Source organism: Sphingopyxis sp. CR5 (genome assembly GCF_059693785.1).
The window spans coordinates 54,861-104,125 of the sequence record NZ_JCATIE010000014.1 but is presented as its reverse complement, the minus strand read 5'-3'; the positions used below and the strand labels follow the sequence as shown (position 1 = coordinate 104,125).

At 65.1% G+C, this 49,265-nt stretch carries 43 protein-coding genes; 35 read left to right on the top strand and 8 right to left on the bottom strand.

All coding sequences use genetic code 11. The features are described 5' to 3' along the window. From AC58D2_RS18765 to AC58D2_RS18755, 3 genes are all read left to right on the top strand, one after another. Positions 1-486: zincin-like metallopeptidase domain-containing protein (locus AC58D2_RS18765; protein WP_497392612.1), on the top strand; the 486-nt coding region annotated here is incomplete at its 5' end. Continuing rightward, positions 483-917: a DUF2958 domain-containing protein gene (locus tag AC58D2_RS18760; RefSeq protein WP_497392611.1), complete on the top strand. Its 435-nt coding sequence runs from the start codon at positions 483-485 to the stop codon at positions 915-917. The genes AC58D2_RS18765 and AC58D2_RS18760, both read left to right, overlap by 4 nt. Beyond that, positions 914-2,869: a ParB/RepB/Spo0J family partition protein gene (locus AC58D2_RS18755; RefSeq protein ID WP_497392610.1), complete on the top strand. Its 1,956-nt coding sequence runs from the start codon at positions 914-916 to the stop codon at positions 2,867-2,869. The genes AC58D2_RS18760 and AC58D2_RS18755 overlap by 4 nt, the downstream gene beginning before the upstream one ends. Before the next feature lie 102 nt (positions 2,870-2,971). On the opposite strand, the gene AC58D2_RS18750 is transcribed toward AC58D2_RS18755, so the two are convergent. Both AC58D2_RS18750 and AC58D2_RS18745 read right to left on the bottom strand, forming a co-directional pair. After that, complete coding sequence (locus AC58D2_RS18750; protein WP_497392609.1) at positions 2,972-4,075, bottom strand: hypothetical protein; 1,104 nt, start codon at positions 4,073-4,075, stop codon at positions 2,972-2,974. Then, on the bottom strand, positions 4,065-5,246 hold the full coding sequence (locus AC58D2_RS18745) for a hypothetical protein (RefSeq protein WP_497392608.1): 1,182 nt from the start codon (positions 5,244-5,246) through the stop codon (positions 4,065-4,067). The genes AC58D2_RS18750 and AC58D2_RS18745 overlap by 11 nt, the downstream gene beginning before the upstream one ends. A gap of 326 nt (positions 5,247-5,572) precedes the next feature. Here AC58D2_RS18745 and AC58D2_RS18740 point away from each other — a divergent pair, with 326 nt between their 5' ends. The 21 genes from AC58D2_RS18740 to AC58D2_RS18640 all read left to right on the top strand — a co-directional run bounded on the left by AC58D2_RS18740 (position 5,573) and on the right by AC58D2_RS18640 (position 27,076). Then, positions 5,573-5,872 (top strand): DUF736 domain-containing protein, encoded by a 300-nt coding sequence (locus AC58D2_RS18740; protein WP_497392607.1) that lies wholly within the window; start codon positions 5,573-5,575, stop codon positions 5,870-5,872. A 144-nt stretch (positions 5,873-6,016) separates the two neighbouring features. Then, a complete protein-coding gene (locus AC58D2_RS18735) occupies positions 6,017-6,247 on the top strand; it encodes a helix-turn-helix domain-containing protein (protein WP_497392606.1) in 231 nt (76 codons plus the stop codon). Further along, positions 6,244-6,816 (top strand): S26 family signal peptidase, encoded by a 573-nt coding sequence (locus AC58D2_RS18730; RefSeq protein WP_497392605.1) that lies wholly within the window; start codon positions 6,244-6,246, stop codon positions 6,814-6,816. Before AC58D2_RS18735 ends, AC58D2_RS18730 begins: the two co-directional genes overlap by 4 nt. After that, on the top strand, positions 6,804-7,370 hold the full coding sequence (locus tag AC58D2_RS18725) for a lytic transglycosylase domain-containing protein (RefSeq protein WP_497392604.1): 567 nt from the start codon (positions 6,804-6,806) through the stop codon (positions 7,368-7,370). The genes AC58D2_RS18730 and AC58D2_RS18725 overlap by 13 nt, the downstream gene beginning before the upstream one ends. 29 nt (positions 7,371-7,399) lie before the next feature. Continuing rightward, positions 7,400-7,951: a hypothetical protein gene (locus AC58D2_RS18720; protein WP_497392603.1), complete on the top strand. Its 552-nt coding sequence runs from the start codon at positions 7,400-7,402 to the stop codon at positions 7,949-7,951. A gap of 252 nt (positions 7,952-8,203) precedes the next feature. Then, positions 8,204-10,162, top strand: coding sequence for a relaxase/mobilization nuclease RlxS (gene rlxS / locus AC58D2_RS18715; protein WP_497392602.1), 1,959 nt, complete (start codon positions 8,204-8,206; stop codon positions 10,160-10,162). 50 nt (positions 10,163-10,212) lie between these two features. Further along, entirely contained in the window at positions 10,213-14,253 is a 4,041-nt protein-coding gene (gene eruA / locus AC58D2_RS18710; RefSeq protein WP_497392601.1) for an NACHT domain-containing antiphage protein EruA, read from the top strand. Then, positions 14,250-15,032 carry a hypothetical protein gene (locus AC58D2_RS18705; RefSeq protein WP_497392600.1) on the top strand — a complete coding sequence of 261 codons (783 nt, stop codon included), beginning with the start codon at positions 14,250-14,252 and terminating at the stop codon, positions 15,030-15,032. The genes eruA and AC58D2_RS18705 overlap by 4 nt, the downstream gene beginning before the upstream one ends. Before the next feature lie 141 nt (positions 15,033-15,173). Beyond that, the gene (locus AC58D2_RS18700; protein ID WP_497392599.1) at positions 15,174-17,207 is read left to right on the top strand and encodes a conjugal transfer protein TraG; all 2,034 of its coding nucleotides are present in this window, start codon (positions 15,174-15,176) and stop codon (positions 17,205-17,207) included. Positions 17,208-17,209: 2 nt separating this feature from the next. Then, entirely contained in the window at positions 17,210-17,614 is a 405-nt protein-coding gene (locus tag AC58D2_RS18695; RefSeq protein ID WP_497392598.1) for a CopG family transcriptional regulator, read from the top strand. Then, complete coding sequence (trbB, locus tag AC58D2_RS18690; protein ID WP_497392597.1) at positions 17,611-18,597, top strand: P-type conjugative transfer ATPase TrbB; 987 nt, start codon at positions 17,611-17,613, stop codon at positions 18,595-18,597. Before AC58D2_RS18695 ends, trbB begins: the two co-directional genes overlap by 4 nt. 3 nt (positions 18,598-18,600) lie before the next feature. Continuing rightward, positions 18,601-18,936, top strand: a complete 336-nt coding sequence (locus AC58D2_RS18685; protein WP_497392596.1) for a TrbC/VirB2 family type IV secretion system protein — start codon at positions 18,601-18,603, stop codon at positions 18,934-18,936. After that, entirely contained in the window at positions 18,933-19,205 is a 273-nt protein-coding gene (locus tag AC58D2_RS18680) for a VirB3 family type IV secretion system protein (protein WP_497392595.1), read from the top strand. Before AC58D2_RS18685 ends, AC58D2_RS18680 begins: the two co-directional genes overlap by 4 nt. After that, positions 19,199-21,628, top strand: coding sequence for a conjugal transfer protein TrbE (gene trbE, locus AC58D2_RS18675; RefSeq protein WP_497392594.1), 2,430 nt, complete (start codon positions 19,199-19,201; stop codon positions 21,626-21,628). Before AC58D2_RS18680 ends, trbE begins: the two co-directional genes overlap by 7 nt. Continuing rightward, complete coding sequence (gene trbJ / locus AC58D2_RS18670; RefSeq protein ID WP_497392614.1) at positions 21,628-22,380, top strand: P-type conjugative transfer protein TrbJ; 753 nt, start codon at positions 21,628-21,630, stop codon at positions 22,378-22,380. Before trbE ends, trbJ begins: the two co-directional genes overlap by 1 nt. 138 nt (positions 22,381-22,518) lie before the next feature. After that, positions 22,519-23,823: a P-type conjugative transfer protein TrbL gene (gene trbL, locus AC58D2_RS18665; protein ID WP_497392593.1), complete on the top strand. Its 1,305-nt coding sequence runs from the start codon at positions 22,519-22,521 to the stop codon at positions 23,821-23,823. After that, complete coding sequence (gene trbF / locus AC58D2_RS18660) at positions 23,823-24,629, top strand: conjugal transfer protein TrbF (RefSeq protein WP_497392592.1); 807 nt, start codon at positions 23,823-23,825, stop codon at positions 24,627-24,629. Before trbL ends, trbF begins: the two co-directional genes overlap by 1 nt. Further along, positions 24,626-25,456 (top strand): P-type conjugative transfer protein TrbG, encoded by an 831-nt coding sequence (trbG, locus tag AC58D2_RS18655; protein ID WP_497392591.1) that lies wholly within the window; start codon positions 24,626-24,628, stop codon positions 25,454-25,456. Before trbF ends, trbG begins: the two co-directional genes overlap by 4 nt. Continuing rightward, positions 25,453-26,625: a TraB/TrbI/VirB10 family type IV secretion system protein gene (locus AC58D2_RS18650; protein WP_497392590.1), complete on the top strand. Its 1,173-nt coding sequence runs from the start codon at positions 25,453-25,455 to the stop codon at positions 26,623-26,625. Before trbG ends, AC58D2_RS18650 begins: the two co-directional genes overlap by 4 nt. Before the next feature lie 11 nt (positions 26,626-26,636). After that, the gene (locus tag AC58D2_RS18645; protein ID WP_497392589.1) at positions 26,637-26,870 is read left to right on the top strand and encodes a DUF2274 domain-containing protein; all 234 of its coding nucleotides are present in this window, start codon (positions 26,637-26,639) and stop codon (positions 26,868-26,870) included. Further along, positions 26,867-27,076: a helix-turn-helix transcriptional regulator gene (locus tag AC58D2_RS18640; protein WP_497392588.1), complete on the top strand. Its 210-nt coding sequence runs from the start codon at positions 26,867-26,869 to the stop codon at positions 27,074-27,076. Before AC58D2_RS18645 ends, AC58D2_RS18640 begins: the two co-directional genes overlap by 4 nt. A gap of 3 nt (positions 27,077-27,079) precedes the next feature. Here AC58D2_RS18640 and AC58D2_RS18635 read toward each other — a convergent pair whose 3' ends face one another. Continuing rightward, positions 27,080-28,384, bottom strand: coding sequence for a hypothetical protein (locus AC58D2_RS18635; RefSeq protein WP_497392587.1), 1,305 nt, complete (start codon positions 28,382-28,384; stop codon positions 27,080-27,082). A 189-nt stretch (positions 28,385-28,573) separates the two neighbouring features. Between AC58D2_RS18635 and AC58D2_RS18630 the strand changes: the two genes are divergently transcribed. Beyond that, the gene (locus AC58D2_RS18630; RefSeq protein WP_497392586.1) at positions 28,574-29,116 is read left to right on the top strand and encodes a hypothetical protein; all 543 of its coding nucleotides are present in this window, start codon (positions 28,574-28,576) and stop codon (positions 29,114-29,116) included. 68 nt (positions 29,117-29,184) lie between these two features. On the opposite strand, the gene AC58D2_RS18625 is transcribed toward AC58D2_RS18630, so the two are convergent. Further along, positions 29,185-30,441 carry a tyrosine-type recombinase/integrase gene (locus AC58D2_RS18625; RefSeq protein WP_497392585.1) on the bottom strand — a complete coding sequence of 419 codons (1,257 nt, stop codon included), beginning with the start codon at positions 30,439-30,441 and terminating at the stop codon, positions 29,185-29,187. 257 nt (positions 30,442-30,698) lie between these two features. Continuing rightward, a complete protein-coding gene (locus AC58D2_RS18620) occupies positions 30,699-31,466 on the bottom strand; it encodes a cyclase family protein (protein WP_497392584.1) in 768 nt (255 codons plus the stop codon). 97 nt (positions 31,467-31,563) lie between these two features. On the opposite strand from AC58D2_RS18620, the gene AC58D2_RS18615 reads away from it, so the two are divergent. Together AC58D2_RS18615 and alr are read left to right on the top strand one after the other, a co-directional pair. Next, positions 31,564-33,192: an MFS transporter gene (locus AC58D2_RS18615; RefSeq protein WP_497392583.1), complete on the top strand. Its 1,629-nt coding sequence runs from the start codon at positions 31,564-31,566 to the stop codon at positions 33,190-33,192. 45 nt (positions 33,193-33,237) lie between these two features. Then, positions 33,238-34,281: an alanine racemase gene (alr, locus tag AC58D2_RS18610; RefSeq protein ID WP_497392582.1), complete on the top strand. Its 1,044-nt coding sequence runs from the start codon at positions 33,238-33,240 to the stop codon at positions 34,279-34,281. Here the strand turns inward: alr and AC58D2_RS18605 are convergent. Continuing rightward, entirely contained in the window at positions 34,278-37,388 is a 3,111-nt protein-coding gene (locus AC58D2_RS18605; protein ID WP_497392581.1) for a TonB-dependent receptor domain-containing protein, read from the bottom strand. The two genes, alr and AC58D2_RS18605, sit on opposite strands and share 4 nt — an antisense overlap. A gap of 203 nt (positions 37,389-37,591) precedes the next feature. On the opposite strand from AC58D2_RS18605, the gene phaR reads away from it, so the two are divergent. Genes phaR through AC58D2_RS18590 form a run of 3 tightly spaced genes read left to right on the top strand, consistent with a single transcriptional unit; the run spans position 37,592 to position 42,014 of the window. Then, positions 37,592-38,134 carry a polyhydroxyalkanoate synthesis repressor PhaR gene (gene phaR / locus AC58D2_RS18600; RefSeq protein ID WP_497392580.1) on the top strand — a complete coding sequence of 181 codons (543 nt, stop codon included), beginning with the start codon at positions 37,592-37,594 and terminating at the stop codon, positions 38,132-38,134. A gap of 40 nt (positions 38,135-38,174) precedes the next feature. Next, positions 38,175-39,701, top strand: coding sequence for a proline--tRNA ligase (gene proS, locus AC58D2_RS18595; protein ID WP_497392579.1), 1,527 nt, complete (start codon positions 38,175-38,177; stop codon positions 39,699-39,701). Next, positions 39,702-42,014, top strand: coding sequence for a ribonuclease R family protein (locus AC58D2_RS18590; RefSeq protein WP_497392578.1), 2,313 nt, complete (start codon positions 39,702-39,704; stop codon positions 42,012-42,014). On the opposite strand, the gene AC58D2_RS18585 is transcribed toward AC58D2_RS18590, so the two are convergent. Then, positions 42,011-42,793, bottom strand: coding sequence for a helix-turn-helix domain-containing protein (locus AC58D2_RS18585; protein WP_497392577.1), 783 nt, complete (start codon positions 42,791-42,793; stop codon positions 42,011-42,013). The genes AC58D2_RS18590 and AC58D2_RS18585 overlap by 4 nt on opposite strands. Before the next feature lie 120 nt (positions 42,794-42,913). On the opposite strand from AC58D2_RS18585, the gene AC58D2_RS18580 reads away from it, so the two are divergent. Next, positions 42,914-43,306, top strand: a complete 393-nt coding sequence (locus tag AC58D2_RS18580) for a hypothetical protein (RefSeq protein WP_497392576.1) — start codon at positions 42,914-42,916, stop codon at positions 43,304-43,306. A 143-nt stretch (positions 43,307-43,449) separates the two neighbouring features. Beyond that, complete coding sequence (locus tag AC58D2_RS18575) at positions 43,450-45,399, top strand: CocE/NonD family hydrolase (protein ID WP_497392575.1); 1,950 nt, start codon at positions 43,450-43,452, stop codon at positions 45,397-45,399. A gap of 95 nt (positions 45,400-45,494) precedes the next feature. Here the strand turns inward: AC58D2_RS18575 and AC58D2_RS18570 are convergent, their stop codons facing one another. Beyond that, positions 45,495-45,950, bottom strand: coding sequence for a universal stress protein (locus tag AC58D2_RS18570; protein WP_497392574.1), 456 nt, complete (start codon positions 45,948-45,950; stop codon positions 45,495-45,497). Positions 45,951-46,108: 158 nt separating this feature from the next. Between AC58D2_RS18570 and AC58D2_RS18565 the strand changes: the two genes are divergently transcribed. The 3 genes from AC58D2_RS18565 to lpdA are packed head-to-tail and all read left to right on the top strand — an operon-like array spanning position 46,109 to position 49,237. After that, positions 46,109-47,395 (top strand): pyruvate dehydrogenase complex dihydrolipoamide acetyltransferase, encoded by a 1,287-nt coding sequence (locus tag AC58D2_RS18565; RefSeq protein WP_497392573.1) that lies wholly within the window; start codon positions 46,109-46,111, stop codon positions 47,393-47,395. A gap of 4 nt (positions 47,396-47,399) precedes the next feature. Then, positions 47,400-47,828 (top strand): hypothetical protein, encoded by a 429-nt coding sequence (locus tag AC58D2_RS18560; RefSeq protein ID WP_497392572.1) that lies wholly within the window; start codon positions 47,400-47,402, stop codon positions 47,826-47,828. Further along, the gene (gene lpdA, locus AC58D2_RS18555; protein ID WP_497392571.1) at positions 47,825-49,237 is read left to right on the top strand and encodes a dihydrolipoyl dehydrogenase; all 1,413 of its coding nucleotides are present in this window, start codon (positions 47,825-47,827) and stop codon (positions 49,235-49,237) included. The genes AC58D2_RS18560 and lpdA overlap by 4 nt, the downstream gene beginning before the upstream one ends. The last annotated feature ends 28 nt before the right edge of the window (positions 49,238-49,265 follow it).

Below are 49,265 nucleotides of genomic sequence, written 5' to 3'. Positions count from 1 at the left end.
CATGATCGTCGTGCTCCATGTTGTTGGAGCGACGAGGATTATGCCGAATGGGGTTGGCGTGATCATACCGCCGACCGCGCCCTAACGAGCACATGCGGCATAATCCGGATCGCGGCATTATGGCCGTTATGCCGATATCGGCATAAGTCGCACGCCACCGGTCACGCCAAACGCCTAGGCCGCGACCTCACCAACAGTTTCGGGACCAAGGGCTACGCCCGTGAGGAAATGGTCGCCGAGATGGGTTCGGCGTTCCTCTGCGCTGCGCTCGGCATCGTCCCGACCGTGCGCCACGCCGACTATATCGGATCATGGCTTGAGGTGCTGCGCGAAGACAGCCGCGCCATCTTTCGCGCGGCAAGCGCCGCAAGCAAGGCCGCCGACTGGCTGCTCGCGCGCCATGCCGAGGCAGGCGAAGCGGCACAGGACGGGAGGCCAGAGAATCCGGACAGGCCAGATGAAGCTCCGTTGAGGAGGGCGGCATGATCCTGCTGCCTCCCCATATTCGCTTCGCGCTGCGCGCCAACGCGATCAACGCCAAGGCTGCGCGGGCCAATGGCAACCCCGAACCCGACCCGCTTCCGCTGCTCAAGCTGTTCAATCCGCTTAGCGCCGCGACATGGCTTGCGACCGAACTCGATGCCGATGGCGATTCGCTGTTCGGCTTGGCGGATCTGGGTTTTGGCAGTCCGGAACTGGGCTCCTATTCGCTCCGCGAAATCGCCGCGATCCGACTGCCGTTCGGTCTCACCATCGAACGCGACATCGCGTTCGCGACCACCCACCGCCTGACGACTTGGGCGGATTGGTCGCGCCGCGCCGGGTCGATCCTCATGGCCGAGACCCTGCTGCGCCGCGCCGCCAGCCCACCCGGCGACGCCGCCGACCCCGTTTCGGACCCCGACAGGGCCGAATGACGCGCGGGCGGCCGCTTGCCGCCCATGATTGGCTGGTCCGCTTGTCCAACCGTTCCGGACCGGCCCCGATGAAAAGGAGAAGACCCATGCAACTTGACTTCATTCCGCTCGCCAACCTTTCGGTCAGCAAGGCCAACATGCGCTATGCGAAGAAAGCGCCCGACGTGACCGACCTCCTGCCGACCGTGCGCCGACGCGGAGTCATCGTGCCGATCTTGGTCCGACCGAACGGCGAGGCCGATCATTATGAAATCGTCGCGGGCGCGCGGCGCTTCCATGCCGCCAGTCTTGTCGCTGCCGAGCGGCGCGAGGCGGGCGAACCCGAAGAGGCCATGCCGTGCGCGATCCTCGACGAAGGTGACGATGCCGCCGCCATCGAGGCCTCGATGATCGAGAACATGGCCCGGCTCGAAGCTGACGAGGTCAATCAATGGGAGAGCTTCGTGCGGCTGGTCAAGGAAGGCCGCAAGATCGACGACATCGCCGCGACCTTCGGCTTGCCCGAACTCACCGTCCGCCGCATCCTCGCGCTCGGTAACCTCCTGCCGCGCATCCGCGACATCTATCGCCGCGAAGCCATCGACGCGGTCACGGTGCGCCATCTCACCATGGCGAGCAAGGGCCAGCAGCGCGCATGGCTCGCGCTCTATGATGACAAGGAGGCCTATGCACCCCGCGGTCACCAGCTCAAACAATGGCTGTTCGGCGGCGCTTCGATCATCGAGAAGCACGCGCTGTTCGATGTCCCCGCATCGGGGCTTGCGATGATCGCCGACCTGTTCGGCGAGGATCGCTACTTTGCCGATCGCGATGCCTTCTGGGCTGCGCAGGAAGCCGAGATCGCTTCGCGCCGTGCCGCCTATCTGGACGATGGCTGGGCGGAGGTCGTGATACTGGCAACGAATGAGCACTTCCATAGCTGGGAATATGAACGCGCGGCCAAGCGCAAGGGCGGGCGCGTCTATGTCGATGTGCGCGCCACGGGCGAGGTCATCTTCCACGAGGGCTATCTGACCCGCACCGAAGCGCGGCGGCGCGAAGCAGGCGAAACAACCGAAACCGTACGCGCGGCGCGCCCCGAAGTGACGAGCACGCTCGACCGCTATGTCGCGCTGCATCGCCATGCCGCCGTGCGGCTGGCGCTCACCGGCGCGAGCGGCGTCGCATTGCGGTTGATGGTCGCCCATGCCATCGCGGGCGCGCAATTCTGGCGGGTCGAGGCCGACCCGCAAGGGTGTCGAAACGAGCAAGTCCGCGCGTCGCTCGATGAGAGCCCCGCCCAGATCGCGTTCGCGCAAAAGCGCCGCGCGGTGCTGAGCCTGCTCGGGTTCGACGCCGATGCGGGCTCGCTGGTCGGGTTCCACCGCGAAATCGAAGGCGATGCGGCAAGCGCGATATTCGCGCGTCTGCTCGACCTTCCCGATCCCGCGATCATGGAGGTCATCGCCATCGTGAGCGCCGAAACGCTCGCCTCCGGCAGCGCGATAATGGAAGCGGTCGGGCTGCACCTTGGCATCGAGATGGCGGTCAACTGGACCGCCGATGCGGCCTTTTTCGAATGCGTCCGTGACCGCGAAGTGCTGCGCGCCTTGGTCACCGAAGTGGCAGGACCGACCGTCGCCGAGGCCAATGAAAAGGAGAGCGGCAAGACCCTCAAACGCATCCTCGCCGACCATCTGGAAGGCGCGAACGGACGCGCACAAGTGACCGGATGGGTGCCGCGCTGGATGGCGTTCCCGCCTGCTGCCTATACCACGCGCGGCGGGGTCGGCAGCGTCGCGGCACATGCCGCGATGGGGCGGATCGTGCCCGAGGAACCNCCGCGCTGGATGGCGTTCCCGCCTGCTGCCTATACCACGCGCGGCGGGGTCGGCAGCGTCGCGGCACATGCCGCGATGGGGCGGATCGTGCCCGAGGAACCCGAGACCGAGCCGCTGCCGATGGCGGCATGACGACACGGACGCGGCGGCGACCAACGCCGTCGCGTCTGTTTGAGAGGCCCCTGAAAAAAATCGCGCCGCGCGCCTCGGCCTGATCGGCCTCGGCGCGCGGCGTCATGTATTTTTTGGACGGCGCAGCTTCGCCTCCGCGCGCTCAAGGTCTTCCTCTCCGGGCAGCTTTGGGATCGCCATCCAGTGTGTCGGCTCGCCCGGCAGACGCCCTGGCGGCGCGAAAGGATCGGAGAGACCATTGTCGGCAAGATCGATGTCGAGAAGCGGCGGTCGCTCACCATCAAGCGCCACAACCAGCAGGCCGGTCATTCCTTCATATGCCGCCCATGCATCTGTCGATGTCGGATGCGCGCCACTGTGATGCAAATCGTTACGCGCCTTGCGCGCCGCTGTCAGCGCCTTTGCAATATCCAATCCGATCGATCCTTTCTGGACCAACATCTCGATACGCGCCGATGCTGTCCATGTTCGCGTATCGGACAACTGGCTGCGCCGGGTTTTGCTTCTATCTGTGGCCAATGTCGGTGCGATAATATGTCGCTCCCACAGGAATGAGACCAACTGCTCGACCACGATCCAGAGGTTTGCGAGTGCCGCGCCCCAGTCGAGCCGTGCGAGCCCGGTCGTTCCCTTGAGCAGATATTCACCACGTACGGGCGGCAATGCTGCCAGCATCCGCAGCCCCGCGCGCATGGCCTGATCAAGTTCCGTCAGTGAGACTTTGCGCGGGTTCGACAGCGCGATTGCTTCCAGCGGACTCGCCTGCAGGCGCCTGACATGATCATGGAAAAGGTTAGGTGCAGCCAGCCCCGGCCGCTGGCTGCGAATATATGCCCAGTCAATTATCGAACCAAGATCGAGTCCGTCGGGCGTGATCGCCTCACAATAGATGCCGCCAAGTAGCAGTGCCGCGAGATAGCGGTTGAAGGCCTCGACTGCAGCTTGTGGAGTGCGCAGGCCATCGAGCGGCGGCAGAGCCAGTGCTCCGTCACGCCCGATCACAAGATGATAGGGTCGTTCGAGTCCTACATCAATTCCACCGACCAGTCGGTGAAGGGTCGCATAATCCCAACTCTGGGCATTGATCTGCTCGATCGTCGGGTCCCAAGCTGGCTCGTTGTCGGCTTCAACAAGACGGAATGGATGAAGATAAGCGATCATGCACCGCACGCGTCGCCTGCGCAGCGCGTCATCTTCATTCGTCAAGCTCGCCTCCCATGGTAAGCACGGCCCAGTCCGGGAAGCGCCCGAGTGCGGCGATCGCGCGGAGCACACGCGCGACCAGCGCGTCGGCGTCCTGAAGATCGAGCTTGGATTTTGAGCTCAATGACCCGGTATGCACTGCGCTCGACCGGGCATCGTAAAGATCGCGCATGGCCCGGAAAACCGCCGCCCGTTCGGCGGGGTCCTTGCCCAGCAGCCAGGCGGCGCGGTGACCGACCTTGTAGCGGATCTCGGTGTTCGAACTGCCATGATCGTGCATCAGCGCGATTTCCGCCGCCATGCCAAGCTCGAGCGCCTTGTCTACATCGGACGCCGCGAGCCGCGCGCGCCCAAGCCGGTCGACCGCGCGCGCCAGACTGTCCAATTCCCGAAACCCGCCAAGCTGCGCATAGACCTCCGCAACGACGCTCGCGGCAACCGGAAACGATACCAGCGGATGCGACTGAAAGGGCCGCCCCGCGCTGTTGCCTTTGCCAGCGACGAGGCAGGCCTCACGCGCTGGTTCCAGCACCGACAGCGGCAGCTCGACCGCTCCAATGCTCGCTAGCAGGCAGGCCAGCCGCACGCGTCGGCGCACGATCTCGCGTTCGCCGTTAGGTGGCTGTGTCGCGCTCGCGTCCTGCGCGCCGAACCCTTCGGCCTGTTGCCGGAACGCCGGGGTGACCGTGAACGACTGCCGCAGCATCGCCGCGCCGGTCGGCACGGGCATGCCCTGGAAGGGATGCGCCTGCATCATCCGCGCAAACATTTCTTCGCGTTCGGGCTCGATCACGACCCCTTCGGCGAGAACACATTCGGCATCGATCTCGACGCCGAACAGCGGCGACACTTCGGTATATTGGCCGACATTTGCGTCGACTTCAGCCTCGAACATCGCGATAATATCCGCAGGGCTAGCGCCTCCGACAAGGCGGTCGATCGCCCAGCCGCCGAACTTCCCCCGCACCAAAGCACCGCCGCCGTCGCCGGTGTAAATCCACAGGTCGCGATAGGCATCGAACGGCGGCGCGCTCGCGAGCGCGGTATCTATGTTGCCCTCATTTTCCTGGCGCCAGAACATATAGTGCCGGCCCCGCTTGTGCTCGGCCATCTCGGCGGCTGCCTTCTCCAGCACCGCGATCACGCTCTGGCGCGTTCCTGTCTGTGTCGTCATTTGCATGATCCCCTTGGGCGCCACGATAGCAGCATGCGCTCCAGCCTGCATCGCCAGATGCCTTTCGCACCTCGAATTCGCCGCCCCACGGACCTCTTCCGGCTGATCTGCGGCCACCGGGCCGGGGCGCAACGCCGCCAGCGCGGACTTTCTTCCCCGGCTCCCGGGCTGCGCCCGTCGCCTCCTCGCGGATCAAGAAACTCCGCGTGACGGCATCCTTCGCTAACGCTGCGGCCCTGCGGGTGCGCCCCGTTCCGGGCGGCCGCTCACGATCGCCTGCACGAGGCCGCATCGGGCGGCTTCGGCCAAGCGAAAGGAATGTTATCATGGCACAGATTGGCAGCTTCACCCGTGATGCCTCGGGCGTCTACAGCGGCACCATCCGCACCCTGACCCTCAACACCAAGGCGACGATCCGCCCCGCCAGCCGCGAACATGACAAGGCGCCAGACCACCGGGTCTTTTCGGGCGCGGTCGAGATCGGAGCCGGCTGGACCCGCGCCGCCAAGGAAACCGGCGCGGAATATCTGAGCCTCAAGCTCGACGATCCCTCGCTGCCTGCGCCGATCTACGCGACGCTGGTCCAGGGCGACGACGGCGAGAACAAGCTCATCTGGTCGCGCTGAGCGAGCCGGGCCGCGGCGCCCGTCGCCGCGGCCCTATCGAATCCGTGAGGCCCGGATTTCGATAGATCACACGCGAGGACAGCACGGTCATGGCTGGGGTCGACCCCGCACCAGCGGGGGACGCCACAACCGGAAGATCGCCCCATGGACCAGGACTTCGACGTCGACCGGGCGAACCGCGCCAAACGCGGCTCGCCCTTCCTCAATACCGAGCAGGCCGCAGCCTATCTCAAGCTCACCGGGCGCCAGCTCAAGCGCCTTCGCCGCGCCGGCAAAGGGCCGACCTTTCGCCGCCACAGCCGCTTCATCCAATATCATATCGATGATCTCGACCACTGGTCGGACGCGCAGGCCGGCAAGGACTATGCGCCATGATCGGGCGGGACCGACCCGAACCCCGCATGGTCTGGGCACATCATATCGCCGAGCGCGTTGCGCGCCGCCGCAGATTGCGCCGACGCCTTGTGATCGGCGCGCTTGGCGCGGCCCTGGTGCTGGCCTCGGCCGCCGCGCCGCCGCGCGCGCGGCTCGTGTGGAACATGTCCGACAGCGCGCCACGCGGGCTTTATTGGGTGCGCCCCGGCACCACGCCGGAACGCGGGGATATGGTGATCGCACGTGTGCCCGAGCGCTTCCGCCGGCTCGCGGGCACCCGCCAATACTTGCCTGCCAACGTGCCGCTCGTGAAGCGGGTCGCGGCCATCGCCGGCGACCGCGTGTGCGCCATCGGCAACGTAATTCTGGTCGATGGTCAACGCATTGCCCGGCGGCGCATGACCGACGCCCTCGGCCGGCCCATGCCGCGCTGGCACGGGCGCCGGTGGCTTGGCGAAGGGCAGTATCTGCTGCTGATGCCGCATCCGGACTCGTTCGACGGACGCTATTTCGGGATCAGCGAGGGAGGCGATGTGCTCGGCACGGCGCGGCTGATATGGGCGCGCTGACTCTCGTCATCGCGGCGGCATCGATGGCCCAATGGCAGCCGCAGATCGCCGAAGCCTCCGCCCGCTGCGGCGTACCCGAGGCGTGGATCGCGCGCGTGATGACCGCCGAAAGCGGGGGCCGCACCATGCTGAACGGCGCGCCGATCCGCAGCCGCAAGGGCGCCATCGGGCTCATGCAGCTGATGCCGAGCACCTGGTCCGAAATGCGCGCCGACCTGGGTCTCGGCAGCGATCCCGATCAGCCGCGCGACAATGTCATCGCTGGCGCCTGCTATCTCAGGCGCATGTTCGACCGGTTCGGCTACCCCGGACTGTTCGCCGCCTACAACGCCGGCCCGGCGCGCTATGCCGCCTATCTTGCTGGCCGGGCCAGGCTGCCAGCCGAAACGGTCGCCTACCTCGCGCAGGTGGCCGGCCCAAGTCCGGCTGAGGCGCGTTCGACACCGCAAGCGCCACCTCAGACGTTGTTCGTCGTCCGTCGATCGGTGCCGCCGACCACCGTCAGCTCGGTCGCGCCATCGGTATTGTTCGCCATCCGGCGAGGCCAGGACTAGTGGCGAAGGTGGGAGGGGCTCGTCTCGATATGTCCCAGCATGACGGCTGGCGAAGCGGCTTTCAAGGCCCGCGGGTACCCCCCAATTTTCTGCGAAAATCGGTTCCCCCCACGTCCGCTTCGCGGCGCCTGCGCTATCGCTTCGGCGGCCCTGACAGCCGCTTCGCCACCCGTCTCCAAAACGCCGTTCTCGATTTTGGGAACGCAAGGCTGGAGATGGTCATGAGCATGATGGAGCAAATCGGAACGGCGTCGGATCGCGTGATGGCGGCGCTGGTGGCAGGGCTTGAACTGGAATTTGGACGCGGTGCCGGGGAAGGACTGGCGCAGCGCTTTCTGGACGCCGAGGAGGTGGATTTTCTTTGGGATGCACGGCTCCAGGAGCGCTGGATCGGCAGCTATTTGAACGAAATCGACGATGATCTGGAGCTCGACCGGGTCGAAATCCTGGCGCGGCTCGACGCCAGATGGATCGTCGCAAGGGTGATCGTCGATGGCGATGGCAGGCCGCACGGGCTGCTCGGGCGGCGTGATTATCGCACCCGGTGCGATGCCGAACAGGCGTTCGGGCATGCCCATTGAGCGATGGCGGATCACCGCGAAGTGGCGGCGCCGAAAGGCTGTCGTCGCTTCCCTTTTTTTGAGCCGAAAGGAAGGAGGCAGGGGAGGAAAGGGAAAACAAGTTAAAGGCAGTGTCTCGCGACACTGCTCAACCCTTTGTCTGCACATCCTTTTTTCGGGAGACACGCGAAAAATCGCGCGAGACAAACATTCAAGGAATGGCGGATTTGCGCCATTTTTGGCTAAGAATCGCGAGATTTCGGGGTCTGGCGAGTGAAGGACGACGACTTCACCCCGAAGCTTGGCCGGTCGCGCAATCGCGACGGCAAGCGCACCCTGAGATATGGCGGCAAGGTGCTGTCGGCCGCTCGGCTCGCCGGCGGTACGACAGGGGTCAGGTCGCGCCGTTTCGATGGCAGCCGGATCGGGCGCGGCGCGAGCATCGGGCGCCTGCTTTCAAGCCGCGACCGCTTCTCCGGCATGCGCGGGCGGCGTGCGATCGTCAAAACCCGGCTGGTGCGCATGGCGGGCAAGGGCAAAGGCGCCGCCAGAGCGCATCTGCGCTACATCCAGCGCGACGGCGTCGCCCGCGATGGCACCCCCGGTACCCTGTACGGCCGCGATACCGACGATGCCGATGGCAAGGGCTTCCTGGACCGGTGCTCGGGCGACCGCCACCAGTTCCGTTTCATCGTCTCGGCCGAGGACGGCGCGGAATATCAAGATCTCAAGCCCTATGTCCGCCGGCTGATGACGCAGGTCGAGCAGGATCTCGGCACGAAGCTCGACTGGGTGGCGGTCGATCATTTCAACACCGAGCGGCCCCACAGCCATGTCATGCTGCGCGGCGTCGACGACACAGGCGCCAATCTCATCATTGCCCGCGAATATATCGTTCATGGCCTGCGCGAACGCGCGTCCGAGCTGGCGACCCTTGACCTGGGACCCCGCACCGATCGCGAGATCGAGGATCGGCTTCGCCACGATGTCGAGCAGGAGCGGCTGACCGCGATCGACCGCCGGGTTCTCCGCCGCATGGACGAAGAGCGCGTGACCAGTCCGGCGCACAACGATCCCTTCCAGCAGTCGGTAGCGGCAGGGCGTCTGCGCAAGCTCGCGAGCATGGGCCTGGCGGAGGATCTGGGCGGCGGGCACTGGCGACTCGCCGACGGGATGGAGGAGACGCTGCGCCGAATGGGCGAGCGGGGCGATATCATTCGCCTGATGCAGCGCGAGCTGACAGCGCGGCGGCTCGAACGACCTGAGGTCAATCGCATCATCGACCCGGCGCTGACCGCACCCGTCACCGGCAAGGTCATCCAGCGCGGCTTTTCCGATGAACATCGGGACCGCCACTATCTGATCCTCGACGGCATCGATGGCCGCGTCCGCTATATCGATATCGGACGGGCGAGCGCGACCGAGCCGACGCCGGAGGGCGCCGTGATCACCATTCGCCCGCGCGACGGCGTGATCCGCGAGGTCGATCACACGATTGTTGCTGTCGCGCGCGCGTCGGACGGGAGCTATTCGGTCGACGCGCACCTGCGGCATGATCCGGGTGCGAGCCAGGCCTTCGCCGAAGCCCATGTCCGTCGGCTCGAAGCGATGCGCCGCTCAGGCAAGGTCGAGCGCCTGCCCGATGGGCGATGGACCATCGCGCCCGACCATCTCGATCGCGTCGCGGCCTTTGAGGCACGCCTGTCGCGCGATCAGCCCGTTGCGATCGAGATCGTATCGCCTGCAGCCGTCGAAACACTGACCCGCCATGATGGGCCGACCTGGCTCGACCGCGAGCTTGGCAGCGCGGAGAGCTCGGTCATCCGCGACAGCGGCTTTGGCCGCGAAGTTCGCGCGGCGCTGGCGGCGCGCCAGCAATGGCTGGTTGATCAAGAGCTGGGCACGGAAGACGGAGGCTTTCGGATCAACGGCGATGCCCTGGCGGCCCTTCGCCGCCGCGAACTGCTTCGCCTTGCCGACGGTCTGCGCGGCGAGCTTGGCAAGGCGTTTGTCGAAACGGAAACCGGGCAGCGGATCGAAGGACGTTTCACGCGCGCCATGGAGTCCCCCGGTGGACGTTATGCCGTGATCGAGAAGAGCCGCGAGTTCACGCTGGTGCCATGGCGGCCAATATTGGAGCGGCAGCTTGGAAAGTCTGTAACCGGCATCATGCGCAGTGACGGCATCAACTGGCAGTTGGGTCGTGGCCGCACCGGACCTGTGATTAGCTGAGCATCTTCCGCAATGCTGGCGGCGTCACGCCAAGTTGATTAAAGACCAGCATGGCCGATGCTGAACCTGTTATTGAAATTGACCGAAGACTCGAGCGCGAGGATCCGAATGCGCGCGCGCCGGTCATTATCGATCAGGCGGCGATCGCATCGCTCGATGGCCCCGTTGTCATTCTCGGCGACCCAGGCCTGGGCAAAAGCGTGCTGGCCCGGGCGATCGGACGGCAGGCCGGCTTTGTATATGTTCGTGCCGCGAGTTTCGTCCGCAATGCACATCCTGAAAGGCTGATACCCAACGGTGAATGCCTCGTCATTGATGGGCTGGATGAAATCGCGTCCGCCACCGTCGGAGGCGGCGTCGATGCGATTCTCACCCAATTGTCGCGCCTCGGATACCCGCGTTTCATCTTGTCGAGCCGTGAGGTGGACTGGCGCGGAGCGGCTGACCGGATCAAGATCGAGGATGATTATGGCCAGCCGGCCATATTGCTCCACTTGCTGGCCTTCGATCGCGACGACGCGGAACTCTACCTCCATCGCAACTTCCCCGCGGTCGATGCCAATGGTCTGCTCACTCATCTCGGCGATCGCGGTCTGGAGGAGATCTACAAGAATCCTTTGACCCTTCGGCTGATCGGCGAGATTGCGGCGAGTGACGAACCGCTCCCCGATAGCCGCGCGCAGCTGATCGATCGCTCCTGCCAACTCCTCGTGCAGGAGGACAATCCACGTCATCAGGACGCCGCGCATGCGCGCGCCGATGCCGACAAGCTGCTTCTGGCTGCCGGCGCCTATGCCGCAACCCATCTGCTCTGCGATCTATCGGGCCTGTTCAACGGCCCCGCCGGACAGACACCCGAAGGCTGTGTCCACGTCGCTCAAATCGCGGCACTGCCGCACGCCGACGCGATTGAAGCATCCCTCCGCACCAGGCTGTTCGAAGCCGAGGGCGGACAGCGCTTTCAACTTCTGCATCGTGTCCTTGCCGAATATCTTGGTGCGAAGTGGCTCGCGCGTTGCTTCGCGTCAGGCGTTTCGGCGCGGCGGATATTCTCGCTATTTGGACAGGGCCATGGCGTCCCGACATCGCTGCGCGGCCTCCACGCATGGCTGGCCCATTTCGATGATGTGCTGGCGGAGGTCTGCGTCGCGGCCGACCCCTATGCGGTCCTGCGCTACGGCGACGCGGAGACCATGCCAGTGCACGTCGCGCGGTGCCTGCTCGCCGCTCTGGCTGCGCTATCCGAGCGAGATCCGTTCTTCCGTGCCGAAGACTGGGGCCGACATCCGGCGAGCGGTCTCATGCGGGTCGAACTCAAGGAGGACATTCTCGCTCTGATCGGCACGCCGGAGCAGCACACGCATCTGACTCTTCTTCTCGTCGAAGCGATGGCCGGTACCGAGCTGACCGCGGTGCTGGAACCCGAACTGCGCAAGATGATGTTTGACCCTGCGCGTTATTACGGCGAGCGCAACCGTGCTGCCGACGCGCTGCGTGAACTGGGCCGCATCGGCGACCCGGTCGCGACAGTTGAACGGCTCATGGCGCAGGGCGGCGAGGACGACCGCCGACTGGCGTGGGAGCTGCTGCATGACCTGGGTCTGGGCACGGTCCGAATGGAGCTGGCAGTCCGCACGCTCTACGCGCACATCGGCGTCACGGTCAGCGACCTAGATCGGAACGACGATAGGCTCGATCTTGCCCATCTGAGTGATGCATCGATCGAGGCGCTGGATCGCCCCCAGCTCGAAGCACTTCTTGACGCCGCCCGCGACTATGGCGAGCCATTATTCGATGACGGCGATCACTCGGCAAAGGCGCAGGTTGCCGATCTGGTGCGGCTTGCGGGCCTTCGCGCACTAAACCTTGACCCGCCGATGGCACCCGCCGACATCTGGCGGCGGCTTCACTGGGTCGACCACAACCAGGGCTACAAGCGCGAGACGACCCTCGCGCTGACAGAGTGGTTCAAAGCCCGCCCCGTTATCCGGCGCGCTATCCAGACTCACGTTGTGTTTGATGCGGGCTATGATCACGTTCGCGATGCATCGTTCGCGTTCTACGAATGCGGTCTCGACCTCTATCCGGACGAGGATGATGTCATTGCACTGATCGAGCAGCTCGATCGTCGTCGCGGAAATGACGAGGCAGACCTCGATATGCTGGAGGAACTCGTGCTCCTCGCGCCACGCCGCGCGGGCATCAGCGCGGCCGTCAGAGCAGCAGCGACCAAGATCGGTTCCGGCTCGACGAAATTCATGGCCAGGCTCAAGGAGCTGGCGAAACCGGTCGTCTACGACTGGGAACGCAAACAAAAGGCCGCCATCAAGCGATCCGAAGCACGGCGGGCCAAAGTCCACCAGACTTTCCGCGATCGGCTGGGGCGGGATCTTCCGGCGGTCGACGCGGGCACACCCAATCTGCTGTACGATCCGGCGAAGGCCTATCTTGGCCGCTTCAGCGACTTCGACAAGGAAGCCCCACCGGAGACGCGGGTGACGGCGTTCCTGGGCGATGAGCTGGGCGAACGGGCGTTGCAAGGCTTCATGGCAAGTTTCGATCGCAACGAACGGCCATCTGCTCGAGAAATCGTCGACTCGCATCTCGATGGCAAACACTATTTCGCCGAACTTTGCCTCGTATGTGGCGTGGCCGAGCGATTGCGACGCGGCATTGGGATCGATGATCTATCGGTGGAGGCACGCGAGGCCGCCTTCATGGCCTGGCGGCGCACGACCGATTCCCAGATCTCAGGCGGCATGGATCTGAAACCGCTCGAGACCGCCGTCCTGTGCGATGAAGCCGCAATCGAGCGTTTTTTCCGCACGTCGATCGAGCCCCAGCTCGAGCGCAAGGCCGGCCATGTCTATGATCTCTATTTCCTGGGCAACGATCCGCGCTGGCGGTCGCTGGCCGGGCGCCTTGCTGTCGAATGGCTGCGCCGCTTCCCGTCACTTCCCGCGTCGGTCGAGAGCGAATTGCTCGGGCACGCCACCCGTCATGCCGAACTGGCTCAATTGCAGGTGTTGGCGCGAGAAACGCGCGACCGCGTCCATCGCGACTATGAGACGATGTTGGCGTGGCTCGCGCTCGATTTTCTGGTCGATTTCGACGCCACCTTGGATCATCTCAGCGAAGCGGCTGCGGACGATAGGGCGTTTCTCTGGTTCATCCGAAACCGCGTCTCCGGAGAGCGGGATGATCCCGAGCACCGCCTCACGATTGCGCAGCGCCGGTTCATCGTCGAGCGCTTCAGCCGCGCGTGGCCGCGCACTTCGCGGCCGCAAGGCAGTTCGAGTGGTGACACCAATCCTTGGGATGCGTCATCGACCATCGAGAATAATGGCTATGCGATTGGTGGCGACCCATCGCGCGAAGCGACCGCCACCCTCGAACAGCTCATCCGCGTTGCCGATCCGAGCTATATCGATCCGCTGCGGCACGCGCTTGCCCTCCAGCTGCGGGCGCGCCGGGATTCAGAATTTACCCCGGTATCCGTGACCAATCTCGCAGCCGTTGTCAGTGACGCGCTCCCGGCTACGATCGACGACATGCGCGCCTTTTTCGGCGACCGGCTGAACAAAGTTCAGGATCGCATGCAATCCACCAACACCGACATGTGGGAGGCCTATTGGAATGGTGCGAAGCCGCGATCCGAGAACTTTTGCCGCAACCGGCTTGTCGAGCATGTCTCTGGCCAGTTGCCCGAAGCGATCCGCTTCGAGCCAGAGATGCATATGCCGGGACAGAAGCGCGCCGACATTGCCGCGATCCTGGGGAAGATAGGTCTGCCGGTCGAGATCAAGGGACAATGGCACAAAGAGGTCTGGACCGCACCGACAGAGCAACTCGCCGCGCGATATCTGCGTGATTGGCATGCCGAGGGCCGCGGGGTTTACATCGTATTGTGGTTCGGGAATGTGCCGGGAAAAAACCTGCCTGCCCACCCTGACGGGTTGGCACGGCCAACGACGCCCGAGGGGCTGCGGGAGATGCTCGTCGATCGCCTGCCTGAAAACCTTCGAGATGTTATCGATGTGTATGTCGTCGACGTTTCGCCGCTACCCGGCAAGGGCAAGGCAACGCCATGATCAAACCGGCGTTCATCAAGGCGCAAATCGCCAAAGCGAAGGCGCAGCGCAGAACGCCGCCGTTTCTGCGCAGGCTTGTCGCGCAGGCGGTCGATACGACCGCACGCGACCATTATGGCGGCGCCTATTCGACGAAATGTCTTCAGATCTCGAAAGCGCTTCAGACCGCACTTGCCCGTTTTGGGATTAGCGGTCGTCTATGGATGGGCGCCTTTTGCTCGGTCGAAGTTTACAATACGCCCGGCCAAGACACCTGGGGCGGGTTCTGGGGTGCAGAACATCACGTCTGGCTTGTGACCGGGTTCAACGAACTGGTGGATCTCAGCATTGCCGAGCTTCCACGGCATCCCAAGCAAAAGCGTACCGATGGCATTGCAATGCCGGCTATCTGGTGGAACGACATGGGGGCACCTTTGTCGGTGATCCGTTATCTGCCAGATGTTGTTGCCCGCACAATCAGCTTTCCCGAGCAAAGCGACATGGACGACCTCGCGTCCTTTGAGAACGCGGTCATGGCCAGGCTCGACATGATGCTCGCGACGATGGATGTCGCTGACATACGGTTCGGCGCGCTGCTTGAAAGCATTGATCAAGCCCAGCGTTTGCATGGCCAAGGCCACCCCTGGCTCAATCGCGCGATCCGGTTTCAGGATCTCGCAATTCCGTTCCCGATCTGGATTACCCAGCGGACCCGCGAAATTCGCGAAGCGCATGAGGCCGGCCTGCCGCTTCCGAGCCGTCTCTCAGCCAATCCTTCGCTCGTTGCCCGCCAGACGTAACGGGCGCGATCTAGGCGATCGGTCCCGGGCGTCCCCCGAAAGGTACGCTAAGTCACCAGCGAGGCTCTGACGCCGACCAGCATTTTCGAAGAGTCTTGGGCCAGGCCCGCCACCTATTGAGTCGCGCGGGCGGAGGCCCGCATGACACCGACCAAACTTCTTATCGGCCAGATGCTCGTCGTCGCGCTCATCGTGCTGGCGGGCGTCTGGTTCGCCACCCAATGGGCAGCCGCGAAACTCGCCTATCAGCCAGAACTCGGCGGTGCCTGGTTCGAACTGGCCGGCATCCCGATCTACGCCCCCTGGTCGATCTTCCCTTGGTGGTACTCGTTCGACGCCTATGCTCCGATCGTCTTCGACGAAGCAGGCGTCATTGCAGCCACCAGCGGGATCGCCGGTTGCGGCGCCGCGATCTTCGGCTCGCTCTGGCGTGCCCGCCAGCGCCGTAATGTCACCACCTACGGCTCGGCCCGCTGGGCGAGCCTAGGTGACCTGCGCGCGGCAGGCCTGCTCGCCGACGATGGCGTTTTCCTTGGCCGCGACCGTCAGCACTATCTGCGCCACGATGGGCCCGAACACGTCATGGCATTTGCGCCAACGCGCTCGGGCAAGGGCGTTGGCCTGGTGGTGCCGACACTGCTTGGCTGGACCGGGTCGGTCGTCGTGCACGACATCAAGGGCGAAAACTGGCAACTGACTGCCGGCTGGCGCGCGCGCTTCTCGCACTGCCTCCTGTTCAACCCGACCGACGCCCGCTCGGCCCGCTACAATCCACTGCTGGAGGTTCGCCGCGGCGCCGACGAAGTCCGCGACGTGCAGAACATCGCCGACATCCTCGTCGATCCCGAAGGCGCGCTCGAACGGCGCAACCACTGGGAAAAGACCAGCCACGCCCTGCTGGTCGGCGCGATCCTTCACATCCTCTACGCCGAGGAAGAGAAGACGCTCGCTCGCGTCGCGACCTTTCTCTCCGATCCGCAGCGCCCATTCGTCGCGACGCTCAAACTGATGATGAGCACCAATCATCTCGGCACGCCGGACGCGCCGCAGGTGCATCCCGTGGTCGCTTCGGCAGCCCGCGAAGTGCTCAACAAGTCGGACAACGAACGCTCGGGCGTGCTCTCCACCGCCATGTCGTTCCTCGGCCTGTACCGCGACCCGACCGTCGCCGCGGTCACGGCGGCGTCCGACTGGCGCATCGCCGATCTCGTCGAAGCCGACCATCCCGCTTCGCTTTATCTGGTAGTCCCGCCGTCCGACATCAGCCGGACCAAGCCGCTTGTCCGCCTGGTCCTCAACCAGATCGGCCGCCGGCTCACCGAGCAGCTGCACGCCGGGACCGACAATGCGGCGCCCGGTCGGCACAAGCTGCTTTTGATGCTCGACGAGTTCCCGGCGCTGGGCCGTCTCGATTTCTTCGAGACCAGCCTCGCTTTTCTCGCCGGCTATGGCGTGCGCGCCTTCCTGATCGCTCAGAGCCTCAACCAGATCGAAAAGGCCTATGGCGAGCACAATGCGATCCTCGACAATTGCCATCTCAGGATTGCGTTTGCGACCAATGACGAACGTACCGCCAAGCGCATCTCGGACGCATTGGGGACCGCGACCGAACAGCGCGCGATGCGCAACTATGCCGGCCACCGGCTCGCACCCTGGCTCGCGCATGTCATGGTCAGCCGGCAGGAGACGGCGCGCGCGCTGCTGACGCCCGGCGAAGTCATGCAGCTCTCGCCCAAGGATGAGATCATCCTCGTCGCTGGTCATCCACCCGCCCGGGCGCGCAAGCTGCGCTATTTCGAAGACCGCGCCTTCACCGCGCGCGTGCTGCCCCCGCCGCTTCTCGCCGAGGGTGGCTACCGGGACTGTCCGGCCCGCCGCGCCGACGATTGGGCAGGATATGTGCGCGGCTCGGACGCGCGGCTGGCGGCCGAGAGCCTTGGAGACCAGGAGGCCAGCGATGGCGGGCTCGAACAGGCGCGGCACCCGGCCCATGAACCCGCGCCCCATGTCCGGGTCGATATGGCGCCCGCCGATCCGCTTGGCCTGGGCGAGGACGATGTCGATGCGGCAGCGGACAAGCGCGCCCTTGATCAGGCGGCAAGCACTGCCGCGCGGACGGTCTACGGCATCGACGCCGGCACCCGCTCGCCCGACGATTTCCAGCTGGGCTTCTGACCATGGTCGAGCGCGTTCGCCATCAACTCTTTCTGCCCAAGCCGCTCAGCGACCGGCTGGAGGCGCTGGCCGCCAAGCCCGGTGTATCGAAGTCGGCGATCCTGGCCGACGCCGTCACCGCGTGGCTCAACCGGCGCGGCGCCTCCGAACTCGAGGACCGTTTCTCCATCCGCCTCGACAGACTGACCAACTCGGTCGGCCGCATCGAACGCGATGGTCAGGTCGTGCTTGAAACACTGGCACTATTCATCCGCTTTGAACTCGCGATCCAGGCACCGCTTGCAGAAAATGATCATGCCGGGCGGGCGGCGGCGGCCAAAAGGTTCGAAGCCTTTGTGGCTCAGGTTGGCCGCCAGTTGGCGAGCGGACGGCGCACGCTGGTCCCGACCGGGGAGGCCGAGCGATGAGCGAGACCGTCACCGCTGAGCGCGGCCGCCGCATGCTGATCACCGCCCTTGGGCCCGATATCGCGGCCGCCATGCGCGACCCGCAAGTGATCGAGATCATGGTCAATCCCGATGGCGCGCTGCGTCTCGACAAACTGGGCGAAGGCCGCATCGATACCGGGGTCATGCTCGATGCCGCCCAGGTCGAGCGGATCATCCGCCTCGTCGCTTCCCATGCGCGGACCGAGGCCCATGGCGAGCTGCCGATCGTTTCGGCCGAACTTCCCGCCCACGGCGATGGCCGGGCCGGCGAACGGTTCGAAGGGGTTCTGCCTCCGGTCGTCACCGCGCCGTGCTTTGCGATCCGCAAGCCCGCGCAGCGTCTCTATTCGCTCGACGACTATATCGCCGATGGCATCATGACGATCGGGATCGCCGACAGCCTGCGGGCCGCGGTCACCCAGCGCTACAACATCCTGGTCGCCGGCGGCACCAGTTCGGGCAAGACAACGCTTGCCAATGCGCTGCTCGCGGAAATGGCCTGGGTCGATGCGCGCGTCATCCTGATCGAAGACACGCGCGAGCTGCAATGCCCGCTTCCCGATACCGTCGCGCTGCGCACCCGTCCCGGGATCGTCAGCATGACCGACCTGGTCCGCTCGACCATGCGGCTGCGGCCCGACCGGATCATCGTCGGCGAGGTTCGCGGCCCCGAGGCGCTCGACATGCTCAAGGCCTGGAACACCGGGCATCCCGGCGGCATCGCCACGGTCCACGCCAACAGCGCGCTCGCTGCGCTCTACCGGATCGAGCAGCTCTGCCAGGAAGCGGTGGTCACCGTGCCGCGCCGTCTGATCGCCGAAGCGATCGACCTCATCGTATTCATCTCGGGCCGTGGCACCCAGCGCCGGATCACCGCGGTGTCGCGTGTCGTGGGCCTCGATCCCGACACGCAGGCCTATGCGCTCGCCGATTTTCTCCCCCCAAGCCCGAAAGGAGCCTGACCCATGCAGACTGCCCGATTGAATCTCCAACACCCCGGCCTGACCGCCGGCGCGGCGCTCGTGCTCGCGCTCGGCATCGCGACCCGAGTCCACGCGGCTGGCTCAGGCATGCCGTGGGAAGAGCCGCTGCAACAGGTTCTGGAATCCGTGCAGGGGCCGGTCGCCAAGATCGTCGCGGTGATCATCATCATCGTGACCGGCCTGACTCTCGCTTTCGGCGAGACCGCAGGCGGCTTCCGGCGCCTGATCCAGATCGTGTTCGGGCTGTCGATCGCCTTCGCGGCTTCATCGTTCTTCCTGTCCTTCTTCAGCTTCGGCGGCGGGGCACTCATCGCATGACGGGCGGCGGACCGCATCTGGAAGGGTTCGAGGCACCGATCCACGCCAGTCTCGGCGCGCCGATCCTGCTTGGCGGCGCACCGCGCGGGATCGCGATCGTCAACGGCACGCTCGCAGCCGCCGTCGGCCTGGGCCTGCAGCAATGGCTCGCCGGGCTGATCCTCTGGGCGGCGGGACACAGTCTCGCCGTCCTCGCCGCCCGGCGCGATCCCGACGTCGCACCCGTGCTGATGCGCCACCTCAGGCAGAAGGCTTATCTCGCATGCTGAATCTGCGTGAATATCGCGCCCGCCATGACCGGCTGGCCGACCATCTGCCCTGGGCGGCGCTGGTCGCTCCGGGCGTCGTGCTCAACAAGGACGGCAGCTTCCAGCGCACGCTGGCCTTCCGCGGCCCCGATCTGGAATCGGCGACCGAAGCCGAGCTGATCGGCGCGTGCGCGCGCGCCAACAATGTCCTGCGCCGGTTCGGCAGTGGTTGGGTCTTGTTCTTCGACGCCGAGCGCCGCCAAGCGCTGAGCTATCCCGACAGCGATTTCCCCGACGCAGCAAGCTGGCTGGTCGATGCCGAACGCCGCGCGGCCTTCGAGGATGAGGGCCAGCATTTCGAAAGCCGTTATCATCTGACCCTTGTCTGGCTACCGCCCGCCGACAGCACCGAGAGCGCTGGACGGTCGCTGGTCGAACGGCCGACTGGCACGCGGGATCGCGACTGGCGCGCTGCGCTGGCGCAGTTCACGGCCGAGACCGATCGCGCGCTCGATCTGCTGCGCGGGTTCATGCCCGAAGTGCGCGCGCTCGACGATGCCGAAACGCTGACATTTCTCCATGCGACCTGTTCCGATCGTCGGCACGGCGTCGCCGTCCCCGAGACGCCCGCCTATCTCGACGCCATTTTGGCCGATACGTCGCTGGTTGGAGGGCTCGAGCCCAAGCTTGGCCGGCTGCATCTGCGCACGCTGACCGTGCTCAGCTTCCCCAACATGAGCCGCCCGGGAATCCTCGACGCGCTCAACCATCAGGATTTCGGCTATCGCTGGGTCACGCGCTTCATCGCGCTCGACAAGACGCTCGCCACCAAGACGCTGACATCGCTCCGCCGCCAATGGTTCAACAAGCGCAAGTCGGTGACCGCGCTGCTGCGCGAGGTGATGTACAACCAGCCGACCCAGCTGCTCGACAGCGACGCCGACAACAAGGTCGTCGATGCCGACCTGGCGCTACAGGAACTGGGCGGTGACCATGTCGCGTTCGGCTATCTGACCACGACGATCACGGTTGCCGATGCCGACGCCCAAATCGTCGAGGACAAGGTGCGGCGCGTCGAGCGCATCATCAATGGGCTCGGGTTCACGACGATCCGCGAAGGCGTGAACGCCGTCGAGGCATGGCTCTCGTCACTGCCCGGCCAGGTCTATGCCAATGTCCGGCAGCCGCTCGTCCATACCCTGAACCTGGCGCACCTGATGCCGCTGTCGAGCGTCTGGGCCGGTCCGGATCGTAATGCCCATCTTGGCGGACCGCCGCTGCTTGTCGCCAAGACCGCCGGGTCGACGCCGTTCCGCCTTTCCACCCATATCGGCGATGTCGGGCATATGCTGGTGGTCGGCCCAACCGGCGCCGGCAAATCGGTCCTGCTCGGTCTGCTCGCATTGCAGTTCCGGCGCTATTCGCACGCGCAGGTCTATATCTTCGACAAGGGCTATTCGGCGCGCGCCGCCGTCCTGGCGTGTGGCGGGGCGCATCACGCGCTCGGCGAAGGAACGATGCCGGCGTTCCAGCCCCTGGCGCGGATCGATCGCGCCGACGAGCGGGCATGGGCTGCCGAATGGATCGCGGCGCTCATCGCGCACGAGCAGGTTGTCGTCACGCCCGAGATCAAGGATGCGGTCTGGTCCGCGCTGGCGAGCCTTGCGACAGCCCCGCCCGGTGAGCGCACGCTGACGGGGCTGGCGATGCTGCTCCAGTCCAAGCCGCTGCGCACCGCCTTGCAGCCCTATACGCTCGAGGGTCCGCACGGCCGCCTTCTCGACGCTGCCGAACAGCAGCTGAGCTTCGCCGATATCCATTGCTTCGAGACCGAGACGCTGATGAACGAAGCGTCGGTCATCGCGCCTGTCCTGACCTATTTGTTCCACCGTCTGGAGGAGCGGTTCGACGGTCGTCCGACGCTGCTCATCCTCGACGAAGCCTGGATCTTCCTCGACCACCCACTGTTCGCCCAGCGCATCCGAGAATGGCTGAAGGTGCTGCGCAAGAAGAATGTCGCGGTCATCTTCGCGACGCAGAGCCTCGCCGATATCGCCGGCTCTCCGATCGCTCCCGCCATCATCGAGAGCTGCCCGCAGCGAATCCTGCTGCCCAATGACCGGGCGATCGAACCGCAGTCGCGCGACATCTACGAGCGGTTCGGGCTCAACGCTCGGCAGATCGAGCTGATCGCGCGGGCCACCCCCAAGCGGCAATATTATCTGCAATCGGCACGCGGCAACCGTCTGTTCGAGCTCGGCCTCGGCCCCGCGTCGCTGGCGCTCACCGGTTCGTCCGATCCCGCCACGCAAGCCCGGATTGACGCGCTGCTCGCCGCCGATGGCGCGGACGGCTTTGCGGAACGCTTCCTGCGCGATGCCGGCCTTCCATGGGCCGCCGACCTGCTCGCCGATTTTTCCAAGCCTCAAGAAGGAGAAAACTGATGCGTATCCCTGTTCGAAAACACCTCATTGCCACGGCCCTGGCCTTGGGTGCCGGCGGTTCGCTCATCATGGGCATCGCCATGACCAGCACGCCGGCGCAGGCGCAGTTCGGCGGTGTCGTGTTCGACCCCAGCAACTATGCCCAGAACATCCTGACCGCGGCGCGCACGCTCCAGAGCGTCAACCAGCAGATCGAGCAGCTGCAGAATGAGGCGCAGATGCTGATTAACATGGGCAAGAACCTATCCCGCATCGACTTCCCGCAGATCGATGAGATCCAGCAGAAGCTTGCCGCGATCGACCGCCTGATGGGCCAGGCCCAGGCGATCGACTTCCGGGTCGACCAGCTCGATCAGCGGTTCCAGCAGCTGTTCCCGCGCGATTTTTCGCAGGCGCTGACCCGCGATGCCCGTGTCCGCACCGCGCGGGAACGGCTTGACGCCAGCAACGCGGCCTTCCGCCACACGATGACGGTGCAGGCCGAAGTGGTCGAGAATGTCCGGGACGATGCCCAGACGCTCGCGGCGATCGTCGCGCGCAGCCAGGGCGCCGAAGGCTCGCTGCAGGCGCAACAGGCAACGAACCAGTTGCTCGCGCTCACCGCCAAGCAGCAGATGCAGCTCCAGCAGATGATGGCGGCGCAGTTCCGCAGCGATGCGCTGGAGGCAGCGCGCCGTACGACCCAGGCCGCCGAAGCGCGCGCCGCCACCAAGAAGTTCCTCGGTTCCGGATCGGCCTACACGCCCCAATAGCGCCCTCACGGGCCGCAAAGCCCGATCCGGCCAGCGGCGATGGGTCCCCCTCCCATCGCTGCGTCGCGGGGTACGGTTCCGCTCCCCCAACCGTGCCCCGCGACTTCCTACCGCCCGCTCGTCGAAAGGCTCGCCGTTTTGAACGACCTCAACGTCATCGATCGCTTTTTGCAGGCGTTCATCACCTATATCGACAGTGGGTTCGGGCTGCTCGGGCCTGACGTCGGGTTCCTGACGACGGTGCTGGTCGGCATCGACATCACGCTGGCGGGTCTCTTCTGGGCGTTGGGCGGTGAAGACAATGTCATCGGCCGCTTCCTCAAGAAGATCCTCTATGTCGGCGCGTTCGCGCTGATCCTGAACAGCTTCTCGACGCTCGCCGACATCATCTTCCGCTCGTTCGCACAAGCCGGCCTCACCGCAGGTGGCAGCGGGATGAGCCCGGACGATCTGCTCAAGCCCGGGCGGCTTGCCGGGACAGGGTTCGAGGCGGCCTGGCCGCTGCTTGATCAGGCCAGCGAGATGGTCGGGTTCACGACCTTCTTCGACAATTTCCTGACGATCATGATCCTGCTGTTCGCCTGGGCGCTGGTGATCGTCGCCTTCTTCATTCTCGCCGTGCAGATGTTTGTCTGCATCCTCGAGTTCAAGCTGGTCAGCCTGGCCGGATTCATCCTGGTGCCCTTTGCGCTGTGGGGGCGGACCAGCTTTCTCGCCGAGCGCGTGCTCGGCCATGTCGTTTCGTCGGGCATCAAGGTCATGGTGCTGGCTGTCATCGTCGGGATCGGTGCCAATTTCTTCGGCGAGTTCACCGCCGCGCTCCAGGGTCAGGAGCCCGACATCGGCCAGGCCATGAGCCTCGTCCTGGCATCCCTCGCCCTGTTCGGTCTAGGTATCTTCGGTCCCGCGCTGGCATCCGGCCTGGTATCCGGCGCGCCGCAACTCGGTGCCGGGGCTGCACTGGGCACCACGCTCGGCGCGGCGGGCGTGACCATGCTGGCTGGCGGCGCCGCCGTCGGCGGTGCCCGTGCGCTCGGCGGGGCCGCTTTGGGCGCGGTTCGCGCCGGCACGTCGATGGGGTCGGCGGCCTCGACCGCCTACCAGCTCGGTCGCGAAACGGCGGCAAGCCCGTCCGTCAGCGCCGGTCTTGCCGGTGTCGGCAAGGCTGCGGGCAATGCTGCCAAGGAGCGCGCCGGTGGTGCGCTCGGCCTTGGCGAAGCCGCCGCCGGTGGCCGCACGGCGGCATGGAACGCGCTCAACAACAAATTGCCAACGCCAGCCGGTGGCGGGGCGGCAGCAGATGCTGCTGCGCCCGCCTGGGCGCGCAATCTCCAGAACGACCAGCGCGCCCGTCACCACCGCCAGGCCGCCATCCACGCTCTGAGCCAGGGTGATCGCGGCGGCGGCTCGGCCAGCCCCGATATCAAGGAAAGGAACGACTGATGTTCTTCAAGCGCAACGCCCAGCGCTATGGGCACACCCCATTGCCCGACACGCCCTATGCGCGAGCGGGGCAGGTCTGGGACGAGCGGATCGGCTCCGCCCGGGCGCAGGCCCGCAACTGGCGGCTGATGGCTTTTGCCTGCCTGTCGCTGGCCGGCGGCGCATCCGGTGCGCTGGTCTGGCAGTCGATGCAGAGCCGCATCGTCCCCTATGTGGTCGAGGTCGACCAGCTCGGCGAGGCGCGCGCCGTGCGCGAAGCTGATGTCGCCTATATTCCGACCGACAGCCAGGTGGCGTGGCATCTCGGGCGGTTCGTCAGCAATGTGCGCGGCGTCTCGCTCGATCCCGTACTGATGCGGCGCAGCTGGCTCGAAGCCTATGACTTCGCGACCAAGCGCGGCAGCCAGTTCCTTGGCGCCTATGCCCGCTCGGCCGACCCGTTCGCCAATCTCGGCGAGCGAACCGTATCGATCCAGATCACAAGCGTCGTGCGCGCGTCGGACAAATCGTTCCAGGTGAAGTGGGTCGAGAATGTCTACTCGCGCGGGAGCCCGGCCGGCAGCAGCCGCTGGACCGCGATCCTGACCGTGGTTCGGCATCCTCCAGCAAGCGCCGATCTTCTGCGTCGCAATCCGCTCGGCATCTATGTCGACGCAATCGACTGGAGCCGGGAACTCGATGCGCCGCCGCAACCCTCGGCGCCACAAGTCCCCGCGCAGGGCCTGCCGCCGCCGAGCAGCCTGCCGCTCGGCTCGCCGCTCGATCCCGACCTTGCCGCCTCCAACAGCCAGGAGATCCAGCCATGAACAGACTTATATTCCCTGCCATGCTCGCCGTGATGGCGATCAGCACGCCGGCCATGGCGCAGACCACGTCCACACCGCTGCGCCAGGTCGCGGCTGCCAACCGCGCCGCCCGAGCCGAGCCATCGCCGCAGAGTTTCATCAATGCGACGCAGGTCTATGCCTTCGCCGACGGCGCGATCTACCAGGCCTATACCGCGCCCGGCGCGGTGACCGACATCGCGCTGCAACCCGGCGAAGCCCTGATCGCGGTGGCAAGCGGCGACACTGCGCGATGGGTGATCGGCGACACGACCAGCGGCAGCGGCGAGGCAAAGCGCACGCATCTGCTGGTGAAGCCAGTCGCTTCGGGGCTGACCACGAACCTAGTCGTGACCACCGACAGGCGGAGCTACCATATCCGTCTTACCAGCGTGTCCCGCACCGCGATGGTGAGCGTTCGCTGGACCTATCCCCAGGACGATCTGCTGGCGCTCAAGCGCGCCGCGGCGGCGAGCGAGGCCGCGACACCGATTGCCTCGGGCCTGTCGCTGGCAACGCTTCGGTTCGATTATCGCATTACCGGCGATCGGCCCGCATGGCGGCCACTGCGCGCCTTCGATGACGGCCGCCAGACCTATATCGAATTTCCCGTGTCGCTGGGACAGGGCGAAGCGCCGCCGCTGTTCTTGCTCGGCGCCGACGGCAAGGCCGAGCTGGTCAATTACCGGGTGCAGGACCGCTTCTACGTGATCGACCGGCTGTTCGACGCAGCCGAACTGCGCCTGGGTCTCAAGAAGCAGCAGGTCGTGCGGATCACGCGCGGTGCGGAACGCCGGAGGGGCGCATGAGCGACGTCGAGCAAGACACCGGGCCAACGCCGAAGAGCGACCCCGAGAGCCTGGCGATCCGCGCGCGGCCGGCGAGAGCGATCCGGTTCCGCCGCGGCGTCATCATCGGCATTGCCGCGATCGGCACGGTCGGCCTGACCAGCGTTGCCTGGATGGCACTGCAACCGCAGGTCTTCCGGCAGGTTGCGGTCGAGAGCGATCTGTCCGACCCGGGCGCCAAGCCGGCGACCGACGCGCTGTCGACGCTCCCCGAAAGCTATGGCGATGTGCCCCAGCTCGGACCTCCACTGCCGGGTGACCTTGGCCGGCCGATATTGCGCGCCCAGCAAGCGCAAGGCGCAGCCATCGATAGCAGCGCGGCCGACGCCGCGAGCCGCGCCGAGGCCGAGCGCCAGCAACGCGAGGCGGCGCTGAAGGCCGCGCGAGAATCCGGGCTGATGGTGGGGCTGGCCGGGAAACCGAACGCCTCCGCCCCTCCGACGCCAGCGCTCGCCGAGCCCGCGACCGGCGCAGCGGCGCCGCCCGATCAGCGTGACGCAAAGACCCGCTTTGTCGAAACCACCGATCCGCGCGGCGACATCAATCCGCACCTGCTGGGCAAGGCGCCATCGCCCTATATGCTGATGGCAGGCAGCGTGATCAGTGCCAGCCTGATCACGGGCCTGAATTCCGACATGCCCGGCATCGTCACCGCGCAGGTAACGAGCCATGTCTACGACAGCGTCACCGGACAAACCTTGCTCATTCCGCAGGGCGCCCGTCTGATCGGGAAATACGACAATGTCGTCGCGTTCGGACAGCGCCGCGCGCTCGTCGTCTGGCAGCGGCTGATCCTGCCCGACGGCAGCTCAATGCGGATCGACAATGCGCCGGCGACCGATGCGGCCGGCTATGCCGGGCTCGCCGATCGGGTCGATTTCCATACATGGTCGCTCCTCAAGGGCATCGGAATGGCAACGCTGCTCGGTGTCGGGACCGAAGTGACGATCTCGGGCGAGAGCGATCTCGTCCAGGCGATCCGCCAATCCGCGCAGTCGAACACGGCGCGCGCCGGCGACCAGATCACCCAGCGCAATCTCGACATTCCGCCAACGATCACGATCCGGCCCGGTGCGCCGGTGAGGCTCGTCGTCCACAAGGATCTCATACTCGCACCCTGGCAAGGGTGAAGGAGGCACATATGGCTGATCTCAAACTGGGCAAGCTGCCCGACCGGACGCCGGTGAAGCTCACCATCAGCGTGCCGCCAGACCTGAATGCCGCGCTGCGCGATTATGCCGCGATCTATGCGCAAACCTATGGCAGCGAGGAGCCGATCAGCGAACTTGTGCCAGCGATGCTCACGGCATTTCTTGATAGCGATCGCTCGTTCATCCGCGCTCGCGACGCCGCCGCGCGAGGGCAGGCCAAATGACCGCGCCCGCTGAAGGGGCCGATCGGCTGCTGCGCATCGACGAAGTCATGTCGCGCATCGGCTTGAGACGGACGAAAATCTACGCGATGATCCGCGAGGGCGCCTTCCCCAAGCCGTACAAGCTATCACCCAAAGCGGCGCGCTGGAGCGAGCGTGAGGTTTGCGACTGGATTGGCCGCACCGTCGAGGCGGAGCGCGCAAAGTAATGATCAACCGCTATCTGCCGGGGGCTCGCTTGTCTTGAGGGAGCCGACCGCGGTGCCCCAGAGACTTGGCAGAAAACTGGGCATGACGGTCCAACTCCCGTCCGGGGCACCCCGCACGCGCACCTCGAACTTGTCGTCATTGTAGATGAGGCGCATCGTCTGGTTTCCAGACCAGGGCGTGTCATTGAGGATACCCTCCAAGGCGATATCGACTTCGCTAATGGCTGGCGCCTCGTCACGCACGCCGGTGATGGTCCAGCGGGTCAGTCTGAGGTCTCCAAGCTCGTCGCGATGACGCCCCGCGCGGTAGCCGATTGATCGGAGCGGATAATCGATGGTGAGCTTCGCAAGGGTGCCGAAGTTCTTCGCCACGACCGCATCCAGATAGGTCGCCGCCATCGCCTCCGGACTTTCCGGGTCCAACATGTGCGCTTCGCCGGATGTTGCCAGCGGCTGTCCCGACTGTTCCGGGCGAGCCACCCACGCTTCGATCCTGCGCTTGTTGTCCTGGGTCGCCGACATTGTCGCGGTAAGCTCAGACCATGACGGCTGCCGCTGGTCCTTCGCGGCCTTGGCGATGCGCGCTTCCTCATCCTCGCGACGATCGAAATAATCGACCATCGTCTGGAGCAGATTGACAGTCTTGGCGGCGACCAGCGCATTCCCGAAATTGGGATTGAGGCCATGCAGGATTCCGTGACGAAAAGGACTGGCGATGGGGTCCGTGTCGAGCTTGCGCCGCGTGGCCCCGAGAATGGCTAGGCCAGCCGAAAGACCCCCCGGTCCGGTCGTCTCGGTATCGAAAACGGGTGCATCGGCCCCGCCGGAAAAGGGGTGCTTTCCCGTTTTGGTCGTGCAGACTCCGTCGATAATGATGAGAAGGAGCGGGACAGCCGAGAGATAATCCTTGGCGAGCAGTCTTTCCGTCGCGCGCTGATAGATGTCGTGCCACGCCTCGAACCGGCTCGTATTGAAGCGATATCCGAGAAACGAAAGGATATCGGGGTCGAGATGATGCTCGACCAAACCCTGATCGGCAAGATCGTCGTCGGGTTCAGCAACGGCGGCGCGCACGGCTTCGACTGACAGCCGATCGAAGATCGTCCAGCCACGCGGGCCGAAGCGCGCTGCGAACGCCTGACGATCCTGTTTCATGCGCTCGACATCGGCGAACTGCTTCTCGAGCTCTTTCGCCTGGCGTCGGATGTTACCGCTAAACAGGCCAAGCAGACCAATGAGCGGTCGCATCTGCTGATACTGTCTGGTGATATGCTCACCGGTAGGAAGGGGAGGCTCTTCGTCGGACATAAGCACAAATTGGCGCGCCGACGATCAGAAGCAAGCGCGCTGTGCATAGTGGCAAGCGCAGGCCGCTGTCCTAGCGGGCATGGCTGTCACTTGTGCGAATGATCTGAAGAGGGCCACCGCCTATCGCAGCAGAACGGCGTGAATTATCAAAACGCGCTAATCGTGTGGCACTGAGCATGAGGGGAGATAATGATGGACGCTCGCGTTGCCGCATTCAGCAAGAAGTTCGCTGATTCAACGCACCTTCCACAATTTCCGGTCGCCGAACTGCGCTTTGAATTACTCGATCTCCATGCCTCGATCGTCGATGAGGCCAGCCGGATCGAGCTGGTCCGGCTATTCAATCTATTATGCGATTTTGTCGAACAACTGCTGATCGATGTGGGCGAAGACACCGGACCCTTTCTGATCGAGCGTCAGCTCCAGACTTGGCTATTGCTGGGGGCCGAATGCCGCATTGGTGAAACGGGGGTCGATGTCCGCCGGCTAAGATACGTCACCACGCGCGAAATCGCCGCTGGGAGAATGGAGCCAACCGATCCCTATCACCGCTGGGCTCATGGCGAGGAAAGCGCAATGGATGAATTCTATGCCCGCCAACGCGAGGTGGAAGCACGCCAGCTAGCTGACCGACGGCACCAAAAAACCACAATCGACCCGTTGGACATGGCACCTAATTCGGTGACCTATCACATGATAAATGCACGCGGCGACCAGAAGGCGCCAAATTGAAGATCTGATCGAGCGGTTACAAAGGCTGAGTAATTCAGAAGGTCAGGTGACCGGCGAGCTCGTGCCTGTCACCCGGTAAGCCTGCGCAGCTCTATGACCGTTGAGCCGGTCACATAAGCCTCCCAGTCGTCCATCAGCGCGCGACGTTTCAGGAACGCCTTGCGCCGGCGATACGCTTGAGCGCTTTGGTCGCCGACCTCGTGCGCAAGCGCATACTCGATCACGGATTCATCATGATCCGTCATGTCGCCGACATAGTCCCGGAACGTGCTGCGCATGCCGTGAACAGTGAAATGCCCGAGTTTCATGCGGCGCAAGACCATTACCATTGCCTGCTGCGAGAGCGGACGCCCCTTCTTATTTCCTTTGAACACATAGTCGTCCGGGTCACATCTTGCGCCTTGCGCGGCCCGTTGCAAAACCTCGACAGCCGTGGCCGACAGTGGGATCCGGTGCTCGATCCCCATTTTCATCCGCTCTTTGGGGATCGTCCAAATGGCGGCATCGAGATCGACCTCCCGCCAGGTCATCTGCAATGTCTCGGACGTGCGCGTCGCGCAGAGGATTGTGAGTTGTAAAGCGCGGGCGGCAAGGCCCGGCCGGCGGCGCAGCGCGCGCCAGAAATCAGGCATTTCCTCGAACGGCATAGCCGGGTGATGGCGGACCTGCTTCTTGCTGCGGCGCTTGGAGAGCAGGTGGATCAGATTCCCTTTCCACCGCGCGGGATTTTCCCACGGACTCTCGATGTGTTTTGCTGCCTTCGCTGCGTCGAGGATATTCTCGATGCGCCCGCGAAGCCGACTGGCTGTTTCGGGCACGGTTTTCCAGATTGGCTTGAGAACCGCAACGACATCATCGACCGTGACATCCTGCACCGGTGTCTTCGAGATCGACTTGGCATAGGTTCTAATCGTGTTGCGCCATTGCTGACGATGCTTCGGATTTTTCCAACCGGACTCGTGATCGTCGATGTAGCTTTCGGCAAATTCGCCGAAGAGCACTGGGCCGCGTTTCTTTCGGTCTGCTTCCAGTGCTTCCCGCTCGGCCGCAGCTTTCTCGGCCCGTCTGGCTTCAATGGGATCGATGCCATTGGCAATCTGCTCCCGCGCAACCGCTGCAAGTTCGCGAGCCTTCGCCAGGCTGATGTCCGTCGCAGATCCGAGGCCCATCTCGCGAGACTTTCGATCCCGCTGGTAGATGTAGACCCAACGCCGCGAGCCATCCTTCGTTATGAAGAGCCAAAGGCCGCCGCCGTCGCCGTGCTTGCCGACCGCCTTCTCAGTTTCCACGCGCCGAGCGCTGAGCTTGTGAATGGAGCGAGACACACCAAAACTCCGGACTGATTGCAAAACTGCAACCCAAGTTCCAACCCAAGTTGAGTCGCGGATTGTTGAGAATTAAACGGCACGAATGCGCACAAATTCCATCAGACAAGTCGCTACTAACTTGCTGAGTTTATAGCGGAATCTGGACAAAATGTCGAGGTTTTGCAACAACTTGAAAATGGCGGACGAAGTGACTCCGTCTCCGCCACCCCTTTCATTCGGGCGCAAATTCGCGTCGGCGGTCGCGGGGTGTGCGATCAGTCGATCAGCGCCACCGCGCGGATCCAGCCGGCGCTCGCCCGCTCGATCTTGACCGGGAAGCAAGAGAGCGTCCACCCCGAGGCGGGCAGCGCGGCCAGGTTGGTCAGCTTCTCTATCTGGTAATAGGGGCGAATGCGTCCGGCCTTGTGCCCTTCCCAGATGATGGACGGATCGCGCGTATCGGCCCAGCGTCTCGCGGTGTGGCTGAACGGGGCATCCCAGCTCCACGCATCGGTGCCGACGACCTGCGCGCCGCGCTCCGTCAGATACAAGGTCGCCTCGGCGCCCATGCCGCAGCCCTGATCGGTGAAATTGTCGGTGCCATAAACGGCGCCCGACTGGACGAGCACAATATCGAGCGGCTGGAGGTCATGCCCGATCCGGGCGAGTTCGGCCTCCACCTCGGCCGCGGTCACCACATGGCCGGCGGGGAGGCGCGAAAAATCGAGCTTCACCCCGGGACGGAAAAAGAGATCGAGCGGCGCCTCGTCGATGCTCGGCGCGGGCGTCGCGCCGCTGTCGGTGGTCGAATGGAAATGCCACGGCGCGTCCATATGGGTGCCGTTGTGCGTCGACAGGGTGATGCTCTCGACCGCCCAGCCTTCGCCGTCGGGCAGGTCGTCCCGGGTCAGGCCGGGAAAGAACATCGCGATCTGCTCCCACGTCGTTTCGTGGGTCATATAGGTGATTTGCGGCCGCATCACCGGCGGGTCGGACACGACGTCGTTGGTGATCGGGATCGACAGGTCGATGAAGCGGGTCATGGCGGCGATGCTGCGCCCAAGCGCCCGCTTGTGCAAGGCTCAACAGCGGCTATGACTCGAGGCAGAAGCAAATTGCTCACCGGGGAGGGGAGCCCGCATGACCGATCAAGCCGCCGTTGCCGACCACGGCGCGGCCTATCAGCCGAGTGCGAAGGATATCCGCATGGTCATCGCCGCGTCGTCGGCGGGGACGATCTTCGAATGGTATGATTTCTTCATCTACGGCACACTCGCCGCGATCATCGGCAAGACCTTTTTCCCGAGTGACAATGCGACGCTGGAGATATTGCTCGTCTGGGCGGGGTTCGCGGTCGGCTTCGGCTTCCGTCCGCTCGGCGCGGTGCTGTTCGGCTTCCTCGGCGACCGGCTGGGGCGCAAATATACCTTTCTTGTCACCGTGACGTTGATGGGGATCGCGACCGCGGGCGTCGGGATGATCCCGTCGGCGACGATGATCGGCATCGCGGCGCCGATCATCGTCATCCTGCTGCGCATCCTGCAAGGGCTGGCGCTCGGCGGCGAATATGGCGGTGCGGCGATCTATGTCGCCGAACATTCGCCGCCCGAAAAGCGCGGCTTCTATACCAGCTTCATCCAGGCGAGCGTCGTCGGCGGGTTCGTGCTCAGCCTGATCGTCGTGCTGTCGTGCAAGGCGCTGATGTCCGACGCGCTCTGGAACGAATGGGGGTGGCGCGTGCCGTTCCTCCTGTCGCTGCTGCTGCTCGCGGTGTCGCTGTGGATGCGGCTGAAACTCTCCGAAAGTCCGGTGTTCCGCGCGATGAAGGAAGAGGGGGAGATCGCGCGCAACCCCTTGAAGGAAAGCTTCACCTATCCCGGAAATCCGCGGCGCATCTTCATTGCGCTGGTCGGCATTTCGGCGGGACTGACGGTGATTTGGTACACCGCGATGTTTTCGGGGCTGTCGTTCCTCAAGGGACCGATGAAGGTCGACGATACCGCGGCGGAGGTCATCGTCGGGGTCGCCGCCGCGCTCGGCATGGGATTCTTTATCTGGGCCGGACGCCTGTCCGACCGGATCGGGCGCAAGAAGCCGATCATGTGGGGGTATGCCGCCACGCTTGCGCTGCTCTTTCCGCTCTTCTGGATGATGGGCGGCGTCGCCAACCCCGCGCTCGAAGCCGCGGCGGCGCGCGCACCGGTGGTCGTATCGGGGTCGCAGTGCAGCTTCGATCCCTTCGCCAAGGCGCAGGCGACCGCATGTGGCCGGACGCTGGGCGAACTGACGAAGCTCGGCGTGCCTTACAAGGTCGTCGCGACCGACAGCGCGTTCGACAGCGTCAAGATCCACATCGGCGGCCGCGAAGTGGCGGGGGAGGATCCCGCCATCCTCCAGCCGGCGCTCGAGGCGATGGGCTACGGCTTCGAAAAGCAGATTCCCGCCGCCGCAGGGATCGCGGTCATCCTCGTCGCGCTGCTCGGCCTCAGCGCGCTTTCGGGCTTCACCTATGGCCCCGTCGCGGCGCTGCTCGCCGAGATGTTTCCGCCGCACGTGCGCTATTCGTCGCTCTCCATCCCCTATCATCTGGGGACCGGATATTTCGGCGGCTTCCTGCCGCTCATTGCCAGCTTCATCGTCGCGAAAACCGGCGACGCCTATGCGGGGCTCTGGTACACGTGGGGCGTGGTGTTCGTCGCCTTCCTCGTCAGCGCCTTCATGCTCGAGGAGCCCGTCGAAGGGCAGTGGGACAGGGCTCCCAAGGCCTGAACGAAGCCATTGGCGCTGCGGTCATTCGTCGCTAGGTGCGGGGTAATGATCGACATCGCCTCACCGCTCCGCCTTCGTCTCGATGCCGCCGCGCTCGTCCGGAACTGGCGCTGGCTGGCGCAGGCGGGTGGTGCCGAGGCGGGGGCGGCGATCAAGGCCGATGGCTACGGGCTCGGCGCGCGCGATGTCATGCGTATCCTTGCTGGTGCGGGCTGTCGCTTTTTCTTCGTCGCGACCTGGGCCGAGGCGGCGGCGCTGATGCCCCTGCCGCCGGGCGTCTCGCTGTCGGTGCTGCACGGCGTCGGCGAAACGGACATGATTGCGGCGCGCAGCCTGCCGGCGCGTCCCGTTCTCAACAGTGTCGAACAGGTCGCACGCTGGCGCTCGATCGGCGAGGGGCGGCCGTGCGACGTGATGGTCGATACCGGGATGAACCGGCTCGGGCTGCGCGTCGACGAAGCGCTCGGCGGCGCACTCGACGGGCTCGCGATCGAAACGCTGCTCAGCCACCTTGCGTCGGCCGATGAAGACAGTCCGCTCAACGTGCGCCAGCTTGGTGCCTTCAGGGCATTGCGCGACGCGATCCCCGCGCGGCGCTACAGCCTGTCGAACAGCGCCGGTACGTGCCTGGGCGCCGATCATGGTTTCGACCTGACGCGTCCGGGGATCGCGCTTTATGGCGGCGTGCCGCGCCGTGAAGCCGACGGGCATATCCGGCAGGTCGCTTTTCCCGAAGCGCGGGTCTTGCAGGTCAGGGCCGTGCCGGCGGGCGAAACGGTCGGCTATGGCGCGACGTGGACGGCGCCGCGAGACAGCCGTATCTCCGTTGCGAACCTGGGCTATGCCGACGGCTATCTGCGCTGCCATGCCGGCTCGGGCGGGGCGATGTGGCGTGGCCATCGTCTGCCGCTCGTCGGCCGGGTCTCGATGGACCTCACCGCCTTCGATGCGAGCGCGGCCGCCGGTTTGGCCGAGGGCGACTGGCTGACGCTCGACTACCCGCTCGCCGAAACAGCGGCGCGCAGCGGCCTGTCGCAATATGAACTGCTCACCGGACTGGGAAGCCGGTTCGAACGGTGCTGGGCCTAGAATCTGGCGTTCGCGCCGACACGGATATAGCGCCCCATCACCCCGCTGAAATAGGTCGTGCCGCCGCCCGTCGCCGGATAGGGGTAGGGCGGTTGCCGATCGAAGAGGTTGTCGACCGCAAAGCGAAGCGTGAAACGGTCCGCCACGCGCACGTTGCCGCCCAGATTTACGAACGCGATCGCGGAGACGCGGTCGAGTCTGCCCGGATAGAAATTGCTCGCCGACTGAGGGTCGATGCGCGCCTTGCCGATAAATTGGAGCTGTACGAACATTCCGAGCGTGTCACCGCGATAGTCGAGCGTCGCGAGCGCCTGGTGCTTTGCATAGCCTATCATCCCGTCGAGCCGGACCCGCCGCGATGCGGCGTCGGCGCGCGTGCTGAGTTCGTCGATATATTGATAGCTCAGGTTGAGCCCGATCGACTGCGCGGACCTGCCGAGCGGCACGCGATAATCGAGCGCGCCGAGATAGCCCTTATAGCGCTGGTCGGCCAGGTTCAGATACTGGACCCGGACGAAGTCTAGCTGGTTGTCGGGACCGCGTGTGAACCGTCCGCAATCGGCAGCGTTCGGATAGTCCGCCGAGTCATAACAGGCCGCAACGATGCTGCTCGCGCCGCCATTGCTGATCGCGTCTTTCAGGTGAATATCGACATAGTCGACACTCGCACGCAAACGCGGCGCGAAACGCGGTTCGAGCACCAGGCCGAGCGTCCAGCTATTCGCCTTTTCGTTGGACAGGTCGGGATTGCCTTCGATCGCCTGCATGAAGGTGCGGCTGTTCGACAACGACGCAAAGTCGGCGGGCAGGCCGGCGGCGGCACAATTCGCCGCGCGTGTCGTCGGGTCGGGGCCGTTGCCGCGCTGGAGCACATCGCACGGGTCGGTGGCGGTGCCGAAATAGCTGCTCGACGGGTTGAACAGTTCCGTAACGGCGGGCGCACGGATCGCGCGGGTGAAATTGCCGCGAACGACAATGTCCTGGACGATGCCGAAGCGGCCTCCGAGCGTCCATGTCCAGTCGCCGCCGGCCAGGCTGTGGTCGACGTAGCGCGCGGCGCCCTTCACTTCCAGCAACGCGATCGGTGCCCCGGTATTCGGAGAGATCAGCGGTGCGAGGAATTCGGCCGAAACCTCGTCGGTGTTGAACTTGCCGTGGACCGGCAAGACCGGCGTCGCACGACCATAGCCGATCCGGTCGTTCGCGGGGTCGCCATCGCCGCTGCTATCGGTTGCCGGGTCGGGATCGCCGGCGCCGTAAAAGAAAACGCCGGGGTCGAAGTCCTGCGATTCGATGCGATGTTCATAGCCGAACGCGACGGCGAAATCGCCGCCGGGCAATTGAAAAAGGGGCCCGGAAAGCGACGCGGTAAACTGCGTCTGCCGGTTGAGAGACACGGGTGTCGCGATCGTCGTCACATAGTCCAGCGCGGTCTGCGATACCCGGCCGGTGCCGAACAGGTTCAGCGGCGCGCAGGTGCTGCTGACCGTCGCGATCGGGGCATTCGTCGCTCCGGGGCGACAAACGATATCGCCGCCATCGTCGCGCACCGCGTCGATCGCATTGAGGAAATTCTGCTGGACCAGTTCGCGCGAGCGGCTGGTCGTTCGCGAACGGCCGTGGTTGGCGGCGACGCTCCAGTCCCAGCGCCCTGCGGCGAAATCGAGATCGCCCGACAGTCCGCCGACGAAACGCATCAGGTCGACTTCGCCGGTGGACTCACCGATCGAGAGGTCGGTGTTGGCGCGCGCGAGGTAGAAATAATCCTGCGAAAAGCCGCCGAGATTCTGGTCGGACAGCGGGTTTGTCGCAATGGCGCCGAGGATCGCGGCCCGCGCCTGCGGCGACAGAAAGGGGTTGTCGATGCTGACCCGGATATTGCCGTCGGGCGACCCGCCGGGTCCGGCGAGACCGGTGTTGAACAGTGGCTGGCTGCGCAGGTTGCGTCCCTTGCTGTTCGCGTACCATGCTTCGCCGAACAGGCGGAGATCGTCGTCGAGGTCGTAATGCGCGAGCGCGACGGCACTGTAACGGCGCGTCGCGGCGAGCAGGTTGGTGGCCGGCGCGGCGGTGAATCCGTCGCCGCCTTCGAAATCGACCCCGAAACTTCCGGGCGCGCCGGCGTAGCGGCCGAAATCGATGGCCGTCAGCCCGCCGGCCGTGTCGAAGCGAAGCTGGTTGCCGCTTGCATCGGTCACGCCGAAATTCAAGCCCGGAAACCCAAAGGTCGCGATCTGCTGTTCGACGCTGAGCGGAATACCGTCGCCGACGAGCGGGATGCCGGTCTCGGACACGGCGGGCAGGCGACGGTCGCGGTACAGTTCCTGAAGAAAGGGCGAGGCAGGGTCGCTGGCGGCGCCGAAGAAAAGACCGCGTGAAAATGCGCGGCGATCGTCACCGGTCAGCCCCTCGGCACGGTTGTAGTCGGCGGCCAGGGTGAGGTTGCCGCGTCCGCCCGCGAAATTGCGTCCGGCGAGCAGGCGTACGCGCTGGCTTGCTCCGTCGCCGCGGCTCGAAAGGCCTGTCTGACCGTCGATGTCCAGCCCGTCGAAGTCGTGCTTGAGGATGATGTTCACCGTGCCGGCGATCGCGTCGGCGCCATACACCGGGGCGCCGCCGACCGCGATCGTTTCGACCCGCTCGACAAGCTTGGTGGGGATAAGGTTGAGGTCGACCTGGCTGCCTGCGCCGGTCGGACCGAAAATCGAGGCGGTGTTCGACGAAACGAACCGGCGGCCGTCGACGAGCGTCAGCGTTCGCTGCGATCCGAGGCCCAGGAAATTGACGAAACTTTGCCCTTGGCCGAGCGGCGATTGTTCACCGATCGGCGTCGCACCCGGCGTGCCGAACGCCGGTTGATCCTTCAACGCCCGGCCAAGCGAATCGAACCCGCGCGCCTCCATCCGGTCGGCGGCGACGATCAGCGCCGGCTCGACCGTTTCGAAGCGCGGACGCGCGATACGGGACCCCGTCACGACGATCGGGCCGGCATCCCCTTCGCAAAAACTGTCGCCGATGGGACAGGCCGATGCGTCGTCCTGTGCGTAGGCAGTGGACAGGGTCAGCGCAAAGGCGGCGGCGCCCAGAAGAAAGCGCGTGCGTGGCATATGAGAATTGCTCCGTGCCGTTGGGGGAAAGGCGGCGGAGCGGATTTGTAGCCTCGATTGGTCAACAAGCCGTGAACCAAGCACGGCTCTCCGGCCTACGCCATGTTGCGATGCATCATAATTTGATGCTACTGCGTGGGCAGCAAACGCAGTATCGGCGCGGCGGCATCGCCTTTGCCTGGGGTCGGAGGAACAAGGTCATTATGGCAAAGTCGAAGACGGCTACCGACGACGGCGTCGTCACCATCAAGAAATACGCCAACCGCCGCCTCTACGACACCGAACGGAGCTGCTACATCACGCTCGACGACCTTGGCGCGATGGTGCGCGAAGGCCGCGACTTTCGCGTGGTCGATGCAAAGAGCGGCGAGGACATCACCCACAATGTCCTGACCCAGATCATCATGGATACCGAAACGCGCGGCGAGACGCTGCTGCCGGTCAATTTCCTGCGCCACCTGATCGGGATGTACGGCGACAAGATGCAGTCGATGGTGCCGCAATATCTCGAAGCGTCGATGGCGGCCTTTGCCAAGAACCAACAGGACGTCCGCTCGGCGTTCGAAGGCGCGCTCGGTTCGGGCAATCCGCTCGCCGAACTGACGCGGCGGAACATGGAAATCTTTCAGCAGGCGGCGGGCGCCTTCATGCCGGGCGCGATGTCGGCCAAGTCGAAGGACGCCGAAATCGCGGCGCTCAAGGCCGAAATCGCCGATCTCAAGGCCGCGCTTGCCGACAAGGCTTAATCCGGGGCTTCTCCCGCCCCCAGCACAGAAAACAGGACAGATGATCAAGCATGCGCTCAGCGTAACCCGTCAGGCCGACTTCGCGGCCTGGTATCAGGACGTCATTGCCGAAGCCGACCTCGCCGAGGAATCGGGCGTGCGCGGCTGCATGGTCATCAAACCGTGGGGTTATGGCATCTGGGAACGCATCCAGACGGTGATGGACACCGCGATCAAGGATGCCGGGGTCCAGAACGCCTATTTCCCGCTCTTCATCCCCTTGAGCTTCTTTGAAAAGGAAGCGGACCATGTCGATGGTTTCGCAAAGGAAATGGCGGTCGTCACTCACCACCGGCTGATCGCCGACGGCAAGGGCAAGCTGGTTCCCGATCCGGAGGCGAAGCTCGAGGAGCCGCTGATCGTCCGCCCGACGTCGGAAACGGTGATCGGTTCAGCGATGAGCCGCTGGGTGCAGAGCTGGCGCGACCTGCCGCTGAAGGTCAACCAGTGGGCGAATGTCGTGCGCTGGGAAATGCGGACGCGCATGTTCCTGCGCACCAGCGAGTTCCTGTGGCAGGAAGGCCATACCGCGCACGCGACGCGCGAGGATGCGATGGACGAGACGCTGCGCGCCCTCGAAATGTATCGCAGCTTTGCCGAGGACGTCTTGGCGATGCCCGTGATCGCCGGTGAAAAGCCCGAGAACGAGCGGTTTCCAGGCGCCGTCGCGACCTATTCGATCGAAGCGATGATGCAGGACGGCAAGGCGCTCCAGGCGGGCACCTCGCATTACCTCGGCACCGGTTTCGCCGAGGCGGCGAATATTCGCTATCAGGACAAGGACGGCGGTCACAGCCTGTGCCACACGACGAGCTGGGGCACGTCGACGCGGATGATCGGCGGCGTCATCATGACGCACGGCGACGACGACGGGCTGCGCTGCCCGCCGCGCATTGCCCCGCACCAGATCGTCATCGTACCGATGCTGCGCGACAATGCGGAGGATGCCGCGATCCTCGATTATTGCCGCGACCTGGAAACACAACTGAAGGCGCTCGACGCCTTTCGCGAGCCGGTGCGTGTGCTGCTCGACGCGAGCGCGAACAAGGCACAGACCAAGCGCTGGGGCTGGGTCAAGAAGGGCGCGCCGATCATCCTCGAAATCGGCCCGCGCGACGTCGCCGGCGGCAAGGTCGCGGTGATACGCCGTGACCGGCTCTATCAGGAGAGCGGAAAGCTCGACACCGCCTTCACCCCCAAGGTCGCGTTCGTCGGCGGCGCGGTCGCCATGCTCGAAGAAATCCAGCAGGCGTTGCACGCGGAGGCGAAGGAACGGCTGCACGCGAACATCCGCCGCGACGTCACCGACCTTGCGGTACATTTCCGCGGCGACGACAAGTTCGTCGGCTGGATAGAAGTGCAGTGGTCGCGTCCGACGGGCAAGACGCTCGACGGGATCGTTGAGCAGCTGAAAGCGTTGAAGCTGACGATGCGCAACACTCCCCTTGACGCGGCGCCCGCCGACGGCGCCTGCTTCTTCACCGGCGAACCCGCGGTCGAGCGCGTGCTCATCGGGCGGACTTATTAGTTGGCGAAGGATCCGAAACGACCACAGCCCGCGGGGCTTCCCTCGCGCCACGATATTCTTCGGTTCATCGAGGAAAGTTCGTCGGCGGTCGGCAAGCGCGAGATCGCCAAACATTTCGCGGTGCGCGGTGCCGACAAGATCGCGCTGAAGGCACTGCTCAAGGACATGACCGACGACGGGCTGGTCGACATGGCGCCCGGCCGGGCGTTCCACAAGCATGGCGGACTGCCGCGCGTCACGGTGTTCCGCGTCGCATCGGTCGACGGCGACACGATATGGGCGGTGCCCGAGCGCTGGGAGGCGAGTGGGCCCCCGCCGCGGGTGCGCGTGATCGAAAAGGGGCGCCGCAACGCGCTCGGCGTCGGCGACCGCATCCTCGCGCGGACCGAGGAACGCGGCAGCGGCCATGTCGTGCACCCGATGAAGCGGCTGCAGGCGGGCGGCGAAACCGTCGTCGGCGTGCTCGTCGAAGCCACCGGTCCCGGCGGCAAGCCCGTCACCTGGCTGCGCCCCGCCGACAAGCGGGCGCGGTTCGACTTCGCGGTGTCGGAGATGGGCGAGGCGGCGATCGGCGACCTCGTGCGTGCCGAACTGTCGGGGCGGGGACCCGCGACGCGCGCGAAGGTGGTTGAACGCATCGGCGATCCCTTCGCCCCGCGCTCGCTCAGCATGATCGCGATCGCGAAGCACGAGATCCCGCATGTGTTCGGCGACATCACGCTCGCCGAGGCCGAGCGTGCAGTGAAGCTGCCGCTCTCCCCCGACGGCCGCGAAGACCTCCGCCACCTGCCGATCGTCGCGATCGACCCCGCCGACGCGCGCGACCATGACGATGCGGTCTGGGCCGAGCCCGATACCGACGAAAAGAACAAGGGCGGCTGGCGCGCGATCGTCGCGATCGCCGACGTCAGCTATTATGTCCGTCCCGACGGCGCGCTCGACCGCGAGGCGCGGCGGCGCGGCAACAGCGTCTATTTCCCCGACCAGGTGGTGCCGATGCTGCCCGAGACGCTGTCGGCCGGGGTCTGTTCGCTGAAAGCGGACCAGGATCGCGCGGCGATGGCGTGCCACCTCGTCATCGACAAGCATGGCAAGGTGACGTCATGGCGCTTCACCCGCGCGCTCGTGCGGCTTCGCGCCAATATCGCCTATGAGCGCGCGCAAGCGGCCTATGATGCCGGTACTCCCGACGACGGTTGGGACGAGGCGGTTCTGCCCGCGCTCCAGAACCTCTGGGGCTGCTGGAAATTGCTGGCCCAGGCGCGCGCGGCGCGGGCACCGCTCGATCTCGATCTGCCCGAGCGGCAGGTCATCCTCGACGAGCAAGGGAATATCGCCGAAATCCGCGTGCGCCAGCGGCTCGATGCGCATCGGTTGATCGAGGACTATATGATCGCTGCGAACGTCGCGGCGGCGAAGGCGCTCGAGGCGAAGAAGTCGCCGGTGATGTACCGCATCCACGAGCCGCCAAGCCGCGAGAAACTCGTCAGCCTGAAGGAATATCTCGACACCTTCGACCAGAATTTCGCGCTCGGACAGGTCATCACCCCCGCGGTGTTCAATCGGCTGATCGACGGCTTTTCGGACGACGACCGCTTGCCCGAGATCATGGAAGCGATCCTGCGCAGCCAGACGCAGGCCTATTACGGCCCTGCCAACTCGGGGCATTTCGGCCTCGCGCTCGGCAGCTACGCGCATTTCACCTCGCCGATTCGCCGCTACGCCGACCTGATCGTCCACCGCGCGCTCGTCGATTCCTATCGCCTCGAAGTGCCGGGCAAGGTGAAGGGCCTGCCCGAACGCACCGGACTCGGCGAAGCCGACGCCAAGGGCCTGTCGCGGATCGGCGAGACGATCAGCGGCCTCGAACGCCGCGCGATGGAGGCCGAGCGCGAAACGATCGACCGCTATGTCGCCGCCTATCTGGCGAGCAAGGTCGGCGAAATCGTTCCTGCGCGGATCACGGGGGTCCAGCCCTTCGGCTTCTTCGCGACGGTTGACGGGCTCGGCGGCGACGGGCTGGTGCCGGTCTCGACCTTGGGCAGCGAGCGGTTCTTCTATGACGAGGCCGCACGCACGCTCGACAGCGAACATGGCCGCGTCAGCTATTCGGTCGGCCAGCGGCTCGAATTGCGACTGATGGAAGCGAACCCGATCAGCGGCGCGCTGCGCTTCGAACTCCCCGACGCGCCCGAAGGCGGATCCGCGAAACGCCCGCCGCGGCGCGACGGCAAAGGGAAGGGCGGGGCCAGGCCTATGGTCGGCAAGCGCGGACGGCCGAAGAATATCCGCCACCAGGGTCGGCGGCGCTAAGCCGACGCGAGCTTCTGCAACAACGCCGCGCTGTCGGCGTCTGCTGGAAAAAACGCCTCGATCGCCAGTTCGGACAGCGTGATGTCGAGCGGGGTGCCGAACACCGTCACGGTCGATACGAACCGTATCTGTCCCGCGGGCGTGTTCAGGGCCAGGGGAACCGCGATTCCGTTTGCCGGGACCGCCATGTCCTCGTTTCCGCCCGGCTCATAGGCGGCCAGCTCGTCGCGCAGCGCGGAGAGTCCCGTGTCGCCGGTTGCTTCGACCTGGCCGTCGAGGCGGTGGAGGATGTGCGCCCGCCATTCGCCGCGATTGCCGATATGCGGTGCCAGCCCCCCGGGATGCAGCGCGATACGCAGCACGTTGACCGGCGGCTCGAGCAGCGCGGGGTCGACGAGCGCGGTCAGCAGCGCGATTGCGCCGTTGGCCGCGATCATGTTCCAGTGACGATCGACCGCGAGCGCCGGATAGGGCTCGTGCCCCCGCAGCACATGCTCGACGATCGCGCGCATGTCCGCCATCTCGGCGCTGTCGAGCGGACGTTCGAGGTAATCGGGCGCAAAGCCCGCCGCCAGGAGCAGCGCATTGCGTGCGCGATGCGGGACGTCGAGCCGTTCGGCGATCCGCTCGATCATCCGCGGGCTCGGTTTCGACCGGCCGGTCTCGATAAAGCTCAGGTGCCGCGTCGAGATATCGGTTTCGAGCGCGAGATCCATCTGGCTCATCCGGCGACGCGTGCGCCATTCGCGAAGCTGTTCGCCGAGCGGTGCCACCTGCATTCCATGTCTCCTTCGCGCCATCGGCTAACGCGGCCGACATCCGGATTCCATTACCTTGCGCGTAATCGACGTCATGTCGATCGGGGTTCAAGGAGACTGGGTTCGAAAGGAGAATGCGTCATGTCCCGTCCCAACCTCAAGACCGTCCTGATCGTCGACGCCGTCACCTGCACGGTCCTGTTTCTGTCGTGCGTCTTTGCCATCGCCCCGGTCGCCTCGCTGCTCGGCCTCCCTTCCGACATCGTAACCGTTGCCGGATGGATAGGCCTGCCGTCGGCCGCCCTCATGCTGTTCGTCGCCTTCCAGAAGGAGCCGAGCAAAGGGCTCGCCAATCTGATCGCGGTCGGCAATCTCGGATGGGTCGCCGCGAGCTTTGCCGTGATCGCCCTCTTCGCGGCGCAGATGACGTGGCCGGGTATCGCGATCGTCGCGATTCAAGCGGTCATCGTGCTCGAAATGGCCTTCTTTGAAGCCAAGGGAGCGGCTGCACTCCCGCGCGCGGCCGCCGCCTGATCTCTCCCGGCACCTGCCGGCGCCTGACGGAGCGGCCCCCGCCGCTCCGTTTCTTTTGCGTAATAAGATTACATCGGACGGTTGCATTGCGTCGTGTCGTGTCCCAAGGTCCACGCCTGCCAAAACGAAAGCAAGGGGTTCGCATGGTCCGCTCATTTCTGTTCGTCACGCTCTCCGCGGTCGCGCTGACCGGCGCATCGGTCGCCGGGGCCGCCGCCGGCGCTGCGCCGAAAGCGGCGCAGGTCCAGGCCGACATTCCCGACAAGTTCACGATCCCGAACGAAGACGCCGACTATGACAAGCGCGTCGAAATGATCCCGATGCGCGACGGGACCAAGCTCTACACGGTCATCGTCGTGCCAAAGGGGGCCACGAACGCCCCGATCGTCCTGACGCGCACCCCCTATAACGCAAAGGGCCGCGCGAACCGCATGGACAGCCCGAGCATGCTGTCGACGCTGCCGCTCTCCGACGAGATTTTCGTGAAGGACGGTTATATCCGGGTCTACCAGGATATTCGCGGCAAATACGGATCGGAGGGCGACTATATCGTCAACCGTCCTCCGGTCGGTCCGCTCAACCCGACCAAGGTCGATCATACCACCGATGCGTGGGACACGATCGACTGGCTGGTGAACAAGAAGAACCTGCCCGAATCGAACGGCCGCGTCGGCATGATCGGTTCGTCCTACGAAGGCTTCACCGTCGTGATGGCGCTGCTCCATCCGCATCCCGCGCTGAAGGTTGCGGCGCCCGAAAGCCCGATGATCGACGGCTGGATGGGCGACGACTGGTTCCACTACGGCGCCTTCCGCCTCGCCAATATCGCCTGGATCGGGGCGCAGACCGGCTACAAGGGCGAGGGCAAGGCACCGCCGACCGGCGGCTATGACGATTATGACAATTTCCGCCACGGTTCGGCGAATGATTGGGCGAAAAAGCAGGGCTATGCGCAATTGCCCTTCTGGCAAAAGATGCTCGATCACACCGCCTATGACGCGTTCTGGCAGCAGCAGGCGCTCGACAAGCTCGTCGCCGCCAACCCGTCGAACGTCCCGACGCTGTGGGAACAGGGGCTGTGGGATCAGGAGGATATGTACGGCGCGATCATGAGCTGGGAAGCGCTGAAGGCCAAGGGCAAGATGGGCAACAACTATCTCGTCATGGGCCCGTGGCGCCACAGCCAGATCAACCGCGAAGGGCGCTCGCTCGGTCCGTTCGAGTGGAACGGCGACACCGCCGCGCAGTTCCGCCGGGACATGGTGCTGCCGCTGTTCAACCAATATCTGAAGGACGGCCCGCCCGCGAACCTGCCCGCCGCCGCGATCTATAACACCGGCGAAAATCATTGGGACCGCTTCACCAACTGGCCGCTCGCGTGCGAGAGCGGATGCGCGGCGTCGCTGACCCCGATCTACGTCGGCCCCGACGGCAGCCTCGGGTTCGACAAGCCGGCCGTCGGTACGACAAGCTATGTCTCCGATCCCGCCAAGCCGGTGCCCCACCTGCCGCGCCCGGTGAACTTTCGCGATGGCCGCTGGGGCGACTGGCTCGTCAGCGACCAGCGCCACGCCGACGGCCGTCCCGACGTGCTGACGTTCCAGACCGATGTGTTGACGCAGCCGGTGCGCGTATCGGGCGCGCCGATCGCGAACATCTTTGCCCGGATCACGGGGTCGGACGTCGACTTCGTCGTCAAGGTGATCGACGTGCTGCCCGCCGAAAATGCGACGAAGCCCGAAATGGGCGGCTATCAGTTGCCGATCAGCCTCGATATCTTCCGTGGCCGCTATCGCGACAGCTTTGCAAAGCCGACCGCGATTCCGTCGGGCGTGACGCAGAATTACAAGTTCCGCCTGCCGACGGTGAACCATGTGTTCGAGCCGGGACACCGGATCATGATCCAGATCCAGTCGAGCCTCTTCCCGCTCTATGATCGCAACCCGCAAACCTTCGTGCCCAATATCTTCCTCGCGCGGCCCGAGGATTACCGGAAGGAAGAGGTCACGATCCTGCAAGGCGGCGATACGCCGAGCGGCGTTTTGCTGCCGGTGGTCGCGGTCGACCAGTCGGCGGTGAAGGCGGGTCGATAAGCGTCGAAAATTGCGTGCTCCCGCGAAGGCGGGAGCCCATCTCCGAATGGATCCAGGTTAAGCGAGATGGGTCCCTGCCTTCGCTCTAAAATGCGCTAACTCACCGCATCGAGCCGTTCGATATCGATGCCGCCCGGTACGAGCATGACCGGGCAGGGCAGGGTGCCCGCATCGTTGCCGGTGAAGTGCGAAACCAGCGGGCCGGGCGCGCCGCTCGGCGCGGTCGCGAGCACCAGCGCCGCGATATCGTCGCTCGCGCCGATCACCTCGCGGACCACCTCCGCCGGCTTGCCCGACTTGACCAGGATCTTCGGCGAAACATTGGCTTCTTGCGCCACGGCATCGGCGGCGGCCTCGGCCAGCGCTTCGGCCTGCTCGCGCGCCTCCGCCTCGATCGTCGCCTGGACGCCGCCGAATGCCAGGAAATCCTGCGGCGGAACGATGGCGAGCACGATGATCCCGCCCCCGGTGCGCGCGGCCCGGCGCGCCGCGAAGCGCAGCGCGAGCGTCGCCTCCGGGCTGTCGTCGATCACCACCAGATATTTGCGCATTGCCCCCGACCCCTCTTGTCCTTTTCGCGCGAGAGTGCGTCACATTCGTATGAAAGGCAAGCTCGCCCCGCTGGACCTTGACCCGGCGAATGCTTATGGCGAGGGGGAATCCGTAGCGGCACACCAAGCCTCCCCAAGTGACAGGAACCAAAAGCCCGATGCCCATCGAACTCAAAATGCCCGCCCTTTCGCCGACGATGGAGGAGGGCACGCTCGCCAAATGGCTCGTCAAGGAAGGCGACAGCGTCCAGTCGGGCGACCTGCTCGCCGAGATCGAGACCGACAAGGCGACGATGGAGTTCGAAGCGGTCGACGAAGGCACCATCGCGCAGATCGTCGTTCCCGAAGGCACCGACAATGTGAAGGTCGGCACGGTGATTGCCGTCATCGCGGGCGAGGACGAGGATGCCGGCGCGGCCAAGGCGGCGCCGACGCCGGCGGCAAGCCCTGCACCCGCACCGGCACCTGCCGAAACGAAGGCGGACGCTCCCAAGGCGGCTCCGGCTCCGGCTCCGTCCCCCGCACCGGCCCCCGCGGCGACGGGCGAGCGCATCAAGGCCAGCCCGCTGGCCAGGCGGCTCGCCGCCGAGCAGGGGATCGACCTGAAGGCGCTGACCGGCAGCGGTCCCGGCGGCCGCATCGTCAAGGCCGATCTCGAGGGCGCGCCGACGGGGGCAGCGGCCCCGGCACCCGCGGCGAGTGCCGCGCCCGCCCCGGCGCCCGCTCCCGCCTCGTCGCAGCCCTTCGAGACGGATATCCCGCACAGCGCGGACAAGCTCAGCAATATGCGCAAGACGATCGCGCGCCGCCTGACCGAGGCGAAACAGACCATCCCGCACATCTATCTGACGGTCGATATCCAGCTCGACAAGCTGCTGAAGCTGCGCGGCGAACTCAACGCCGCGCTCGAGCCGCAGGGCGTCAAGCTCAGCGTCAACGACCTGCTGATCAAGGCGCTCGCCAAGTCGTTGATCCAGGTCCCCAAGTGCAACGTCAGCTTCGCGGGCGACCAGCTCATCAGCTACGAGCGCGCCGATATCTCGGTCGCGGTCAGCGTTCCTGCCGGTCTGATCACGCCGATCATCACCGGCGCCGATGCAAAGTCGGTGAGCAAGATTTCGACCGAGATGAAAGAACTTGCCGGCCGGGCCAAGGACGGCAAGCTGCAACCGCACGAATATCAGGGCGGCACCGCCAGCATCAGCAACATGGGCATGTTCGGTATCAAGCAGTTCGACGCGGTGATCAATCCGCCGCAGGGCATGATCATGGCGATCGGGGCCGGCGAAAAGCGCCCCTATGTCGTCGACGACGCGCTCGCGATCGCGACCGTCATGTCGGCAACGGGCAGCTTCGACCACCGCGCGATCGACGGCGCCGACGGCGCGCAGCTGATGCAGGCGTTCAAGCAGATCGTCGAAAATCCGCTGGGACTGGTGGCCTGATCGCGTGACAGCGCGAAAGGCGCCCTTCATCGTCCGTGCCCTGCGCCGCGTCCTGCTTCCGGCGGTCGTGGCGGGGGTGCTGTCGAACCTTGCCGTCTATCGCATGCTGGGCGCCGAAGGCGCGCTGACCGACTGGAAATCGACCGGGGTCATGGCGGCGATCGCGCTCGTCGGCCTGCTGACCGGCGGTTGGGCGGCCTTGCGCATCGCCGAGCGGCTGCCGCTGCCCGCGGCGGGGCGGCTCGCGCTGTTCGAGGGGGCGGCGATCGTCACCGGCGGACTGCTCGCGCTCGCGATCGCCAACATGATCGTCGACGAGGGGCAGCTTGGTTACATGAAATATGGGCTCGCCGCCGGCGCGGTCGGCGGGCTCGTCTGGATCCTGATCAATTTCGACCTGGCCGCGGCGCCGGGCAATAGGAGATATTCGTGAGCGATACCTACGACCTCATCGTCCTCGGCTCGGGACCCGGCGGCTATGTCGCGGCGATCCGCGGTGCGCAATTGGGCCTGAAGACCGCGATCGTCGAGCGCGAGAATCTGGGCGGCATCTGCCTCAACTGGGGCTGTATTCCGACGAAAGCACTGCTGCGCTCGGCCGAAATCTATCATTATATGCAGCATGCCAAGGATTACGGCCTCGCCGCGGCGAGCATCAGCGCCGATCTCGAGGCCGTCGTGAAGCGGTCGCGCGGCGTCGCGAAGCAGCTCAACCAGGGCGTCACGCACCTGATGAAGAAGAACAAGATCGCGGTCCATATGGGTGACGGCAAGCTCGTCGCGCCCGGCAAGCTCGAGGTGAAGGGCGAGAAGGGGACGGAGACTCTGGTCGCCAAACATATCATCGTCGCGACCGGCGCGCGCGCGCGCGACCTGCCCTTCGCGCCCGCCGACGGCAAGCGCATCTGGACCTATCGCCACGCGATGACCCCGCCCGAGATGCCGAAAAAGCTGCTCGTCATCGGATCGGGGGCGATCGGGATCGAATTCGCGAGCTTCTACAACGACATGGGCGCCGAAGTGACCGTGGTCGAAATGCTCGACCGCATCGTTCCGGTCGAGGACGCCGACGTGTCGACGTTCCTTGAAAAATCCCTGAAAAAACAGGGCATGACGATCCTGACCGGCGCCGGCGTCGAGGAATTGAAAGCGACGGCGAACGGCGTATCGGCCAAGATCAAGACAAAGGACGGCAAGGTCCAGGCGGGCGAATACAGCCATGCGATCGTCGCGATCGGCATTGTCCCGAACACCGAGGGCGTCGGGCTCGATGCGCTGAAGGTCAAGACCACCAAGGGGCATATCGACACCGATCCCTATTGCCGCACCAACGTCCCGGGCCTGTGGGCGATCGGCGACGTCACCGCGCCGCCCTGGCTCGCGCACAAGGCGAGTCACGAGGGGGTCATCGCGGCAGAGGCCATCGCGAAGGAACTGGGCAACAAGGACGCGCATCCGCACCCGATGGACGCACGGAATATCCCGGGTTGCACCTATTGCCACCCCCAGATCGCGAGCGTCGGCCTGACCGAAGCGAAGGCGAAGGAAGCGGGCTATCAGGTGAAGGTCGGCAATTTCCCCTTCATCGGCAACGGCAAGGCGATCGCGCTTGGCGAGGTCGAGGGCTTCGTGAAGACGGTATTCGACGCGAAGACCGGCGAACTGCTCGGCGCGCATATGGTCGGTGCCGAAGTCACCGAAATGATCCAGGGATATACCGTCGGCAAGACCGCCGAACTGGTCGAAGAAGACTTCATGCACACGGTCTATCCGCACCCGACGATCAGCGAGACGATGCACGAAGCGGTGCTCGGCGCCTATGGACGCGCGCTCCACATCTGAAGGCGCCTCGTTCGCCGTCAAGTGGAAG

Coding starts and splice junctions, on each gene's coding strand:
- AC58D2_RS18760 (WP_497392611.1), top strand. CDS start 483: ATGATCCTGCTGCCTCCCCATATTCGCTTCGCGCTGCGCGCCAACGCG.
- AC58D2_RS18745 (WP_497392608.1), bottom strand. CDS start 5,246: ATGACGACACAGACAGGAACGCGCCAGAGCGTGATCGCGGTGCTGGAG.
- AC58D2_RS18740 (WP_497392607.1), top strand. CDS start 5,573: ATGGCACAGATTGGCAGCTTCACCCGTGATGCCTCGGGCGTCTACAGC.
- AC58D2_RS18735 (WP_497392606.1), top strand. CDS start 6,017: ATGGACCAGGACTTCGACGTCGACCGGGCGAACCGCGCCAAACGCGGC.
- AC58D2_RS18730 (WP_497392605.1), top strand. CDS start 6,244: ATGATCGGGCGGGACCGACCCGAACCCCGCATGGTCTGGGCACATCAT.
- AC58D2_RS18725 (WP_497392604.1), top strand. CDS start 6,804: ATGGGCGCGCTGACTCTCGTCATCGCGGCGGCATCGATGGCCCAATGG.
- AC58D2_RS18720 (WP_497392603.1), top strand. CDS start 7,400: ATGTCCCAGCATGACGGCTGGCGAAGCGGCTTTCAAGGCCCGCGGGTA.
- eruA (WP_497392601.1), top strand. CDS start 10,213: ATGGCCGATGCTGAACCTGTTATTGAAATTGACCGAAGACTCGAGCGC.
- AC58D2_RS18705 (WP_497392600.1), top strand. CDS start 14,250: ATGATCAAACCGGCGTTCATCAAGGCGCAAATCGCCAAAGCGAAGGCG.
- AC58D2_RS18700 (WP_497392599.1), top strand. CDS start 15,174: ATGACACCGACCAAACTTCTTATCGGCCAGATGCTCGTCGTCGCGCTC.
- AC58D2_RS18695 (WP_497392598.1), top strand. CDS start 17,210: ATGGTCGAGCGCGTTCGCCATCAACTCTTTCTGCCCAAGCCGCTCAGC.
- trbB (WP_497392597.1), top strand. CDS start 17,611: ATGAGCGAGACCGTCACCGCTGAGCGCGGCCGCCGCATGCTGATCACC.
- AC58D2_RS18685 (WP_497392596.1), top strand. CDS start 18,601: ATGCAGACTGCCCGATTGAATCTCCAACACCCCGGCCTGACCGCCGGC.
- AC58D2_RS18680 (WP_497392595.1), top strand. CDS start 18,933: ATGACGGGCGGCGGACCGCATCTGGAAGGGTTCGAGGCACCGATCCAC.
- trbE (WP_497392594.1), top strand. CDS start 19,199: ATGCTGAATCTGCGTGAATATCGCGCCCGCCATGACCGGCTGGCCGAC.
- trbJ (WP_497392614.1), top strand. CDS start 21,628: ATGCGTATCCCTGTTCGAAAACACCTCATTGCCACGGCCCTGGCCTTG.
- trbF (WP_497392592.1), top strand. CDS start 23,823: ATGTTCTTCAAGCGCAACGCCCAGCGCTATGGGCACACCCCATTGCCC.
- trbG (WP_497392591.1), top strand. CDS start 24,626: ATGAACAGACTTATATTCCCTGCCATGCTCGCCGTGATGGCGATCAGC.
- AC58D2_RS18650 (WP_497392590.1), top strand. CDS start 25,453: ATGAGCGACGTCGAGCAAGACACCGGGCCAACGCCGAAGAGCGACCCC.
- AC58D2_RS18645 (WP_497392589.1), top strand. CDS start 26,637: ATGGCTGATCTCAAACTGGGCAAGCTGCCCGACCGGACGCCGGTGAAG.
- AC58D2_RS18640 (WP_497392588.1), top strand. CDS start 26,867: ATGACCGCGCCCGCTGAAGGGGCCGATCGGCTGCTGCGCATCGACGAA.
- AC58D2_RS18635 (WP_497392587.1), bottom strand. CDS start 28,384: ATGTCCGACGAAGAGCCTCCCCTTCCTACCGGTGAGCATATCACCAGA.
- AC58D2_RS18630 (WP_497392586.1), top strand. CDS start 28,574: ATGATGGACGCTCGCGTTGCCGCATTCAGCAAGAAGTTCGCTGATTCA.
- AC58D2_RS18620 (WP_497392584.1), bottom strand. CDS start 31,466: ATGACCCGCTTCATCGACCTGTCGATCCCGATCACCAACGACGTCGTG.
- AC58D2_RS18615 (WP_497392583.1), top strand. CDS start 31,564: ATGACCGATCAAGCCGCCGTTGCCGACCACGGCGCGGCCTATCAGCCG.
- alr (WP_497392582.1), top strand. CDS start 33,238: ATGATCGACATCGCCTCACCGCTCCGCCTTCGTCTCGATGCCGCCGCG.
- AC58D2_RS18605 (WP_497392581.1), bottom strand. CDS start 37,388: ATGCCACGCACGCGCTTTCTTCTGGGCGCCGCCGCCTTTGCGCTGACC.
- phaR (WP_497392580.1), top strand. CDS start 37,592: ATGGCAAAGTCGAAGACGGCTACCGACGACGGCGTCGTCACCATCAAG.
- proS (WP_497392579.1), top strand. CDS start 38,175: ATGATCAAGCATGCGCTCAGCGTAACCCGTCAGGCCGACTTCGCGGCC.
- AC58D2_RS18585 (WP_497392577.1), bottom strand. CDS start 42,793: ATGCAGGTGGCACCGCTCGGCGAACAGCTTCGCGAATGGCGCACGCGT.
- AC58D2_RS18580 (WP_497392576.1), top strand. CDS start 42,914: ATGTCCCGTCCCAACCTCAAGACCGTCCTGATCGTCGACGCCGTCACC.
- AC58D2_RS18575 (WP_497392575.1), top strand. CDS start 43,450: ATGGTCCGCTCATTTCTGTTCGTCACGCTCTCCGCGGTCGCGCTGACC.
- AC58D2_RS18570 (WP_497392574.1), bottom strand. CDS start 45,950: ATGCGCAAATATCTGGTGGTGATCGACGACAGCCCGGAGGCGACGCTC.
- AC58D2_RS18565 (WP_497392573.1), top strand. CDS start 46,109: ATGCCCATCGAACTCAAAATGCCCGCCCTTTCGCCGACGATGGAGGAG.